This is a genomic window from Variovorax sp. Root318D1, assembly GCF_001424835.1.
In the GTDB taxonomy this organism is placed as follows: Bacteria; Pseudomonadota; Gammaproteobacteria; order Burkholderiales; family Burkholderiaceae_C; genus Variovorax.
In genome coordinates this window covers 1-54,525 of record NZ_LMCQ01000003.1, presented here as the reverse complement: position 1 = coordinate 54,525, position 54,525 = coordinate 1, and the positions used below count along the sequence as shown (strand labels likewise).

Sequence of the window (54,525 nt, the reverse complement as noted above, 5' to 3'; positions counted from 1 at the left end):
TGCTGCGCCGACGCCCGCCGCTGGAGGCGCCCGGCGCGCCTTCCACCGAGAACGAAACCGTCACTTTCGGTCCGTTCGCCTTCGACCTCGGGTCGCGCACGCTCAAGAAGGACGGCGAAGAGCTCTCTCTCACCACCGGCGAATTCGCGATGCTGAAAGCGCTGGTGCGCCACCCGCGCCAGCCGCTTTCGCGCGAAAAACTGGCCCAGCTGGCACGCGGCCGCGAATTCGAGCCCTTCGACCGCAGCCTCGACGTGCAGATCTCGCGCCTGCGCAAGCTGGTCGAGGCCGACGCCGCGGCGCCCCGCTACATCCAGACGGTGTGGGGCGTGGGCTATGTCTTCGTGCCGGACGGCACGGCCTGACGACATCCCGAGGTGGCCATCGGCCTGAATTCAGCCAGACCCAGCCCAGCCCAGGAGGACGGCGCCCAGGTCACGATGCCGAGCCCTCTGGAGGGCGCCGGCCAGCGTGACCGGCGACCGGGCCTGAAGCTCGGCTTCAGCCTTTTCTGGCGCACGTTTTTCCTGCTCGCGCTGTTGCTGGTCGGCTGCACGGTCGCCTGGCTGCAGACCTTTCGCTCACTCGAGTACGAGCCTCGCGCCATCCAAACGGCGCACCAGATCGCCTCGCTCGTGAACCTCACGCGCGCCGCGCTGGTGTATTCCGACGCGATCACGCGGGTGTCGCTGATCAAGACGCTGGCCGACCAGGAGGGCGTGCGCATCCTGCCGCGCGAACCCAACGATCGCTTCCAGCCCTACACCAGCGGCGCGCTCGACCAGCGCGTGACCGAGGAGCTGATCGACCAGCTCGGCGAGGGCACCACCGTGGCCAGCCGCGTCAACGACGAGCCCGGCCTTTGGATCGGCTTCACCATCGAAAGCGACGCCTACTGGCTGCTGCTCGATCCGACCCGCTTCAGCCGCGTGGGTGGCCGCACGTGGCTGGTCTGGCTCAGCACTGCCATGGCCCTGTCCCTGGCCGGTGCGGCGCTGATCACCCGGCTCATCAACCTGCCGCTCAAGCAGCTGTCGCGCGCCACCATGCAGGTGCGTGAGGGCGAGTACGAGGCGCACCGGCTCGACGAAAGCGCGCGCACCAACGAGATCCGCGCGGTCAACATCGGCTTCAACCGCATGGCCGACCAGCTCGCCAAGATCGAGCAGGACCGCGCCATCATGCTGGCGGGCATCTCGCACGACCTGCGCACCCCGCTGGCGCGCCTGCGGCTGGAAACCGAGATGAGCGTGGCCGACGAGGACGCGCGCGACCACATGGCGGCCGACATCGCCCAGCTCGACGCCATCATCGACAAGTTCCTCGACTACGCTCGGCCCGACCATGTCGATCCCAAGCCCGTGCTGCTTCGCGACGTGGTCGATGCCTGCACCTATGCCGTGCAGGATTACGAAGAAATGAAGATCCGGGTCGACGTGCCGTCCGACCTTCGCGTGCTGGGCGACGAAGTCGAACTCACCCGCGTGATCTCCAATCTGGTGGAAAACGCGCGGCGCTACGGCAAGACGCCCTCCACCGGCGTGGCCGACGTGGTGATCCAGGCCCAGGCCAACAACGACGCGGTGCTGATCAAGGTGCGCGACCACGGGGCGGGCGTCGATCCCGCCCTGCTCTCGCAATTGACCAAGCCGTTCTTCCGGGGTGACGTGGCGCGCACATCGGCCGCCGGCGCCGGCCTTGGCCTGTCGATCGTGGCCAAGAACATCGAGCGTATGGGCGGCACCTTTGCGCTCACCAGCACGCCGGGACGCGGCCTGGCGGCGCACATCCGCATGCCGCGCGCCATGCCAGAGCCCAGGCCCATGGAAGCCCCCGGCCGTCGCGCCTGATTCAGCGGTGCAGCAGCACCACCGCGCGGGCTTCCATTGCGCGGCCTTCGCCGACCGGGCCAAGCTTTTCGGCCGTCTTGGCCTTCACGTTGACCTGGTCGGGCGCAAGGCCCAGAGCCATTGCAATGCGCTGGCACATGGCCGGAATGTGCGGGGCCAGCTTCGGCGCCTGCGCGATCACCGTGCTGTCGACGTTGCCGATCTCCCAGCCCGCGGCACGCACGCGGCGCGCCGCCTCGCCAAGCAGCACGGCCGAGTCGGCGCCGCGAAACTGCGCATCGGTGTCGGGAAAATGCCGTCCGATGTCGCCCAGGCCCGCCGCACCCAGCAATGCGTCGGTGATGGCATGCAGCAGCACGTCGGCGTCCGAATGGCCCAGGAGGCCGGTGGTGTGCGGCACATCGACACCGCCCAGGATCAGCTTGCGTCCCGCCACCAGTTGGTGAACGTCCCAGCCCTCGCCGACGCGGATGTTGAAAGGTGCGCTCATTGGGTAACCTCCGTGCTACGCACTGCGGCGCGAGCCCCCTTCGGAACGGCCGGGCGGGGGCTCATGCCCTGGCCTTCTTGCGGCCCAGCAACACCGCTTCGGCCAGCGCAAAGTCTTCCGGATAAGTCACTTTGAAATTCTGCGCGCTGCCAGGCACCAGCAGCGGCGCGAGACCGATGGCCTCGATGGCGCCGGCTTCGTCCGTCACCGCGTCGCCAGTGCGCTCCAGCGCATCGAGCAGCATGCCGATGCGAAACATCTGCGGCGTCTGGGCCAGCCACTTGTCGGCGCGCGGCAGCGTCTGCGACACCCGGCTACCGGCGGACGACACCTTGAGCGTGTCGGCCAGGCGTTGGGCCAGCAGGCCGCCGACGGCGTCGTGTTCGCAGGCCGCGATCAGCGCCTCGATCTGGCTCGACGTGACCAGGCAGCGCGCCGCGTCGTGCACCAGCACCCAGTCGTGCGCCCCGGCCCCTTTCTGCCGCAGCGCCGCCAGGCCGTTGCGCACCGTGGCTGCCCGCGTGACGCCCCCCACCTGCAGCAGGAACTCGCCCGTAGCCGGAAAGCGCGGCAGCGCCGCCTGCACGTCGCGGTCGTCCGGCGCCACCACCACCGCCAGGCCGGCAAAGCGGCCTGCCAGCGCACGGAATGCCTCCACCGTGTGAGCCACCAAGGACGCACCCGCAAGACGCTGGTATTGCTTGGGCTGCGCGCCACCCGCGCGGTGGCCGGAGCCGGCGCAAGGAATCAGAACGAAAAGACGGGAGGAAGACATGGGCTCCGGCACCGGGCAGCGGCCGGCAAGCGAACAAGGGGCCGCCATTCTAGAATCGACCATCTCACACCCCTCGCCAGCGGCGCGGGGTGTTCTGCATTTTCAAAGCGTTCCATGGACCTCCCCCACCTCACGGCGGGCAAGCGATTCACGCTGCCGCGTCCTCCTTTGTCGGCCGATGCCTTGATGCTGGCGCAACTGGGCATGCGCGAGAAGGCCGCGGGCCGCGCCACCGCGGTGTTCACGGCAGACGCCAACGACGCCCAGCGCCTGATCGACGAGATGGCGTTCTTCGCGCCGGACCTGCGCTGCGCCCTCTTCCCCGATTGGGAAACGCTGCCCTACGACAGCTTTTCCCCGCACCAGGACCTGATCAGCGAGCGGCTCGCCACGCTCTGGCGCATCAGCCAGAAAGAAGCCGACGTGGTGCTGGTGCCCGCCACCACCGCGCTCTACCGGCTGGCGCCGCCCGCCTTCCTGGCCGGCTACACCTTCCACTTCAAGGCCAAGCAGAAGCTCGAGGAATCCAAGCTCAAGGCCCAGCTCACGCTGGCCGGCTACAGCCATGTGACGCAGGTGGTGAGCCCGGGCGAATACGCGGTGCGCGGCGGCCTCATCGACCTGTTTCCCATGGGCTCGCCGGTGCCCTTTCGCGTCGACCTGTTCGACGACGAGATCGACTCGATCCGCACCTTCGACCCTGACACCCAGCGCAGCCTCTACCCCGTGCCCGAGGTGCGCCTGCTGCCGGGTCGCGAGTTCCCGATGGACGACGACGCCCGCGCACGCTTTCGAAGCCGCTGGCGCGAACTGCTCGAGGGCGACCCGACCAAGAGCCGCATCTACAAGGACATGGGCAACGGCGTCGCCACCGCCGGCATCGAGTACTACCTGCCGTTGTTCTTCGACGAAACGGCCACGGTGTTCGACTACTTCGGGCCCGATGCCACCGTGGTGCTGCACGGCGATCTCGAACCCGCCTTCCAGCATTTCTGGCAGGACACCAATGAGCGCTATCGCTTGGTGCGCGGCGACCCCGAGCGGCCGGCGTTGCCGCCCGATGCGCTGTTCCTCAATGCCGAGCAGTTCTACCAGCGGGCCAAGCCGCATGCGCAGCTGGCCATTCGGGGCGACATCGCCACCGACACGCCCTACGCCGAATTCGACAAGCTCCCGCCCTTCGCGGTGGTGCGCGGCGCCGAGGACCCGCTGGTCGGCCTCAAGGCCCACATCAAGGCCACGCCACACCGCGTGCTGCTGATTGCCGAAAGCGAAGGCCGGCGCGAGAGCCTGCTCGACTTCCTGCGCGCCAGCGGCGTCAGCCCACCGGCCTTCGACTCGCTGGCCGAGTTCGAGGCCTCGAACGACGAAAAGATCGGCATTGCCACTGCGGCGCTGGCCTCGGGCTTCGCGTGGCGCGAACAGGGCATCGACCTTGTTACCGAGACTGAGCTCTTCGCCACCGCGCCCACCACCCGCCGCCGCAACAAAAAGCAGGAACAGGTCAGCGACGTCGAGGCGCTGATCAAGGACCTTTCGGAGCTGAACGTGGGCGACCCGGTGGTCCACACCGCGCACGGCATCGGCCGCTACCGCGGGCTGATCCACATGGACCTGGGCCAGGGCGTCGATGCCGAAGGCAAGCCGCTGCTGCAGGAAATGCTGCACCTGGAGTACGCAGACAAGGCTACGCTCTACGTGCCCGTTTCGCAGCTGCACCAGATCAGCCGCTACACCGGCGTCAGCGCCGACGAGGCGCCGCTGCACAAGCTGGGCTCCGGCCAGTGGGAAAAAGCCAAGCGCAAGGCGGCCGAACAGGTGCGCGACTCGGCCGCCGAACTGCTCAACATCTACGCTCGCCGCGCCGCGCGCCAGGGCCATGCGTTCCGCTTTTCGGCCGCCGACTACGAGGTGTTCGCCAACGACTTCGGCTTCCAGGAAACGGCCGACCAGAAGGCCGCGATTCACGCCGTGGTGCAGGACATGATCTCGCCGCAGCCGATGGACCGGCTGGTCTGCGGCGACGTGGGCTTCGGCAAGACCGAGGTCGCCCTGCGCGCCGCCTTCATCGCGATCACGGGCGGCAAGCAGGTGGCCTTCCTCGCGCCCACCACGTTGCTGGCCGAGCAGCACTACCAGACGCTGGTCGACCGCTTCGCCAAGTGGCCGGTCAAGGTGGCCGAAATGAGCCGCTTCCGTTCGGCCAAGGAAATCACCGCGGCCGCCAAGGGCCTGGCCGAAGGCACGGTCGACATCGTGGTGGGCACACACAAGCTGTTGTCGCCGTCGATCAAGTTCAAGAACCTGGGCCTGCTCATCATCGACGAGGAGCATCGCTTCGGCGTGCGCCACAAGGAGGCGATGAAGGCGATGCGCGCCGAGGTCGACGTGCTCACGCTCACGGCCACGCCCATTCCGCGCACGCTGGGCATGGCGCTCGAAGGCCTGCGCGACCTGAGCGTGATTGCCACCGCGCCGCAGCGGCGCCTGGCCATCAAGACCTTCGTGCGCAATGAAGGCACCGGCGTGATCCGCGAAGCCGTCCTGCGCGAACTGAAGCGCGGCGGGCAGGTGTACTTCCTGCACAACGAGGTCGAGACCATCGAGAACCGGCGCCAGAAACTCGAGGAGATATTGCCCGAGGCCCGCATTGCCGTCGCCCACGGCCAGATGCCTGAACGCGAGCTGGAACGCGTGATGCGCGACTTCGTCGCGCAACGCTACAACCTGCTCCTGTGCTCGACCATCATCGAGACCGGCATCGACGTGCCCACCGCCAACACCATCGTGATGAGCCGCGCCGACAAGTTCGGCCTGGCGCAGCTGCACCAGCTGCGCGGCCGCGTCGGGCGATCGCACCACCAAGCCTATGCCTACCTGATGGTGCCGGACACCGAAGGCTTGACCAAGCAGGCGGCCCAGCGGCTCGACGCCATCCAGCAGATGGAAGAGCTGGGCTCTGGTTTCTACCTCGCGATGCATGACCTGGAAATTCGCGGCACCGGCGAAGTGCTGGGCGAGAACCAGAGCGGCAACATGATGGAGATCGGCTTCCAGCTCTACAACGAGATGCTGAGCGAGGCCGTGCGCGCGCTCAAGGCCGGGCAGGAGCCCGACCTGCTCGCGCCGCTGTCGGTCACGACCGAAATCAACCTGCATGCCCCCGCCCTGCTGCCCGACGACTACTGCGGCGACGTGCACCTGCGCCTGTCGTTCTACAAGAAGCTGGCCACTGCGAAGACGCCCGACCAGATCGACACGCTGCTGGAAGAGATCGTCGACCGCTTCGGCAAGCTGCCGCCGCAGGCGCAGACGCTCATCGACACGCACCGCCTGCGCGTGCTGGCGCGGCCCTATGGCGTGGTCAAGGTCGATGCGGCCCCGGGCGTGATCCACATCACGTTCAAGAAGGATCCGCCTGTCGATTCCATGGCCATCATCCATCTGATCCAGAAGAACAAGCACATCAAGCTCGCCGGCAACGAGAAGCTGCGCATCGAGCGCGAACTCAAGGAACCGAAGGAGCGCGCACAGATGGTGCGCGACGTGCTGCGCAGCCTCGGCCAACCGATCGTCAAGGAACCCGTCCCCGCATGAGCGCTACAGAAATTTCTCCCGGTCTCGTCGTCCAGCGCGTGAAGGCGCCGCTGGCGCTCGCCGACTTCAAGCTGATCGCGTTCGACATGGACTCGACCCTGATCAACATCGAATGCATCGACGAGATCGCCGATGCCGTCGGCAAGAAGGCCGAGGTGGCCGCCATCACCGAAGCCACGATGCGCGGCGAGATCAAGGACTTCAAGGAAAGCCTGCGCCGCCGCGTGGCGCTGCTGAAAGGCGTGCCGGTCGAGGCGCTGCAGCAGGTGTACGACGAACGGCTGAAGCTCAATCCGGGCGCGGCCGAATTGGTGGCGGCCTGCAAGGCGGCGGGGCTCAAGGTGCTTCTGGTGTCGGGCGGCTTCACGTTTTTTGCCAACCGCGTGAAAGACCGCCTGGGCATCGACTTCGCGCGCTCGAACCTGCTCGACGAGGCCGATGGCCAGCTCACCGGCCAGTTGGTGCAGCAAAGCTGGGGCGACATCTGCGATGGCGCCGAGAAGCGCCGCACGCTGCTCGAAGTCGCATCGCTCATGGGCATTTCGCCGCAAGAGACCATTGCCGTGGGCGACGGCGCCAACGACCTGCCGATGATGGGCGAAGCCGGCCTCTCCGTGGCCTACCACGCCAAGCCCAAGGTGCGCGAACAGGCCATGGTGGCCATCAACGAAGGCGGCCTCGACCGCTTGCTGGAGATTTTGAAATGACTGACGACACCCCCCTGCTCTACAGCGCAGACGCACTCAGGGATTACGGCAGCGCCCTGCTGCAGAAGGCCGGCCTCGCCGCTTCAATGGCGGACAGCGTCGCCCGCACACTGGTTGAAGGCGACCTGCTGGGCCACGACACCCACGGGCTCGCGCTGCTGGCCGGCTATGTGAAGGAAATCGAATCCGGCGGCATGACGCGCGACGGGGCGCCCGAGGTGCTGTCGGACCGCCCGGCCGCCGTGCTGTGGGACGGCAAGCGCCTGCCCGGTCCCTGGCTCATGGACCAGGGCCTGGACCTGCTGCTGCCGCGCGCGCGCGAGCTCGGCACCGCCTCGCTCGTGATCCGCCGCAGCCACCACATCGCCTGTCTCGCGGTCTACATGCTGCGTGCGCTGCAGGAAGACATGCTGATGCTGCTGGCGTGCTCCGACCCCAACGCCGCGAGCGTCGCGCCCTTCGGCGGAACGCAGGCCGTGTTCACGCCGAATCCGCTGGCGATGGGCTTTCCGCTGTCGCAGGGTGGCGTGATGGTCGACATTTCGGCTTCCATCACCACCAACGGAATGAGCAACCGGAAGCGCGCGGCCGGCGAGACCTTTGCCGAGGAATGGCTGATCGACGCCACCGGCAAGCCGTCGAACGACCCGCAGGTGCTGTTCGACCAGCCGCCCGGCACGCTGCTGCCGGTCGGAGGCTTGAGCCACGGCCACAAGGGCTATGGCATGGCGCTGCTGGTGGAGACGCTGACAGCCGGCCTCGCGGGCCATGGCCGGGCCGATCCGCCGGAGGGCTGGGGTGCGACGGTGCACATCACGCTGCACGACCTGAATGCTTTCGGCGGCAAGGAGGCGTTTCTCCGCCAGATGGACCATGTGGCGGCGCAGTGCCGCAACAACACACCTATCGATCCCGCGAAGCCCGTGCGCCTGCCCGGCGAAGGCGGCTTGAAGCGCCGCGATGCGCAATCGAAGAACGGAGTGCGGCTGCATCCGTCGATTGCGCGTGCGCTGCACGATGCGGAGCAGCGCCACGGGCTGCAACTGGCCCAGGCGCTGATGTGAAGGGCTAGATTTCTTCGGGCGGCTCTTCCGCCCGCTCCCCGGCCGGGCGCGGCGTGCGCTTGCCGGGCTTGGCCAGGATCTCGACATAGAACTGCTTGCCGGCGTCCTTGACGACGCCGTCGATCAGGCCCGTGATGGCCGAAAGATGCACTGTTTCGGCGGTTTCCGCCGAGGTGCCGAACTTGCAATCGAAGTCCCAAAAGTCGCTGCCCTCGGGCAGAACGCGCCGGCGCTCACGCTTGATGTACTTGCGAATCTCGTGCTTGATGGCTTCGAGGAGGCGGTCGGGGTGCTTGCCCTCGACCTGAAGCTGAAAGGTTTTTCTCATGGGTGATGGTAACCAATGACCGGCAGCAGCCGGACACGCTGCCCGGCTGTGTACAGTCGGCGGTTCAATTGAAAGCAGGTGAAGACATGGCGCGCGCGAACGACTGGGCAAGCAAGGTAATGGCATTGGTCAACGGCGGCAACGCATCGGCGGCCATCGCGCAGATCAAGGTTGCGCCCTCGGTCAAGGACCTGAAGGCGCTGCAGACCATCATGACGCTATCGAAAATGAAAGGCCGCCATCCGAACGTGGATGCGGCCATTGCGGAGAACCTGGCGCTGCTGGCGGCGCCCCGCCTGCATCGCTCGCCCTGAAGACTTACAGGGCCTGGCCGAGGCGTTTCACGCCCTCTTCGATCTTGGCCACGTCGGCCGTCGCAAAGCTCAGCCGCAACGTCGCCATATCGGGCTTCTCCGCATAGAACGGCGCCCCGGGCACGAAGGCCACGAGCTGCTCGATGGCGCGCTTTGCCAGTTCGCCGGCATCGGCCAGCTTGCCGTTGGCACCCGTGAGGCGAGCCCAGAAGAACAAGCCGCCCTGCGGCTGAGTGAAGCTCACGGCGTCGCCCAACTCGCGCTTTAGCGCCGCGCCCATGGCCTGCGCGCGCTGGCCGTACACCTCGCGCACGTGCGCGAGCGTGGCGGGCATGCGGCCGCTCTTGAGGTATTGCGCGGCGGTGGCCTGGGCAAAGGTGCTGGTGTGCGCATCGCTGAACTGCTTGCACATCGTGGCCTTGGCCAGCAACTCGGCGGGCGCGATCATCCAGCCGATGCGCAGGCCCGGGCTCAGCACCTTGCTCAGGCTGCCGCAGTGCGCCAGCAATTCGCGGCTGCCCGGCACATCCTTGCTCAAAGCCAGGATCGAAGGCGGTGGCGCCTCGCCGAAGTAGAGATCGCCGTACGGGTCGTCTTCGACGATCAGCGTCTGGTACTTGACGGCAAGCTCGAGCACCTTCTTGCGGCGCTCCAGCGTCAGCATGGCGCCGCTCGGATTGCCAAAGGTGGGAATCAGGTAGACGAACTTGGGCTTGTGCTCGGCGATGAGCTTTTCGAGCTCGTCGGTCTTCACGCCGTTGGCGTCGATGGGCGCGCTGATGAGCTGCGCGCCATACAGGCGAAAGCATTGGATCGTGGCCAGGAAGGTCGGGCCTTCGACAATCACCTTGTCGCCGGGCGAAATCATGGTCTTGCCCAGCAGGTCGAGCGCCTGCTGGCTGCCGGTGGTGACGATCAGGCCGCTCGGGTCCACGTCGACGCCCTTGGTCTTCATGAAGGCGCTGAGCTGCGTGCGCAGCGGCTCGTAGCCTTCGGTGGCGCCGTATTGCAGCGCGCCGCCGGGCTCCTCGGTCAGTGCCTTCTGGCTCGCCTCCTTCAGGCCCTCCACGTCGAACATGGCGCTGTCGGGAAACCCGCCCGCAAAGCTGATGATGCCGGGCTTGCCCAGCAGCTTGAAGAGTTCGCGGATGGCGGAGGTTTCGACGTTGTCGAGGCGGGAAGCGAATTGCATGGGAGGTCTCACTTTCTGGACGCCATTGTCGCGAAAGCCGCGGGCAATAAAGCTGCGTAAGGCTATCGCCTTTCAACGATATATTGCGTCTATCGCCGCCCTGCCCCGAATGGCCGACGCGCGCCGCGTTTCCCGGACCCCATGAAAAAAGACAACATTCCCCTCTTCTTCGCCACCCTGCAGGCGGCCAACCCCACACCTGAAACCGAGCTCGAGTACGCCACGCCTTTCGAGCTGCTGGCCGCCGTGCTGCTCTCGGCACAAGCCACCGACGTGGGTGTGAACAAGGCCACGCGCAAGCTTTTTCCGGTGGCGAACACGCCGCAGGCGATCCTCCGGCTGGGGGTGGAAGGCCTGGAGGAATACATCAAGACCATCGGGCTCTATCGCAGCAAGGCCAAGCACCTGATCGAAACCTGCCGCATGCTGGTGGAACTGCACGGCGGCGAAGTGCCGCGCACGCGCGCCGAACTGGAGGCGCTGCCGGGGGTCGGCCGAAAGACCGCAAACGTGGTGCTCAACGTCGCGTTCGGCGAGGCCACCATCGCGGTCGACACGCACATCTTCCGCGTCGGCAACCGCACCGGGCTCGCGCCGGGCAAGACGCCGCTCGAAGTGGAACTCAAGCTCGAGAAGCGGGTGCCTTTCGAGTTTCGCCTGCATGCGCACCACTGGCTCATCCTGCATGGGCGCTACATCTGCGTGGCGCGCACGCCGAAGTGCTGGGAATGCGCAGTGGCGCCCTACTGCGACTACAAGCCGAAGACGCCGCGGCCCAAGTCGGCCTGAATCCGGCCTGAACCTGGCCTGAACCTGGCCTGTTCTTCGGCTACATCTCGAACGCCTCGACCTGCCGGCCGTCGATGTCGGTAAAGCCGTACTCGCGCGCGAGGTCGGCCACGCGGTGTACGCCGCCAGTCTTCTCCATGACCCCTGCATCCCCGGCCAGTGCGGCGACTGCGCGACCGAGATAACGTGGTGATTCGGTCCGCGCCAGCGCCGGGCGTTCCTGCCAATGCGCCTCGTCGGTCTTGTGGCCGGCCAGCACGAACTCGGTTCGCATCCAGCCCGGCGACACCGCAAGCGAAGCGACGCCATGGGGACGCAGCTCCTGCGCCATGCCGAAGGCCAGCCGCGTCATGGCGGACTTGGCGAGGTCGTAGAACAGGTTGCCACGCAGGTAGTTGCCGCGGTCCCAGAAGGTGGTGGTCAGGATGAGCCCACCCTTCTGCGCCACCATGAGCGGCGCCGCGCACCGGCTGGCCAGCAGGTGATTGCGCACGCCGCGGTCGAACATCGAGTCCCAGTTGGACAGCGGATGCTCCCAGAACGGCGCCTCGAACACGCCGGTGAAAGTCTCGTGGCCACCCCAGGCGTTGTTGACGAGCAGATCGACACGGCCTTGCTCGCGCTGCACCTGCGCAAAGAGCCGCTTCACTTCGTCTTCCTGCGTGTGATCGCACCGAACCGCAATGCCGCGTCCGCCGAGGCGAGTGACTTCGTCGGCCGTTTCGTCGATGCTGCCCGGCAGGGCTTCGAGCTCCGAGAGGGCGAGCAACTGGCCGTAGGTGGTCGCCGGCTGCTCCCGCGTGCTTCGCCCCGTGACATACACGGTGGCGCCCGCGGCGCCGAGTTCCATCGCGATGCCGCGGCCGGCACCGCGGCTGGCGCCGGTCACCACGGCCACATGGCCCTTCAACGGCCGGTCATTGCTTTCTCTTTCTGCATGCATCAGTTTTCTCCTTTCGTTCCGGGTTCGAAGCGACAGTAAGGCCGCTTCAGCCCGCCGTCTTGGAAGAACCCGAAATCGCGCGGCCCAGAAACTCCGTCGGCGTGAGGCCGCAGAGCGCCTGGAACTCGTTGACCAGGTGCGATTGGTCATAGAAACCACCGTCCAACGCAAGACTCGCCCAGGCGGGCGCACGCTGCAGGCGCAAGGCGCGCAGGCAGGCATGCAACCGCGCGAGCCGGCTCCAGACACGGGGCGACAACCCCACCTGCTGCTGAAAGACCTGCTGCAGCCGCCGCTCGCCGAGCCCGACGGCCGCCGCCACCTCGCGCAGCGGACGCCGCCCGCCCGACGCCGCAATGAGTTGCGCCGCGCGCATCGCGGCTGGGTGAACGGTGGCATCGCCATCGGCCAGCTGCCGCTGCAGTGCGGTGCAGAGCACCGACACGCGCGAGGCGTCGTCCGGCTGCCCGGCCATGCGCTCCAGCAGTTCGGCACCCCGGCCGTGCCACAGTTCGTCCAGGTGCACGGCGGTGCCGGCGATCTCGCTGGCCGGCATTCCCAGCAGGGCCGCGGCCGCGCCGGGGCGCAGGGTTACCGACAGTCCTTCCATCTTCCGGCGAAGGCGCACCAGGACCGGGGCTGCGGAAGCACCCAAGGCCTCGACAGCTTGCCCGGCGCTTTCGCCCGCCGACGGCGCATCGCCCAGATTGAAGACCAGGCGCACCGCCCCGTCGGGCAGCACGCGCTCGACAACCTCATGGCCTTCGGGCAGCGCTTCCCTGTAGAGAAGAATGTGCGCGACATGCGCCGCGAGCGGTGCCGCAACCGGAAAGGCGCACAACGTGCCCGCGGGCATGTCGGCCTCCGGCCCGTGCAAGGGATCGCCGTCGAGGCGTACGTACAGGCGTTCGTTCGTGAAGGGCTTCGGCATCGCGGTGACGGCGGCAGGCCGCCCTGTCGCTTTCCATCAGCCGCATTCGATCAGCTGGCACGCCCCGTAGTCAATGGGCGCCGACGGCCATTGCGTGGCGTCGTCGACGCGCCGCACGCCGCGGTGCAGCAGTTGCACGGCGCGCATCACGCCTGCATGCGTGACCCACACCGCGTCTTGCCCCGACACGCGCCAATCGTCGAAGGCTGCGCCCGTGCGTTGCAGAAAGCGGGCCGTGCTTTCGCCGTGGCCGCCCGGCAGGCCCTCGGCGAAATTGCAGGTCCACGCGTCGAACTCGGTGCGAGCGATGGACGACCAGGGCCGGCCTTCCCAGGCGCCGAAATCCATCTCGGCCAGACGCGCATCGGCCCGCACCACGAGGTCCGGGCGCAGCGTGCCGATGGCCTGTGCCAACTCGGCACAACGCCGCAAGGGCGAGTGGACCAGCGCGATGCCTTCCGGTATGCCGGACACCACCGCGTGCGCTACCGCCAGCGATGCCCCGGCCGGCACGCCCACATCCGCCCTGCCGTAGCAAAGGCCCGGCGCGGCGTCGGTCTCAGCATGGCGCACCAGCCACAGCTTCATGCCTGCCACGCCAGCGCAAGATAGATCGCAAGCTCGCACACCTGCTGCGTCGCACCGAGCCCGTCGCCTGTGAAACCCTGCAGCCGGCGCCGGAACATGCGCGCCATCACCAGCGCCGCAAGAGCGCATGCCACTGCCGTGGCGAGCGTTCTCGCCGGGCCTTGCGTCAGCAGCACCAGCCCGGCAGCAGGCACCGACCAGAGCACGCCGACCAGCAAGGCACCACCGCCGATTGCATCGGCCAGCGGCTTGGCCTTGCTCGCGCCGGCATCGCCCACGTAGGGCAACCAGCGAATCAGGAACAGCGGCGCCAGCCGCGAAAGCACATGCGCGCTGGCGATGGCAGCTGCCAGCGCCAGCGCGCCCTGCCCCGCCATCGACGCGAGCAGCGCGGCCTTGAGCCCGAGTGCCAGCACCAGCGCAATGGCGCCGAAGGCACCGATGCGCGAGTCCTTCATGATCTCCAGTGCGCGGCTCCGGTCGGACGCTCCGCCCAGCCCGTCGGCCACGTCGGCGAGCCCGTCCTCATGAAACGCGCCGGTGAGCAGCACCGTCGCGGCCATGCTCAGCAGCGCCGCGGCCAGCGCACCGGCCGTGCCCGGCAAGCCCTGCAGTGCGAGCACGAAAACGGCCGCGCCAACGCCACCCACCAGCCAGCCGACGCCGGGAAAATGCGCCGCGCTCGCACGCAGCATCTTCGGACTGAACCCGACCCATTCGGCAAGCCGGCCGGTTACCGGCACGCGCGTGAAGAACTGCAGGGCCAGCAGGTAGTGGCGAACACCGTTCATCGAGTTCAGGCGTCCTTGCGCGACACGCCCGCCGCCTCGAAGCTCGCCATTTCGCGCAGGATGCGGCAGGCCGATTCGAGCAGCGGCCAAGCCAGTGCCCCGCCCGAGCCTTCGCCCAAACGCAGGTCCAGGTTCAGCAAGGGCTCCAGCCCGAGGTGCTTCAGCAGCAGCGCATGCCCGGGCTCGGCCGAACTGTGCGCGGCCACGCAGCGCTGCGCCACATGCGGCTGCAATGCCTGCGCAACCAATACCGCGGCGCTGGCGATGAAACCATCGACCACGATCACCCGGCGTTCCTGCGCTGCTTGCAGCACCGCGCCGACCAGCGTCGCGATTTCGAAACCGCCGAACGCAGCCAGTGCATCGAGCGGCGAAACCGCCGATGCATGCAGCGCCAGCACTTCGCGCAGCACCGTGCGCTTGCGTGCCAAGCCCGCGGCGTCGAGCCCCGTGCCGGAGCCGGTGCAGGCATCGATATCGAGCTGGGCCAGCCGCGCAAGCAGCATCGCCGCCGCCGAGCTGTTGCCGATGCCCATCTCGCCCAGCAGCAAGGCGTTGCCGGGCAGCAGGTGCACCACGTCGCGGCCGTTGGCGACGGCCTCGGCGCATTGCGCCGCCGACATTGCAGGGCCCGCCGATGCATCGGCCGTACCGGCGGCTATCCGCCGCGACACCAGGCCCGGGCGCGCCTGAAAGTCGCGCCGCACGCCGCAGTCGACCACCGTCAGCGCCAGCCCATGCTGGCGCGCCAGCACGCTCACGGCCGCGCCGCCGGCCAGGAAGTTCTCGACCATCTGCCAGGTCACGTCGCTCGGAAACGCCGAGACACCACGCGCCGCCAGCCCGTGGTCGCCCGCGCACACCAGCATCTGGGGGGCCTCGAGCATGGGCGTTTCGCTGCCCAGGATCAGGCCGAGCCGCAAGGCCAGGCTCTCGAGCCGGCCCAGCGCGCCGAGCGGCTTGGTCTTGTTGTCGACCGCGCTCTGCAGACGCGCCGCCAGGGCATCGTCATGAATGTCGGCGATGGAAGGAATGGTGTCGTTGTTGTCGGTCATGCGATCAGGCCCTGCAATACGCCGGGCTCGAAGTGGGTGTCTATGAAGTCGGCCAAACCTTCGAAGGTGGCATCGAGCGTGGGTGCCGCGGCGCCGAAGAGCGCGTGCAGCGCGGCCGCATCCTCGAACAGGCCGTGCAGGTAAAGGCCCAAGACATTGCCGCGCGCGTTCTGCCAGGCCAGCCCGTCGGGCATCACGGCACGGCCGTCTTGCGCCATCTGCGGATGGATCGCGGTGTTGCCGTGGTGAATCTCGTAGCCGGCAACCGGCACGTTCGAAAGCGAAGCCCATGGCCCGCTCAACTCGCCGAAGCTGGCGGACCGGTGGCGCACGGTCTTCTCGCGCTCGAACACGGTCACCAGCGGCAGCAGGCCCAGGCCGGGCGCGTTGCCGTCGATGCCGTGCGGGTCGACCAGCGCCTCGCCCAGCATCTGCAAGCCGCCACAGACGCCCAGCACGGCACCGCCGCCCGCCGCGTGCGCGGCAATGGCGCGGTCCAGCCCCTGCGCGCGCAGCCACGCGAGATCGCCGCTGGTGTGCTTGGAACCGGGCAGCACGATCCAGTCGGCGCCCGCCACGTCCGCCGGCGTGCGCGCCCACACCAGGCGAACGCCGGGCACGTTCTTGAGCGGCTGGAACTCGTCGAGGTTGCTGATGCGCGGATATGCCACCACCGCCACCGTGCGCGTGACGACGCCGCTCGAGCGGCTCCGGTCATCGAACACGCCGTCTTCCTCCGGCAGGCCGTGCTGCCACCACATCGGCAGCGTCGCAACGGTGGCGATGCCGGTCAGCGCCTGCAGCTGCTGCGGCGCGGGCGCCAGCAGCGAGGCATCGCCGCGAAACTTGTTGAGCACGAAGCCACGCAGCAGCGCGCGGTCGCTCTCGGGCATCAATGCCCAGGTGCCGTAAAGATGCGCGAAGGCGCCGCCGCGGTCGATGTCGGTCACCAGCAGGCAGCGGGCATCCGCATGGCGGGCCACGCGCAGGTTGACGATGTCGCTCGCCATCAGGTTGATCTCGGCCGGCGAGCCCGCACCCTCGATCACCACCACGTCGTTCTCGGCGCGCAGCGAATCGAATGCCCCTGCGATCTGCGGCCAGACGCGCTCGCTGCGCCCACGCCAGGGCATGGCCGTGAGTTCCGCGCTCACCTGCCCCATCAGAACCACCTGGCTATGGGTGTCGCGCTCGGGCTTGAGCAGCAGCGGGTTCATGCGCACGTCGGGCACGGCGCGAGCCGCCAGCGCCTGGAAATATTGCGCGCTGCCGATCTCGCCGCCGTCGACCACGCGGGCGTTGTTGCTCATGTTCTGCGCCTTGAAAGGCGCCACCTTGAGGCCCTTCCGCGCATACCAGCGGCACAGCGCGGTCACCAGCCAGCTCTTGCCGGCGCCACTGGTCGTGCCGAGAACCATCACGCATCGGGTTGTCATGCGGCTATTGTCGTTGCCGCCGCATGCCGTTTCCGAAGCGGAAGCGGCAAAGAAAAAGGGGCTTGCGCCCCTTTGGTGTTCAGCGTGCCGCGGTCTGCAGCGCGGCAGCCCCGCCGGGCTGAGCCTGCGCCGTAGCGGGCGGCACTTCCCAGCCGCCACCGATGGCGCGGATCAGCCCCACGGCCGCCTGGTACTGCGCCGACTTGACCTGCAGCGCCTGGCGCCGGTTGCGCAATTCGCTGCGACGTGCATCGAGCAGGTCGAGCTGGCTGATGTAGCCATTGCGGTAGCGCGTATCAGACAGGCTGGTCGCGCGCTGGGCCGACGTGACGGCCTGCGCCTGCACGGTCGACTGCTCCTGCAGGATGCGGATGGCGGACAGCTGGTCTTCGACCTCCTGGAACGCCACCAGCACCTGGTTGCGGTAGTTCGCGAGCGCGCCGTCGAGCTGCGCATTGGCGCCCTGCACGCCGGCTTCGCGACGGCCACCGTCGAAGATCGGCAGCGAGAGCAGCGCACCCACGCCCCATGAGCGGGCCGACCACTTGAACAGGTCGCCGATCTCCGGCGATGCATAGCCGGCCGCGCCGGTCAGCGAAATGTCCGGAAACCACGCCGCCTGTGCCACGCCCACCCGGGCCTGCGCCGCAAGCACCGCGTTCTGCGCGGCCGACACGTCCGGGCGGCGCGTGAGCACCGTGGCGGGCACGCCGGGCGGCACGGACGGCAGCGCGGTGGCCCAGTCGTCGGCACGCAGGCCGAAACTGGAGGCCGAATCGCCCACCAGCACCGCGAGCGCATGCTCGACCTGGGCGCGCTGCCGGTCGAGCGCCAACGCGTCCGACTCGGTGGACGACACCTCGGTCTGCACGCGCGCCACGTCGAGCTCGGCGATGTCGCCGGCCTGCTGCCGGCGCTGCGTCAGGCGCAGCGTGTCGCGGTAGGCCTCGACCTGCTCTCGCACGAGCGCGCGCTCGGCGTCGAGCGCACGCAGTTGCAGATAGGTCTGGGCCACCTCGGCCTGCACCGCAAGTCGCGTGCTTTGCAGCAGCCCTTCGCGGCCCGCCGCATCCAGCTTGGCCGCATTGCTCGCGCCCGAGAGCCGGCCGAACAGGTCGAGCTCGTACGAGAACGTGGCGCCGATGTTGGTCATGGTGGCCGGCCTGGTACTGGCCGTAGCCTTGTCGAGGCCAGCACCGCGGTTGGCACCGGCCCCCAGCCCGATCTGCGGCATGCGATCGGCGTTGGCGCTGCGCGCCAGGGCGCGAGCTTCCGCCAGCCGGGCCGCGGCGGCCTGGATGTTGTTGTTGTTGACGTCGGCCTTCTCGACCAGCGCATTGAGCACCGGGTCGTTGAATGCCAGCCACCAGGCGCCGCGCGTCTGCGCTTCGGAAGGCACGGCACGCGTCCAGCCGGCCGGCGGCGCGGCGCCCTGCTCCTTGAACTGGGCGGTGGTCTGGATCTCCGGCACGCCGGAGGGAACGCTCGCGCAGCCGGCCAGCGCCAGGGCTGCCACCAGCGGCAGCAAGGCGGTGCGAAGTGGCTTGACCCAAGGTTGTACTGAGAATTTCATGATGAGCTTTCTTCTCGATCAGTCATGCGAGCCGTGCGAAGGACGCGGCGCAGCAGGCAGCGGGTGCAGCCCGCCACCGCCGGAACCTCCGTGGGACGGCGCAGCCGGATGCGCCGCCGAAACGAAGTCTTCCCCATGCGGCACGTCGCCGTGCAACTTGAGCGGACGGTTGCCCGCGAGGCGGCGCATCAGCACGTAGAACACTGGCGTCAGGAACAGGCCGAAGGCCGTCACGCCGATCATCCCGGCGAACACCGCCACGCCCATGGCCTTGCGCATCTCCGAGCCCGCGCCGGTCGACAGCACGAGGGGCAGCACACCCATCACGAAGGCCAGCGAGGTCATGAGAATCGGGCGCAGGCGCAGGCGGCTGGCTTCGATCGCAGCCTGGATGGGCGTGCGTCCGGCGAACTCGAGCTCCCGTGCGAACTCCACGATCAGGATCGCGTTCTTCGCACTCAGCCCCACCAGCACGATCAGCCCGATCTGCGTGAAGACGTTGTTGTCACCCCCCGATATCCATACGCCCGCCATCGCGGCCATGATGCCCATTGGCACGATCAGGATGATCGCGATCGGCAGCGTCAGGCTTTCATACTGCGCGGCCAGCACCAGGAACACCAGCAGGATGGCCAGCGGGAACACCAGGAAGGCGGAGTTGCCGGCCAGGATTTCCTGGTAGGTCAGCTCAGTCCACTCGAAGCTCACGCCCTTGGGCAGCGTCTCGGCCGCAATCTTGGTGATCGCGTCCTGCGCCTGGCCCGACGAATAGCCGGGAGCCGGGCCACCGTTGATGTCGGCGGCAAGATAGCCGTTGTAGCGCATGGCGCGTTCCGGGCCGAAGGTCGAATTCACCTTCATCAGCGCCGACAGCGGCACCATCTCGCCCGTGGTCGAGCGCACCTTCAACATGCCCACGTCTTCGGCACGGGCGCGGTAAGGCGCGTCGGCCTGCACACGCACGCTGTACGTGCGGCCAAACTTGTTGAAGTCGTTCGCATACAGGCTGCCGAGGTAGATCTGCATGGTGTCGAAGATGTCCGTCACCGGCACGCCGAGCTGGCGGGCCTTGGTGCGGTCGATGTCCGCATACAGCTGCGGCACGTTGACCTGCCAGCTCGTGAACATGCCCGTGAGCTCCGGCGCTGCATAGGCCTTGGCCATGAAGGCCTTCACCGCCGCGTCCATCTGGTCGTAGCCGACCGAGGCGCGGTCTTCGATCTGCAGCTTGAAGCCGCCCGTGGTGCCCAGGCCCGCCACCGGCGGCGGCGGGAACATCACGATGAACGCGTCCTGGATGCTGGCGAAGGCACCGTTGAGCTGACCGGCCACCGCACCGCCGCTCTGGTCGGCGCGCTTGCGCTGGTCGAAGGGCTTGAGCGTGGCAAACACGATGCCCGAGTTCGAGCTGTTGGTGAAACCGTTGATCGACAGGCCCGGGAAGGCGATGGCGTCTTCCACGTTCGGGTTCTTCTTCATGATCTCGCCCATGCGCTGGATCACGTTGTCGGTGCGGTCGAGCGTGGCGCCGTCGGGCAGCTGGGCAAAACCGATCAGGTATTGCTTGTCCTGCGCCGGCACGAAGCCGCTGGGCACTGCCTTGAAGAGTCCGAAGGTCACGCCGACCAGCGCGAGGTAGATCACCAGCATCAGCGTCTTGCGCGAGATCACGCTCTTGACGCCACCGCTGTAGGCTTCCGAACCACGGCTGAACAGCTTGTTGAAGCCGCGGAACAGCCAGCCGAAGACCTTGTCCATGCCACGCGTCAGCGCGTCCTTGGGCGCATCGTGGCTGCGCAGCAGCAAGGCGGCGAGCGCAGGCGACAGCGTGAGCGAGTTGATGGCCGAGATCACCGTCGAGATCGCGATGGTCACCGCGAACTGCTTGTAGAACTGGCCCGTGAGACCGCTGATGAAAGCCAGCGGCACGAACACGGCCACCAGCACCAGCGCGATCGCGATGATGGGCCCGGACACTTCGCGCATCGCACGGTACGTCGCCTCACGCGGCGTCAATCCGGCCTCGATGTTCCGCTCGACGTTCTCCACCACCACGATGGCGTCGTCCACCACGATACCGATGGCCAGCACCAGCCCGAACAGGCTCAGCGCGTTGATCGAGAAACCGAGGACGTGCAGCACCGCGAAGGTACCGATCACCGACACCGGCACGGCGAGGAGCGGAATAATCGATGCGCGCCAGGTCTGCAGGAACAGGATCACGACCAGCACCACAAGAGCAATGGCTTCGAGCAGCGTGTGGATCACCGATTCGATGGACGCACGCACGAACTGCGTCGGGTCGTAGGCGATGCGGTATTCCAGCCCTTCCGGCATGTTCTTGTTGAGCTCGGCCATCGTCTTGCGAACGTTGGACGAGATGTCGAGCGCATTGGAGCCCGGCGCCTGGAACACGCCCATGCCGACGGCCGGATCGTTGTTCAAAAGCGAACGCAGCGAGTAGTCGGCGGCGCCCATCTCGAGGCGGCCGATGTCGCGCAGGCGGGTCACGGCGCCGTCGGTGCCGCTCTTAACGATGATGTCGCCGAACTCTTCTTCGCTCTGCAGGCGCCCTTGCGCATTGATCGAGAGCTGCATGTCCACGCCCGAAAGGCCCGGCGAAGCGCCGACCACGCCGGCCGCGGCCTGCACGTTCTGGCCGCGGATCGCAGCCACCACGTCGCTCGCCGAGAGGCCGCGCTGCGCGACCTTCTGCGGGTCGAGCCAGACGCGCATCGAGTAGTCGCCGCCGCCGAAGATCTGCACCTGGCCCACGCCTTCGATGCGCGCGAGCGGGTCCTTGACGTTCAGCACCGCGTAATTGCGCAGGTAGTTGATGTCGTAGCGGTCGTTCGGCGAAACGAGGTGCACCACCATCGTCAGGTCAGGCGCGCTCTTGACGGTCGTGATGCCGAGGCGGCGCACTTCCTCCGGCAGGCGCGGCTCGGCTTGCGAGACGCGGTTCTGCACGAGCTGCTGTGCCTTGTCGGGATCGGTGCCGAGGCGGAAGGTGACGGTGAGCGTGAGCACGCCGTCGGTGGTCGCCTGGCTGCCCATGTAGAGCATGCCTTCGACGCCGTTGATCTGCTCTTCGAGCGGGGTGGCAACGGTTTCGGCAATCACCTTCGGGTTGGCGCCCGGATACTGGGCGCGCACCACCACGGAGGGCGGCGCGACTTCCGGGTATTCGGAAATCGGCAGCCCGCGCAGTGCGATCAGGCCGGCTATCAATATCAATAGCGACAGCACGCCGGCAAAGATCGGCCGGTCGATGAAGAATTTAGAGAGATTCATGTTGTTTCTCCGGCGAGCGCAAACGCGCTCCCCTCCGAGTTCAGGACTTCGCGGCTTCCGCGACGCGTTCCGGTTGTTGTTGCTTGGTATCGGCCTTGGCGTCCATCGTCACGGTCTGCGGCACCACCAGGGCACCCGGGCGGATGTGCTGCAGGCCGTTGACCACCACGCGGTCGCCAGCCTTCAGGCCCTTGCTCACGACGCGCAGGCCGTTGATCGACGCGCCGAGCGTCACTTCGCGGTACATCGCCTTGTTGTCCTCGCCCACCACCAGCACGAACTTCTTGTTCTGGTCGGTACCGATGGCGCGTTCGCTCACCAAGAGCGCGGAGTCGCTGCGTGCCTGGCCCATGCGGATGCGGGCGAACTGGCCGGGGATGAGCGCGCCGTCCTTGTTGTCGAAGGAGGCACGCACGCGCACCGTGCCGCTGCGGGCGTCGACCTGGTTGTCGATCAGCTGCAGCTTGCCGACGAAAGGCGTGCCTTCGAAGCCCGAGGTACCCATCTGCACCGGAATGCTCTCGATCTGGCCGCGTGCGCTGGCGCCGCTCGGCAAGTCCTTCAGGGCCCGCGTGATCACCTGCTCGTCGGCATCGAAGCTCGCGTAGATCGGGCTCACCGACACCAGCGTGGTCAGCACCGGCGCGCCAGGGCCGGCGGCCACCAGGTTGCCCACGGTCACTTCGAGCTTGCCGATGCGGCCGGGCACGGGAGCACGCACCTGCGTGTAGCCCAGGTTCAGGCGCGCCGACTGCAGCGACGCTTGCGCGGCGCGCAGGTTGGCGTCGGCCTCGCGGCTGGCGTTCACGCGTTCGTCGTATTCGCGCTGGGCGATGGCTTGCTGGTCCCACAGGCGCTTGGCGCGTTCCTGCTCGCTACGGCTGAAGGCCTGGCGGGCCTGGGCCGATGCCACCTGCGCTTCGGCGCGCTCCGCTTCGGCCGCGTACGGGGCCGGGTCGATGGTGATCAGCAGATCGCCCTGCTTCACCAGCGCGCCTTCGCGAAAGTGCACCGCCTGGACGGCGCCCGCCACACGGGAGCGCACATCCACGCGCTGCACCGCCTCTAGCCGGCCCGAGAACTCGTCCCAGGCGTTGATCTCGCTCGACGCCACGGCCGCCACCGAAACCGGTGTGCCCTGCGGCGCCGCGGCGGGCGCGGTGGCCTCGGCCTTGAAGCTGTGCATGCCCAGCACCGCGGCGGCCACGGCCAGCACGGCGGTGAGGCCGGTCACGGCGGGCCACAGGCCCTTGCGGGCGGCGGAAGACAGTTTTTGATTGTTGTTCGACATGATGATTCGTCCTTCTCGATGACGTTTTGGGATGCAACAGGCCATCCCGGTGCTTGTGGCACCAGGAGGCGGAACTCGAAAATGACCGGGGTTACCGGTGGGCCGAGGGGCGGCGTCGCGTCGTCAGCCAGGCTGCCGCGACAGGGCCACCTAGCTGGGCTTGGGCGCTACGGGAGGCGGTGTAGTGGCACTGAAAAATTCGCGGAAGTGCTGCTGCACGCTGGCCTCGCACGCCTTGCAGCCCGAGGGCTCGGGGTCGTACAGGGCCTTGGGCCAGTTCGCAGCGCCAGGCAGCACGCTGCTTGTGACGTCGATGCCGGCCGCGCGCAGTCGCCCGGCAAAAGTCATCGCCTCGTCGCGCATCGCATCGTCCGCCCCCACCAGCACCAGGGCGGGCGCCAGCGAAGACAGCCGGAGCGATCCACTCGGCACCGCATAGGGGTGCATCGCGTTGGACGGGCAGCTCAAGTACTTTTCCCAGCCCTTGGCCCAGCGGCATTCGGCCTCGTCGTTGGTGGCCTTGCGCAACGAAGCCGTGCCCGCACACGGGTCGAGCATGGGCGACAGCAGGATTTGCCCGGCCAGCGGCGGATGCGCCCGGTCGCGTGCAATCAGTGCCACGCCGGCCGCCAGGTTGCCGCCGGCTTCCTCGCCAGCCAAGTACACCTGGGCGCCCTTGCCGCCGAGCTTCACGCGCTGCTTGTAGAGCCACTCGAGCGCGGCATAGCCCACCTCGATGGGTTCGGGGAACGGCGATTCGGGCGCCAGCGGATAAGCCACCGACACCACCACCGCGCCCGCGCCGGCAAGGAGCCGGGCCACGTTGCGGCCGTTGTCCAGGTTGCCGCAGACGAAGGTGCCGCCGTGGAAGTGCAGCACCAGCGGCACGGTTTCGCCTCGGGGACGCTGTCCATACACCCGGGCGCCCACGGGGTCGCGGCCGGGCAGCTCGATCGAAAGATCGGCTTCCACGCCTTCTGCCGCGGCGAGAGCAGCGGCTTCGGCAGAGCGGGACGACGGACGGGGTGACATGGAGGCAACCTCAGGAGGATTGGCGATAGTCGAAATATAAGGCGGCCAGTGTGGGGTTAAACAGGCAACCTGCCCCTACTCTGTTTCCAAACCGCTAACAATCCGGGAAACGCTGTGGGATTGTCACCTTGTGTGAGAATCCGCGTCCTCCCGGCATGGCCGGGCTCCCAGGAACAGTCATCAATGGATCAAATCCAGGCAATGCGGATCTTTGTCCGCGTCGTGGAAGCAGGCACGTTCACCCGGGCGGCGGACTCGCTCGCCCTGCCCAAGGGAACGGTCACCAAGCAGATCCAGGCGCTGGAATCGCGCCTGCGGGTAAAGCTGCTCAACCGCACCACGCGGCGCGTGACCGTGACGCCCGACGGTGCCGCCTACTACGAGCGCGCGGCGCGCCTCTTGAACGACTTCGACGACATCGAATCCAGCATGACCAATGCGCAGGCCAACCCCACGGGGCGGCTGCGCATCGACGTCGGCACCTCGGTGGCGAGGCTCATCATCCTGCCGGCGCTGGCCACGTTTTGCGACCGCTATCCCGAGATCCAGGTCGACCTGGGCGTGAGCGACCGCACGGTCGACCTCATCACCGACAACGTCGACTGCGTGATCCGGGCCGGCGAACTGAGCGACCAGTCGCTGGTGGCCCGGCGCATCGGCACGCTGCACTTCGTGACCGTGGCGTCCCCGGCGTACATCAAGCGCTATGGCCATCCGCAGCATCCCAACGACATCGAGAAGCGCCACCACGTGGTGAGCTACTTTTCGGGCAGCACGCGGCGCGTTTATCCGCACGAGTTCAAGAAGGGCGACGAGTCCATCGAGCTGAACGGGCCCTACCGCGTGTCGGTGAACGAGAGCAACGCCCACATGGCGGCCGTGCTCGGCGGGTTCGGCATTTCGCAGTGCATCACCTTCATGGCCGAGCCGCTGCTGGAAAGCGGCGAGCTGATCGAAGTGCTGCCCGAGTGGCACCGCGACCCGTTGCCGATTCACGTGGTCTATCCGCCCAACCGGCACTTGAGCGCGAAAGTGCGGGCGTTCGTGGATTGGGCCGCCGAACTGTTTGCGAAGAGCCCGCGGCTGCAGCGGCGATGAGTTCGTTCGCTGCCCGCCGGTTCAGTCGGCGGCGGCGATCACCGGCTCGCAACGCACCTCGGTCTTGACCGAGTTGGCAATGAAGCACTCTTCATGCGCCCGGTGGTGCATGTGCTCGATCTGCTCGCGCGTGGGCAGGTTCGCGCCCGAGAACGTGACCTCGGGCCGAAGCGTGACCACCGTCATCGCGAGCCTGCCTTCGGCGTTCTTTTCCATCGTGCCGCTCGCCGCGTCGAAGTAGCGGTCCACGTTGAACTTGCGCTTCATGGCCATGGTGAGAAACCACAGCATGTGGCAGCTCGACAGCGAAGCGACGAAAGCCTCTTCGGGATCGACAGCCGCCGCATCTGAAAACGGCAGCGGCACCACGTGCGGCGACGAGGAGCCGGGCACCTCCGCGCCGCCATCGAAGCGCATCGAATGCCTCCTGCTGTAGGTGTTGCCGAGGAAGTCCTGCTCGCCTCGCTGCCAGAGGATTTCTGCGGTGTACTGGGCCATGCCTTGCTCTCCAGCGCAAATAGTGGCCGCCATTTTGCGTCAGGAGGCCATCGGCCGCTAACGCCCTCAAACGCCCATGAGCCTGACCAGCAACGGCACCAGCAGCGCCGTCGCGATGCCGTTGAGCCCCAGGGCCAGTGCCGAAAACGCACCGGCCGTTTCGTTCACCTGAATGGCGCGCGCGGTGCCGATGCCGTGCGCCGCCATGCCCACCGCAAAGCCGCGCACCGCGGGCTCCTCGATGCGCAGCAGGTTCAGAAGACCGGTGGCCATGATCGCGCCCGAGATGCCCGCCACGGCGGCCGCCACCGCGGCAAGCGACGGCAGCCCGCCGATCTTCTCGGCCACACCCATCGCGATCGGCATCGTCGCCGACTTGGGCGCGAGCGACATCATCAGTTCGTGCGATCCGCCCAGCGCCCAGGCAATGCCGATGGCCGACACGATGGCAGCCACCGAGCCCACCAGCAGCGCCACGCCGATCGGCAGCCACAGGCGCCGCAGCCGCGCGAGCTGGCCGTAAAGCGGCACCGCGAGCGCCACGGTGGCCGGCCCGATCAGGAAGTGCACGAACTTGGCGCCTTCGAAATACGTGTCGTAAGGCGTGCGCGTGATGAGCAACACGCTCACGATGGCGATCACCGACACCAGCACCGGATTGACCGCCGGATTGGCGCCGCTGCGCTTGTGCAGCCACAGCGCGCCCAGGTAGGCCAGCAGCGTGAGCGACAGCCACAGCAGCGGCGACTGCGCCAGGAAGACCCAGATTTCGGAGAGTTTCGGGGGGGCGCTCATTCCGCGTCCTTACCCGTGACGCGGATCATCCAGCGCAGGGTGAGCGCGGTCACGGTCATGGTGAAGGCCGCCCCCACGATGCCGGCCGCCAGGAACGGAAGCCATTCGCGCCCTACCCGCTCGAAATGCAGCATGACCCCGGTCACGGCGGGAATGAACAGCAGCATGAGGTTGCGCAGCAGATGGCCCGAGGTCTCGCTCAACGCGTCGGGCACGCGGCCGCGAACGAGCAGCACGATGAAGAGCAACAGCATGCCGATCAACGGACCCGGGATCGGCAGGCCCAGCCACTGCACGAGCAGTTCACCGGCCAGTTGGCAAAGAAAGAGCGTGGTGATGGCGTAGAGCATGCGGATGTCCTGCGATGGATTGACCTTCAATGTTCGGCCGAGGCGACGGCGCGCGTCCAGGCTTCTTTCAGCGCCTGCTGGCTCTGCGGCGGCAGAACGCCCAGGCGGACGAACCCCGGCAGGCCGAAGGATGCGCAGTCGCGCAGCTTGATGCCTTCGGCGCGCAGGGCCGCGGCGAACCGCGGGTAAGGCGCATCGGTGCGCGCGCAGAAGAAGTTGGCATCGCCCGGCAGGCATTGCCACCCCAGCGATTCGCAGAGGGTTCGCTGCTGCGCCTTCCAAGCCCGCAGGGCGTGCAGGCTCTGCGCGAGCCAGGCCTGGGCTTCGGTGCCGATCCAGGTTTCGAGCAATGCCACGCCGTGGGCACCGACCGGCCATGACGGGGCCAGGCGTGCGAGACGCTTCAACATTGGCACGGCCGCTCCGCCGTCGGGTGCGATGGCGTAGGCCGCGCGAACGCCGGTGAGGCCCATCGCCTTGTTGGGCGTCCACAGCTGCCACACGCGGTTTCGCTCGGCCGCATCGAGCGATGCAGCGCCTTCGAGACGCAGCGGTTCATAGGCCAGGTCAAGCACGCAGAGGCCGCCATCCGCTCTGGCATGCAACGCGAGATCGGGCTGAGATTGGCCAAGCGGACTCGAGGGCTCGCAACACCAGCGCAGCGCTGCAGCGTCGCGCGGCTCGGGCGACCGCAGCACTTGCAGGCCCCAGGCCAAGGCCGTACGCTCGTAGTCGCCGTAGCTGTGCAGAGGCAGCCAAGCCTCGCGGCCACCGCCCTGCGCGAAGGCGGCGCTGATGCGATGGATGAATTCGCTTGCGCTGGCCGCGATCACGACGCGCTCCGGCGTCACGCCATGAAACTTCGCCAGCGCGCCGCGCAGCTTTGCATAGCTGGGGTCTGGATAGTGGGCCGCGTCCGCCGCGCGCAGCGCCGACAGCACAGCCGGGCACGATCCCGTGGCATTGCCGTTGGTCGAAAAATCGTGCCAAGGGGTGCCGCCCTCGTCCGGCCCGCCATGCACCGCAGCTTCGAAGGTTTCATCTTCCTCTGTCATGCCGGTCTCGTGATCGCGAAGATCGCCAATGATGCACACACGGCCAGCACAAGCACCGCCCTGCCGCCCAGCTGCGCAGCGCGATTCGTATCGGCCGCTTCGGCCGGCCGGCCTTCGGCATTCAAGACATAAACCTCCGGCTTGGCGAGCCGCACACCAAGCAGCAGCGCCATGGCCGCCATCGGCCAGCCGCTGTTGGGCGACGGGGTGCGGCGCGCCTCGCGCGCCATGCCCATAGGCCATTGCCATGCCGCGAGCGCGAGCAGCAAGGCCGTGAGCCGCGCCGGCAGCCAGGAGAGCACATCGTCGGCCCGCGCGGCCCATTTGCCGAACCAGGTCCATTCGCGGCCATTGCGCTCGCCGCGATAGCCCCACATGGCATCGGCCGTGTTGGCGAAGCGATAGACAGCCGCGCCCGGCAAGCCCAGCAGCACGAACCAGAACAACGGCGCCACGAGCGAATCGTTGAGGTTCTCGGCCAATGATTCGATGGCGCTTTCGCGCACCTCGCGTTCGTTGAGCACGGAGACATCGCGGCTCACCAGCCGCGCGAGTTGCGCGCGGCCGGCTTCGAGCGACACCCCCAATGCGGACTCGACCGCAAGCACTTCAGTGCGCAGCATGCGCCATGCGAAGAGCGGCTTGAACGCGAGGCCCAGCACCAGGGCTGCAGCCCACCCGGGCAGCCATAGCGCGGCGCTTTCCTGCAATGCCAGCGCCAGTGCGCCAGACAGCATCGCGCCAACGCCCCAGGCCAGCCCGCCGGCAAGAAAGAGCGGCAGGTCGCGCGGCCTCGCATCAGCCGCATGCGGGGCCGCGCGGGAACCGATCCAGCCGAGGTAGCGCCCCATCCACACCACGGGATGCCAGCGCGCAGCGGGTTCGCCCAGCCAGCGGTCGATGGCCAGGGCAAGCCACAGGGCTGCAACGGCAGCCAACAGCTCAGTCCTCGATGCCGCGCTGCGCCGGAATACCGGCCTTGAAGGCGTGCTTGACCATGGCCATTTCGGTCACGGTGTCGGCCAGCTCGACGATCTCCGGCGGGCAGCGGCGGCCGGTGAGCACCACGTGCACGTGCTTGGGCCGCTCGCGCAGCGTTTCGAGCACGCCTTCGAGCGGGAGCCAGCCGTAGATCAGCGGATAGGTGATCTCATCGAGCACCACCAGGAAGAATTCACCCGAAAGAATGGCCGCCCTGGCTTTTTCCCAGCCGTCGCGCGCCAATTGGGCCGAGTGCTCGAGGTCCTGGCTCTTCCAGCTGAAGCCGTCGCCCAGGCCTTCGATCGGAATGCCGATCTGCTCGAACATGCGGTGCTCGCCGAAACGCGCCGAGGGCACTTTCATGAACTGGTAAATCTTCACCGCCTTGCCGCGGCCGTGCGCGCGCAGAGCCAGGCCGAAGGCCGCGGTGCTCTTGCCCTTGCCGTCGCCGGTGTTGACGATGACGATGCCGCGGCGTTCGCCCTCGGACTTTTCGTACGGCTTTTCGGTGGGGGGAGTTTCGATTTGCATGATTTATGTAGGCCTTGTGTTGATGTTCGTCAGTTCGGCAGCGCGATCCATTGATCGGCCACGCGGTGCACGCGGATGCGATGGTCGAACACCTCTTCGAGCGCGGCGTGGGTGGCCGGGTCGCTGCTGCCGCCATGGTGCACCACGCGGCCGTGGTTCATTACCACCAGTTCGTCGGCGGCCAGCGCCATCGGGAGTTCGTGCAGCACGCTGACCACGGTGCGGCCTCCGGCCACCAGCGCGCGCGTGGTCTGCATCCAGTCGGCCTGGTGCGGCGGATCGAGGTTGGCGAGGGGCTCGTCCATCAGCAGCAGTTCGGCTTCCACGGCCAGCGCACGGGCGAGCAGCACGCGCTGGCGCTCGCCGCCCGAAAGCTGGCCCAGCGGCCGTTCGCGCCACTCCCAGGCCTGGGTGCTGCGCAGCGCGCGCTCTACCGCCTCGCGGTCGTCCTTGCTCGGCGCAGCGAGCCAACGCTGGTGCGGCAGGCGTCCGAGCATGGCAATGTCGTAGACCATCAGGTCGTCGGCACTGCCCTCGCCCGCCGCGCCGCTCTGGCCGAGCCACGACAGGCGCTGTGCGCGAACGCGGCCCGGCACCTTGGTCGAGGGTTCGCCGAAGAGAAAGACATCGCCGCGATGCGGGAGCAACCCCGCCAGCGCCTTGAGCAAGGTCGACTTGCCCGCGCCGTTCGGCCCGACGATGCTGGTCCAGCGCGCGGCGCCCAGCTTCAGGTCGATGCCGTGCAGCACCTCGGCAGTGCCGAGCGTGGCGCTCACGCCTCGCGCTTCGAGTGCGGAGAAATTACCGCTCATGCCACGCCCCCTCGCGCGCCGCGCCTGTGCATCAGCCACAGCAAATAGCTGCCGCCGAGCACGGCCGTGAGCACACCCACGGGCAGTTCCTGCGGCGCGATGAGCCAGCGCGCCAGCAGGTCGGCGGCCATCAGCAGCAAGCCGCCCATAGCAGCCGACAGCACGATCAAACCGGCGTGCGTGGTCTTGACCACGGAGCGCACGAGATGCGGCGCGGCCAGGCCCACGAAAGCGATCAAGCCGGTCTGCGCCACAGCCGCGCCGGTGGCCAATGCGAGCACCACCACCAATGCGGCGCGCATCGCACCCAGCGGGAGGCCCAGGCTGCGGGCCGTCGCTTCTCCGAGCGCAAGTCCGTCGAGCACCGGCGCGAGTGCCCAGGCCAGCAGCAGGCAGGCCGCGCCGACCGCGGCCATCACGGCGCACGCGCTCCAGCCGACCAGGCCGGTGCTGCCCAGGATGAAACCCTGCAGCGCCTGCAGGATGTCGGCCGAGGCGATGGTGATCAGGTCCTTGGCGGCACCGAGCACCACGCCGACGATCACGCCCGCGAGCAGCAGCCGCAAGGTCTGCTGCACCCCGCGCGCCAGCATCAGCGTGAGCATCACCGCGCATACCGCGCCCACGAAAGCCGCTCCAGTGAGCCCGAGGCGCATCGCCCATTGCATGCTGGCGGCCGAACCGCCGAACAGCATGAGCGCCACGGCCACGCCCAGCGACGCGCCCGAAGCGCTGCCGAGCAGGTAGGGATCGGCCAGCGGATTGCGGAACAGCCCCTGGGCCACCGAACCCGCGAGGCCGAGCAGTGCACCCGCAAGCCACGCGCCGAGCGTGCGCGGCAGCCGGATGTCCCAGACGATTTGCAGCGCCACCGCATCGTGCCGCGCCGCCAGCAGGCTCTGAAAGCCAGTGCTGCCGATGCCCAGTCCGAAAACCGCCAATGCGCTGCCCACGCCCAACAGGGCGATGCCGAAGAGCCAGACGCGGCGCCGATGGTGCGTGTGCATGAGATTCGCGCGGCTCAACCGGCTTTCTCCGCGATGCATCGGGCCATGAGCCTCGCGGCCTCGTCCATGCGCGGACCGGGGCGCACGAGCACGTCGGCCTGCGCGGCATCGAAGCGGCAGATACGCCCTTCGCGCACGGCGCGAATGCCGCTCCAGCCCGGGCGCTGCTCCATGCCCGCGGCGCTGCGCACGCTGACCATGATGAGATCGGGATTGGCGCGAACCACGTACTCGGGGTTGAGCTTGGGAAACGGACCGAGCGACGCGGGCACGATGTTCTTCATGCCCAGGCGCGTGAGCGTCTCGCCGATGAACGAAGACTCGCCGGCCGCATAGGGCGCGCTGTTGACCTCGAAGTAGACGCGCTGCCCCTTCGCGGCGGCCGGCAGCGACTCTGCCGCGGCCGACACGCTGGCATCGATCACGCGCCAGATGTTCGCAGCCTCGTGGGTGCCGAGCACCTGGTCGAGCTTGTCGAGCACGCGCCGCACGTCGGCATGGCTCTTGGGTTCGAGCACCACGACCTTGAGGCCCAGCGCTTCGAGCCGCTGCGTCACGCGCGACGACTTGGCAAGCAGCACCACATCGGGCCGCAATGCGACGATGGCTTCGACATTGGGGTCGATTCCGCCGCCCAGCCGAGGCAAGGCAAGCACCGCGTTCGGCGAGTTGGAATAGTTGTCGGTACCCACCAGCCGCGAACATGCGCCCAGTGCGCAAACCCCTTCAGTCAGTGACGGCAGGAGCGTGACGATGCGCTGCGGCGGTTGCGGCAGGCTCACCGTCACGCCGCGCTCGTCGACCACGTCGAGAGCATGCGCCGCCATCGCAAAAGCGCCCAGGCCGATGGCGAGCGAGAAAGATCGGATCCAGTGTTTTGTCATGTGGCGGGCGCCTTCAAGGTCAGCGGCAATCCGGCCACCATCAGCGTGACCCGGCCGCACGCGGCCGCCACGTCCTGGTTGAGGCGGCCCAACGCGTCGACGAAGGCCCGCGTTTCGCCGCCAAGCGGAATCACGCCCAGGCCGATCTCATTGCCGACCAGCACCACCGGTCCGCGTGCTTCACGCAGCGCGACGAGCAGCATGGCGACATGCGTCGCCGGCGTGCGCGTGATCGGCCTCGCCGATTCGGAACGCAGCGGCATCAGCAGGTTGGTGAGCCAGAGCGTGAGGCAGTCGATCACCACCAGCGTGTCGGCCGCACTCTGGGTGACGATTTCGCGCGCCAGCTCGACGGGTTCTTCCACGGTGCGCATGTCGGGCACGCGCTGCGCGCGGTCGGCCTGATGGCGTGCGATGCGCTCGCGCATCTCGTCGTCGTGGGCTTGGCCCGTGGCAATGAGCACGGCGCGCCGCGTTGCGGGCGCTTCGGCCAGCCAGGCGATGGCGCGCTGTTCGGCGCGCCGCGACTTGCCGCTCTTCTGGCCGCCGAGGATGAGTTCGTGCTCAAGCATGGGCATGTGCATTTTCCTCCGGGGTTTTGCGTTCAAGTTCGATGGGTACGGCGCCGAACAGTTTGGCGGTCGCTTCGGGACTGGAAGCGAACCACGCGTGGAAATAGCTCGCACGCACCGGGCCGTGCACATAGAGGGCTTCGCCGGCGCGTGCGCCCGCAGCCGCCGCCGCATCTGGCTTGGCTGTGAACGCGGCCGGCACCAGCGATGTTTCGCAGCTCGAATAGTGGAAGGTGTGCCCACGCAGAACATGGGCACCCAAGCGCAGTTGCTGGGGACCCAGTGCAGTCAGCCGCTTGTGCATCGTCACGCGGCCGGGCAGCAGGCCCCAGAGCGGGTGCGCTGCGCCGTCGGCAGCTTGCAGTTCTTCGAACAGCGCCATCATGCCGCCGCATTCGGCCCATACGGGCTTGCCCGCCGCGACGTGCGCGGCAAGCGCGTCGCGTAGCGCGGTGCGGGCCGAGAGCGCCTTTGCATGCAGCTCGGGATAGCCGCCGGGAAGCCAGACCGCATCGCACGCGGGCAACGCGTCTCCGGCGAGCGGCGAGAAAAAAACGACCCGCGCACCCAGTGCCGCGAGCACGTCGAGGTTGGCGGGATAGATGAAGGCAAAGGCCGCATCGCGCGCGACGGCGATGGTGCGTCCTTCGAGCAAGCGGTCGACAAGTGCCCCCGACTCGACTGTGGGCGCCTCGAAGCGAACCTGCGGCAATTCATGCAGCGCGCGCCGGCCGAGGGGCGTTGCAGCGAGCGCATCGGCCGCCGCATCGAGCCGCGCCGTCGCGTCGCCGAGTTCATGCGCCCCGACGAGGCCCAGGTGCCGCTCGGGCAATGAAAAATCGGCGCCACGCGGCAAGGCGCCGAGCCATTGCGCCGGTTCGCGCAGGGCTTCTTCGAGCATGGCGGCGTGCCGCTCGCCGGCCACGCGGTTGGCCAGCACGCCGGCCCATGGCAGCGCGGGGCGGAAATTCTGCAACCCGTAAGCCAGCGCACCGAAGGTACCGGCCATGGCTTGCGCATCGATCACGGCCAGCACGGGCAGGCCGAAGCGCTCGGCCAGGTCCGCCGCGCTCGGCGTGCCGTCGAAGAGGCCCATCACGCCTTCGACGATCAGCAGGTCGGCCTCGCCGGCTGCCGCATGCAGCCGCCGCCGGCAATCGGCCTCGCCTGTCATCCAGAGGTCGAGCGAGTGCACCGGCGCGCCGCTCGCGAGCGCCAGCCAGTGCGGGTCGAGAAAATCGGGGCCGCACTTGAAGACCCGCACGCGACGGCCCTGGCGCACGTGCAGCCGCGCCAGCGCGGCCGCCACGGTGGTCTTGCCCTGCCCCGAAGCCGGCGCCGCCACCAGCACGGCGGCGCAGGTATGCACGACACTCGTAGCGCCGTTCGCCCCGGGTTGGCTTATTGCGGTGTCCACTTCAGGCCGATGTAAGCGTTGCGGCCGCCGGTAGCGTAGCCGCGTGCAAGCGTGTAGTCCTTGTCGCCCACATTGTCGACGCGGGCCACCAGGCCGATGTCGCGCGTGATCTGCGTGCTGGCCACCAGGTTCAGCACCGTGTAGCCGCCCAGGGTGCGGGTGTTGGCCGCATCGTCGAAGCGCTTGCTCGACGATTGGATCTCGGCACCCAGCGTCCAGCCGGCCACGCGCCAGTCGGCGCCCAGCGTGCCGTGTCGACGGGCGCGGCGCGCCAGCAGGTTGTCGGTGTCCAAATCGCGCGGATCCTGGAAGTCCGCCGATGCGCGCAAGGTCACGTCGCCGATGCGATGCCCGCCCGACAGCGTCACGCCCTGGTAGCGGGCACGCGCGGTACTGGCATAGCAGCCGAAGTCGGAGCGGCAGTTGGTGGCCGAACCGTCGAACACGATCAGGTTGTTGACGCGGTTCTGGTAGACGACGATGCCCGCATGCGTGCCGCCATCGGTGTACTGCAGTCCCAGCTCGACGTTGCGGCCCGACTCGGGCTTGAGGCTGGGCGTACCGTATTCGCTGAAGCGCTGGTATAGCGTGGGCGCGCGGAAAGACGTTCCAGCCGACACGGTGGCGCGCAGCTTGGGAGTGATGGAGAAGCCGTAGGCCGCGCTGCCGGTGGTCTTGCCGCCGAATTCGCTGTCGTCGTCGCGGCGCACGTGCAGTTGAAGCGAATGCGCACCTTGCACGAAGCCGTAGCCGAGCGAAACCGCATCTTGCGAGCGCTTGCTGGAGAGCAGGCCGCTGCTGGTGGTCGGGGCGTTTTCCAGCGCGTCTTCGCGGCGTTCGAGCGAGGCCGTCACCAGGTGCGGGCCGAAGCGGAATTCGTTCTGGAACAGGTAGCCGCGCAGATTTGTCTCGGTGCGATAGAACGAAGGCTGCGTCTTGTAGACCGATTGCGAATCGGTGACCTGCACGCGCGTGCTGTACACATCGTTCCACTTGGCCGACCACGAAAGCCCGGCCGTGCGCAGCGTGTTGTTGCCGATGTCGTTCCTGAACTGGATCGGCGGGCGGGCCCTGGCGCTGACCTGTGCGTCGTAGCCAGCTTCCATGTCGCTGTAGAGCAGCGTGGCGTCGAGCCGCTGGTCGGGAGTGAGCTGGTAGCCGAGCCGCAGGTTGCCGGAGTTGCTGCGGTAGCCATCGCGATCAGGGCTGGTGTAACCGTCTCTGGAGGGCGTGCGCTTGTCCAGAGGCTGCACGTTGAAGCCCCTGCTCTCCTCATGCGCAACACCCAGCGAATAGTCCAGCGCGCCGGACTTTCCGCTCACGCCGGCCTCGGCCTTGCGCAGGCCGTGGCTGCCGAAGCCGACGCCCGCATAGGGTGACACGCCTTCTTCGCCGCGCTTGGTGAAGAGCTGGATCACGCCGCCCACGGCGTCGGAGCCATACACGGCGGCAGCCGGGCCGCGAAGCACTTCGATGCGGTCGATCTGCGAGAGGGGAATGCTCTCCCAGCCGGCGCCGCCGGTCGATTGCGAGTCGACACGCACGCCATCGACGTACACGGCCGTGAAGCGCGTCTCCGCGCCGCGAATGTAGAGGCTGGTGGTGTTGCCCACGCCGCCGTTGCGCGTGATCTCGATGCCGGGCAGGCGCGCCAGCACGTCGGCCACGCCGACCGCCCCGCTGCGCTCGATGGTCTGCCGGTCGACGACCGATACGTCGGCAACCAGATCCGACAGCGGCTGCGGCGTGCGGTTGGCCGTGACCACGGTTTCCCCGAGCGAAGGGGCGGCTGCGACTTGCTGCGCATGCGCCGCCAGCGGCAGTTGGAAGAGCGCCATGCCGCCGAAAGCGGAGGCCAGCGCAAGCGGCAGGCAGGCAAGGCGGCGACGGCGCGCGGGAACACGGCCGAGGGAAAGGGAACCACAGGAAGTCATGAATGGAGCGAACGAACGTCTATGCCCGTCGCCGGCCTCCCCGCCAGCGTTTGGGCGCAATGGCTGCCTCATGCATCGAAATCGATCGCGCATGCGGCAGCCGCCTCGTTGGCCGGTATCCGGGCTGGCAGTACGACCCCACCGCCTTCCCAGGTGCCTGTTTCAGGGCACCCAGTGGCTGGATGGATGAGGTTGACGCTCGCGGCGTCGACTGCTTGACCGTTGCGGGGGCAGCGCAGGCGGCTTCGGCCCGGTTCCGTTTCCGGTGGGCGTTCACTCCTGCTTCCCGTTGAACCGCGGCATGTGAACCACGCCGCAGGCACCAACGGGCAGGATTTTAAGGGCCTTCGACCGTGCAGTAAGCCAAAAGTTGCGCGGCCCGTGGTTCGGCGGGAAACTACAATCGCCAACCATGCCCGCCTCCAGCCCCATCGACCAGATCGCCGAGCGTGTGGACCGCCTGCTCGTGCGTCATGAAGAGGTGCAGCGCACCAATGCGCTGCTGCAGGAGCAGGTCGAAGCGCTCACGCGCGAGCGCGACGCACTCAAGTCGCGGCTCGCCGCGGCCCGCACGCGCCTCGACGCGCTGCTCGAGCGGCTGCCGGCCGAACCACCTTCCGAAGATTCCCCCGCATGAAGCAGATCGAAGTTCAAATCATGGGCCAGAGCTATCTGCTCGGCTGCCCCGACGGCGGCGAGGCGCAGTTGCGCGACGCGGTCGATCGCGTGGACGCCGCCATGTGCAAGATCCGCGATGCGGGCAAGGTCAAGGCGCGCGACCGCATCGCGGTGCTGGCCTCGCTGAACCTGGCCTTTGACCTGGCCGCGCAGCAAGCCGCCGCCGCAACCGCAGCGGCATCCGCACCTGCTGCTGCCTCTGCCGAGGGCGACGCCGGCGACACCGGCGACGCCGATGCCAAGGCTGCACAACTCATCCAGAAACTCGATCAAGCCCTCGCGGGCGACGACCATTTACTCTGAGCGGCGGCGCCCGGCCCGCCAGAGGCGTAAAATCCGAACTGTCTGCGGTGCGCGTCGGGCTTAATATTTCCTTGTTCCAATGCTCTCCGGAGCCGGGCTTGGTACATCGCTTGACGGGCGTGATCATCTCGCGTTAGATGAACCCGAAGTCTTGCTGCCCTCGCCCACCTGAACCCTGGTTCAGGATGCGGGTTCGGCGCCCACTTGCAGACACCTTTTTCGTTCATACGGCCCCTGCATGCACTGCACGGGGCCGTTGCTTTTTTTCAAGGCCCGCTGCGTGACTTCCCTGCTCGACCCCGTCCTGATCGCTGAATTGGTCGCGCTCGGCCTGGGCACCGGTTTTCTGGCCGGCCTGCTCGGCATCGGCGGAGGGATGCTCATGGTGCCGTTCATCACGATCATCATGGGCCACCGCGGCGTTGCGTCCGATCTGGCGGTGAAGATGGCCATCGCCACCTCGATGGCCACGATCATCTTCACCTCGGTGTCCAGCGTGCGTGCGCACCACAAGCGCGGCGCGGTGCGCTGGGACATCGTGCGGCGCCTTGCGCCCGGCATCGTCATCGGCAGCCTGCTGGGCAGCCTCGGTGTGTTCGCGCTGCTCAAGGGCACGGTACTGGCCATCGTCTTCGCGCTGTTCGTGGGCTTCTCGGCCACGCAGATGTTCCTCGACCGCAAACCCAAGCCTACGCGCCAGATGCCGGGCACCGCGGGGCAGTTGTCGGCGGGCGGCGCCATCGGCTTCATCTCGGGCCTGGTGGGCGCGGGCGGCGGCTTCGTCAGTGTGCCGTTCATGACCTGGTGCAACATCTCCATTCACAACGCCGTCGCCACCAGCGCCGCGCTGGGCTTTCCGATTGCAGTGGCAAACGTGCTGGGGTATGTGGTCAGCGGGCAATCGGTGCAGGGCCTTCCGGGTGGCTCGTTCGGCTACATCTGGCTGCCCGCACTCGCGGTAATCGCGGTGTGCAGCGTGCTCACCGCGCCGCTGGGCGCGAAGGCCGCACACAACCTGCCAGTCAAAAAGCTCAAGCGCGTGTTCGCGAGCATCTTGTACCTGCTGGCGGCCTACATGCTCTGGAAGGGCCTGCAGGGCTAGGCCCTCTGGCCTAAAGCCCCTTGGCTCGCGGGTGACACCCGTTGCGACACCGCGGCCCCGGCCGTATAACGGTCGCATGAAAATCCTCATCGCCGTCGACGGCAGCGCCTACACGCAAAAGGCGCTCAGCTACCTCCTCGCCAACCGCGCCATGTTCGTAGATGGCCACGAGCTGACCATCGTGCATGTCTGCACCGGCATCTCGGGCCACGTTGCGCGCCACCTCAGCAAAGAGGTGATCGCCGACTACTACGCCGAGGAAAACGCCAAGGTCATCGAGCCCGTGAAGGCGCAGTTCGCGGAGAACGGCGTCACCAACTACACGGTCGACAAGCGCCATGGACACGCGGCGGAAGAGATCCTCAAGTCGGCCGCCGCGTCACACGCCGAGCTCATCGTGCTCGGCACCCACGGCCACGGCATTTTTGGCCGTGCGTTGATGGGCTCGGTGGCCACCAAGGTGATTTCGGAGACCGACACCACCGTGATGCTGGTGCAGTAGCAGGCACCAAGCCCTTTCAGCTATTGCACGCGCTGCTGCCGCCACTCCCGCGGCGAGCAGCCGAAGCGTTCGCGGAAGGCGCGGCTGAAGTGCGCCGCGTCGTTGAAGCCGCGGCTGTAGGCAATGTCGGCCACCGGCCGTCCGGCCATGCGGGGCTCGAGCAGGTCTCGGCTGCAGGCTTCGAGCCGCCGTTCCCAGATGTACTGAGACGGCGTGAGCGGCTCGCTCTTGAAGATGCGGTGGATGTGGCTTGCCGACACGCCAAGCTCCGCCGCGAGGCTTCCCACCGAAAGCGATGGATCGGCCAGTTGCGCGTCGATGCGGCGCTTCACGCGCGCCAGGTGGTACGCCGTGAGACTGCTCAGCCCCGGCGAGCGCGCCGCGGGCAGCGTCTGCAGGCCCGCAACCAGAATGCTTTGCACGCCGTTGGCCACCGCGAGCGCAGAGGCCGGTTGCAGCGTATCGATGTCTTCGCGCAGCGTGCGGATCATGCCGAGCAGCAGGTGCCCCGCGCCTTCGCGGCCCGAGACGGTGGTGGCCGTCAGCGCCTCGGTGTCGTGGAGTTCGCTGCGCAGGCGTTCGCCGGGCAGCTTGAGAACGATCTGCTCGAAGCTGTCGTCGAACAGCAGCTCATAGGGCCGGGTGCTGTCGTACAGCGCAAAGTCGCCCGACGCCAGCACGGCATCGCGACCGTCCTGCCGCACCACGCCGTGCCCGCGCGCCTGGATGCTGACCAGGAAGTAGTCGTCGCCCGAGCGCGAGATGTGGCCTGGCGTGCGCATGACCTTCTGCGGCCCTGACTTGACGACCGACACGTCGAGGCTCGGCAGCGTGTGCTGTCGAATGCTGCCTTCGAAGTGGCCCGCGCCGCCCTCGCGCACCGGGTCGCAACCGAGCTGCACATAGACGTTGCAGATCATGTCTGTCCAGTAGGCGAGCCGCTGGTCGCGCGGGACGGCATCGGTGCTGAGCAACTGGTTCATCGGGGGTCCTTGGGGTTCCTTGGGGGAGTCGGCATGCAACGCTGGAACAAGAACGCCGCAAGTTCGGATCAAGGCGTTTCGCGGCGGCGAATCTACGCTTGAAGCAACCCGCATGCCACCGCGCAAACCCGGTGCGGCGTGTGCGAAGTTGTTTCATCACCCCCAAAGCTCCTGGAGATCCGCCATGCCCACCACCGTTCATCCCAAGCTTCGCGTTGCTGCCGTGCAGGCCGCACCCGTGTTCCTCGACCTCGACGGCACCATCGACAAGACCATCGACCTCATGGCCCAGGCCGCAAGCCAGGGCGTGAAGCTCATTGCCTTTCCCGAAACCTGGGTGCCGGGCTACCCCTGGTGGATCTGGCTCGACTCGCCGGCCTGGGGCATGCAGTTCGTGCAGCGCTACCACGACAACGCGCTGGTCGTCGGCTCCAGTGAGTTCGACCGCATCAGGGAAGCCGCGCGCAAGCACAAGATCTGGGTGTCGCTCGGCTACAGCGAAAAGGCCGCCGGCAGCCTCTACATTGCCCAGGCGCTGTTCGACGATGAGGGCAACACGGTGCAGACGCGCCGCAAGCTCAAGCCCACGCACGTGGAGCGCACCGTGTTCGGCGAAGGTGACGGCTCCGACCTGGCCGTGGTCGAGACACCCATCGGCAACATCGGATCGCTCTCGTGCTGGGAGCATCTTCAGCCGCTCAGCAAGTATGCGATGTATGCGCAGAACGAGCAGATCCACTGCGGTGCCTGGCCCAGCTTCTCGCTCTACCGCGGCGCGGCCTACGCGCTCGGCCCCGAGCTCAACAACGCCGCGAGCCAGGTGTACGCGGCCGAGGGGCAGTGCTTCGTCGTTGCGCCGTGTGCCACCGTGTCGCAGGCAATGAGTGACCTGATGTGCACCGACGCGGGTAAGCAGCAGATGCTGCGCGTCGGCGGCGGCTATGCGCGCATCTACGCGCCCGACGGCTCGCCGCTTGGCACGCCACTCGCCGAAGACGAGGAAGGGCTGGTGATTGCCGACATCGACCTGGGAATGATCGCGCTCGCCAAGGCGGCGGCCGACCCGAGCGGCCACTATTCACGGCCCGACGTCACGCAGCTGCTGCTGAACAAGACACGCCGCGAGCCCGTGGTGCTGCGGCGCGCGCCCGAGGTCGAAGGCGGTGCCTTCGAAGCCATCGTCGCCACGCCCGAGCCGGCAGCGGCGCCGCGCCAGCAGCCGCTGGCCGCCTGAAGCACCGGAGCCACGCCATGGAATCCGCCATTGCCGAGCACCTGAAGTGCCCCCGCACGCGCCACCGCCGCGTGGAGGACGACTATGCGCCGCCCTACCCCGTCTGGTCGGCCCGCGCGCCGGCCGCGGTCACGCAGGTCGTGATGGGCTATTTCGGAGTGCAGTCGCGTGGGGCCGAAATGCGGGGCCGCGCATGCGCGGCGCTGATGAAGATCGCAGCCGGCTTCGCCCTGCCCGACGGTCCCGGCCACCATGATTTCGCGCACCACGTCGACGCCGACGGCTACGACAACATGATCGCCGTCGCCTACTGGAGCGACCCCGCGGCGCACGCGCGATGGTGTGCGACACCCGAGATCGATGCCTGGTGGCGCTCCGACGAGCGGCTGATGGAGGGCCTCGGCTACTTCCGCGAAATCGTTTCGCCGCGTGCCGAGCACTTCGAAACCATGTTCAACACGCCGGACCGCCTCGAAGGCGTGGGCGTGGTGATGGGCGGCGTGAGCGGCGAACTGCAGGAGCACGGCTACTGGGGTTCGATGCGCGACCGCATCCCGTTGTCGCAGACCGATGCCATGGCGCCTTCGGGCACACGCGCCATCACCCTGGGCACTCCCGCGCCAGGGGAGCGGGTGCGCGTGGCGGGCCACGAGAACATCGCGATGATCCGTTCCGGCCAGGAGTGGGCCGACACCACGGGCCAGGAACGCGCGCTCTATCTCGGCGAAATGGAACCCGTGCTGCGCGAAGGCATGGACTTCTTGCGCGACCAGGGCCTGGGCATCGGCTGCTACAGCAACCGCTACATGCACCACCTCGACGCCAAGGGTTCGCCGCTGGAGAAATCGTTCGGCCTGAGCTTCTGGCGCTCGCTCGCCGACATGGAGCGCTGGGCCGAATCGCATCCCACGCACGTCGCGATCTTCGGCAGCTTCATGCGCTACGTGCAGGCGCTGAACTTCCAGCTGCAGCTGCGCGTGTACCACGAGGTGTCGGTGCTGAAGGCGGACGAGCAGAGCTATGAATACATCAACTGCCATGCGCGCAGCGGGCTCATGAACGGGGCGCGCGTGGCCTGAGCAGTTGCCCAGCGCCGCGCACCGCAACCCGCGCGTGCTGCCAAGGCGAGGCCTTAAGCGAACAGCCCCTTGTGCTGCTCTCGCAGCAGCGCCTTCTGCACCTTGCCCATCGCGTTGCGTGGCAGTTCGCCGACGACGAAGCAGCGCTTCGGAATCTTGAAGTTCGCGAGTTTCGACTTGAGTTCCGCAACGATGGCATCGGCGTCGAGCACCCCGCCCGCCTTGGGAATGACGACGGCGACCCCGACTTCGCCGAAGTCGGGGTGCGGCACGCCGACCACGGCGCTCTCGGCCACGCCGGGGAGCTCATTGATGTAGCCCTCGATCTCGGCCGGGTAGACGTTGTAGCCACCGCTGATGATCAAGTCCTTGCTGCGCCCGACGATGGTGATGTAGCCACGGCCGTCGATCTTGCCGACGTCGCCGGTCTTGAAGAAACCGTCGGCGGTGAATTCTTCTTTCGTCTTTTCGGGCATGCGCCAGTAGCCCGCAAACACATTGGGGCCGCTGACCTGGATGTTGCCGATCTCGTCGGTCGTGCAGTCGCGGCCGCTGTCGTCGCGCACGCGCAGCTGCACGCCGGGCAAAGCAAAGCCGACCGTACCGCCGCGGCGCTCCCCCTGCGCGGGGCCGTAGGGGTTGGAGGTGAGCATCACCGTCTCGCTCATGCCGTAGCGCTCCAGAATGGTGTGGCCGGTGCGCTCGCGCCACTCGTCGAAAGTTTCGATGAGCAACGGCGCGGAGCCCGCGATGAAGAGGCGCATGTTGCGCACCGCTTCGCGCGTGAGACCCGGTTCGGCCAGCAGTCGCACGTAGAGCGTGGGAACGCCCATGAACACGGTGGCTTCGGGCAGCTTCTCGACCACGCGCTTCGGGTCGAATTTCGAGAACCAGATCATCTTGCTGCCGTTCAGCAGGGCACCGTGCAACGCGACGAAGAGGCCGTGCACGTGGAAGATGGGCAGCGCATGGATCAGCACGTCGCCTTGGGTCCAGCCCCAGTAGTCCTTGAGCACCTCGGCGTTCGACAGCAGGTTGCCATGCGTGAGCATCGCGCCCTTGCTGCGGCCGGTGGTGCCGCTGGTATAGAGAATGGCGGCGAGGTCGTCGGCTTTCTTCTTTGCAATCGCGTGCTGGTCACTGCACTGCGCGGCCACTTCCAGCAGCGTGCCAGTGCGGTTGTCGTCGAGCGTGAACACATGCCGTGTGCCCGCCGCGTTGGCAATGGGTCCGACCCACGAGGCATTGCGGCTGGTGCACACCACCACGGCCGGTTCGGCGTTGTCGATGAAGTATTCGATCTCGGCGCTTTGATAGGCGGTGTTGAGCGGCAGGAACACGTAGCCCGCGCGCAGCGTGGCGAGATAGAGAATCATCGCCTCGACCGACTTCTCGACCTGCACCGCGATGCGGGCGCCCTCCTCCAGGTCCAATGCGCCGAGCAGGTTGGCCATCATGGCGCTGGCACGGTCGAGGTCTCGCCATGAATAGAACAGGCCGTTGTCGGTCTCTACGGCAATGCTGTCGAGGTCGTCAGGAAAGGCCGCGCGCAGGGCGGCAAACAGGTTGGCGTTGGCTTTCGTCTTCATCGGGCGGGTCTTCAGAATTTCGGTGTGCGCTTGGCAAGAAAGGCGTCGATGCCTTCGCGGTGTTCGGCGGAGTCGGCGTAATCGTAGGCGGTTGCGAGCAGGCTCTCCGTCGAATGCGCGCCGGCCTTCAGCATGGCGAAGGTGCGCTTGTGCAGTCGCGCGGCCTGCGGCGCCAACGCTGCGATGCGCGCGGCATGGGCCTGTGCGGCGGCCACCACCTCGTTGTCGGGCAGCACTTGCAGCAGAAAGCCGGCATCGTACAGCCGCTGTGCGCCGTGCACGCCGGTGGCCAGCAGCATGTCGCGCGCCAGCACGTCGCCGATGGCGCCATGGACCAGCGCGGCCTCTCGCGGCGCCATCGGAAAGCCGAGCTTCGCGATGGGTGCGCCAAATCTGGAGGAAGCGCCCGCAAGGCGGATGTCGCAGCAGCTCGCAATCTCCAGGCCGGCGCCCATGCACGCGCCTTCGATCTGCGCGACCATGGGCAGCGGGCAATCGAGCATGGCCTGGAGCGCGCCCCAGACCTCGTTCTCGTGAAATTCGCGCAGGCTGGCTTCGTCGAAGCGGAACGACGGGTATTCGGAAATGTCGCCGCCGGCGCAGAAGGCGCCGCCCTCGCCGCGAACCACGACGCAGCGCAGCTCGGCATCGTCCCCCTGGCGGATGCCGTCGAACACCGCACGCAGTTCAAACCACATGCCGCGCGTCATGGCATTGAGGCGCCCCGCGTTCGAAAGAGTGACGAACGCAACGGCGCCCTCGCGGCGCAGTGAAACGTGTCGCTCGTCCATCACTCGAGCTTGGCGCCCGAGGCCTTCACCACCTTGGCCCAGCGCTTGATCTCGGAGTTGACGAAGCCGCCATACGAACCCATGGTGAGGTTCGGAATCTCGGAACCGTTCTGGGTCCAGATGGCCTTGAGCTCATCGCTGGCCAGCGCCTTTTTCATGTCGTCGACGATGCGCGCCTGCAGGTCGGCCGGCGTGCCCTTGGGGGCCCACAGGCCATACCACGTCGTGACCGTGTAGTCGGGTAGGCCCACCTCGGCGGCGCAGGGCACGTCGGGAAACGCCGGGTTGCGCTTGCTGCCCGCGACCATCAGCGCCTTGATGCGCCCGCCCTTGATGTGCTGCGACGAAGAACCGAGGCCGTCGAACATCAGGTCGACGTTGCCGGCAATCAGGTCGGACAGCGCCGGGCCCGCCCCGCGGTAGGGAATGTGCGTGATGAAGGTGTTGGTCTGCAGCTTGAACAGTTCGCCCGCCAGGTGGTGCGACGTGCCCGCACCGGCCGAGCCGTAGTTGAGCTTGCCGGGGCTGCGCTTGGCGGCGGCAACGAATTCCTGCAAGGTGTTGGCCGTGACGCGGCGCGGGTTGACCACCACCACTTGAGGCACGTTGGCCAACAGCATCAGCGGCACGAAGTCTTTTTCGAGGTCGTAGTCGAGCTTGGGGTAAATCGATGGCGCGATGGCGTGGTGCACCGCGCCCATGAAGAGCGTGTAGCCGTCGGGCTGCGCCTTGGATGCGATGCTGGCACCCACCGTGCCGCCGGCGCCGCCGCGGTTGTCGATGACCAGCGTCTGGCCGGTGACCTTGGCGAACTGCGCCGAGAGCGGACGCGCGAAGGCATCGGTGCCGCCGCCGGCCGGAAACGGCACGATCATGTTCACCGGCCGGGTCGGCCAGTTACTCCCCTGCGCACGCGCGCCGCCACCGCACAGAACGGCGGCACCAGCCGCGGCCAGACGCAGCACATCGCGTCGTTGAAAACTCTGGGTCATCTGTCATCTCCTGTCGTTGTGGATTGCCGCGCCATGCGGCCGCCGGCACTTCGCGCGCCGAACTTCTTCTTTCAGAACTCAGCCCTTCTTGAAAAACAGGCTTTCAACATCTCCCGATACCGCGACCTTCCCCTCGGCCAGCCACGCGCGATGCTTGTCGAGCCGTTTCAGATCGTAGAGGTAATTCACCATCAGTCCGTAAGACTGCTTCTGCCCTTTGGGCGAGGGATCGCCGCCCCAGTTGAGGCGTTCCACGCGGGCGCCGTTGCCCAAGTGGAAGCGCGCCACCGGATCGGCCGGTGTGCCGTCGATCAGCGTGTGGCCCAGGTATTCAGCGGCGGCCTGCAACAGCCACTGGCGCAGCGGCGACCTGGCGTCCAGGGTGGCGGCGTCGCCGTCCACCGCAGCGAGCAGGCGATCGGCGGTGGGCGGCAGCGAACCGATCAGCCGGCCGAGCTCGGCTTCGCGTTTTTCGTCCAGGCGCTGCAGCAAGTCCGCGGCGTTCTTCGCGAGCCAGCTGCGAAAGCCGGGAACCGGCGAGAGCGTGGCAAAGACCTTGAGGCGCGGCAGCTCGTCCTGCAGCGTCTCGACCACGCGCTTGATGAGCGAATCGCCGAAACTCACGCCGCGCAGGCCGTTCTGGGTATTGCTGATCGAATAGAAAATGGCCGTGGTGGCCTTGGCCGGAAGGATCGGCACAGCGGTCTCGTCGAGCAGCGGCGTGATGCCCTCGCTGATGCGGTCGACCAGCGCCACCTCGACGAAGATCAGCGGCTCGTTGGGCAGCCGCGGGTGGAAGAAGCCGTAGCAGCGGCGATCGCTGTCGTCGAGCCGGTTCTTCACGTCGGTCCAGCTCTTGATGTCGTGCACGGCCTCGTAGCGGATCAGCTTCTCGATCAGCGACGCCGGCGAATTCCAGTCGATCCGGCGAAGTTCGAGAAACGCGACGTCGAACCAGGTGGAGAACAGGTGCTCCAGTTCGGCGTCCAGCGCGATCAGCCGCTTGTCGGACTTGAGGAAAGGCAGCAGTTCGGCACGCAGGTCGACCAGGAAACGCATGCCTTCGGGCTCGACCGCGAAGCGCTGCAGCAGGCGCATGCGCGGCGAGACCAGCGCGCGCCGCAGCTTGAGTTCGGCCTGGCCTTCGTCGGGCGTTCCCACTGCGGCCTGGTGCTGGTCGCGCGCGGACTTGAGCTTGTGCGGATCGGCCGCGAAATGCTCGCTCATCAGCGCCCAATAATCGCGCCGCTCCTCGGGGGTGGCGCTGGCGTACGCGGTGGCAATGGCATGCGCCCTGCGCCCGCCCTCGACCTCGCTCACGCGCGGATCGATCACGGCCTGCAAGGCGGCGAGCACGCGGCGCAGCGCGCGCGGCGACAAGGCTTCGTCGGCCTTGCGCAGAGTAGCCTGCATGCGCTCGGCAGTGGAACGCAGGCTCGGCTTGGCGGCGGACTTGGACGCACCGCGGGCGGCGCCCTCGAGGGCCACCGGCACCTTGTTGCCGGACTTCTCGCCAGAGCGCAATCGCGCCTGGAACCATTCGGTCGCACTCATCGACAAACTCCAATGTTGTGAGGTGCGGGGAGGTCTTTTTCCATGTCGTTCATGACATTACCCTGGATTTCTGTTGCCGCGCCACCTCGCGCAGCGCTTCGCGCTGCCGCGTCAGGTGCGTGCGCATGGCCGCATCCGCGCCGTCGCTGTCGCGCGCCTTGAGTGCCGCGAACACCGCCAGGTGCTCCGACAGGCTCTGCTCGAGCCGGCCCGGCGCATGCAGCTGCTGGAGGCGCGCGAGTTTGAGGATCTTGCGCAAGTCGCCGATCACCTGCGCCAGCCATCTGTTGTCAGCCAGCTGGATGATCGCCTCGTGAATGAGGTGGTTGGTGGCGTAGTAATCGTTGATGCGCTTGGACTTGGCGTGTCGCACCAGCCGTTCGTGCAGCGCATCGAGCTCGTGCAGCTCGGAATCGCTTGCGTTGCGCGCGGCTTCGTAGGCGCAACGGCCTTCGAGCAGCGCAATGACCGGAAATATCTCGTCGAGATCGCGCTCCGTTACCTCGCGCACGAAGCAGCCGCGCCGCGGTTCATGCCGCAACAGGCCTTCGGCCGTGAGCACCTTGAGCGCCTCCCGCAAGGGGGTGCGCGAGATCGACAGCCTCTCGCACAGTGCGGCTTCGTCCAGGAAGCTGCCCGGTGCCAACGCGCCCGCGAAAATCTGCTCGCGCAGCGTGGCGGCCACTTCGTCGTGCAGGGAGTTGGGGACCAGGCGCATGAGGATGTGAAACGCGGGGCAGGCGTAATTTCCTGTAATTACGCGTAATTGTGAATCCGCGATGAACGCGGCACAAGGCCGCGCGGCGCGCCCGCGGCCCGTGCTTACCCTGAGTGCCGGAGGCTCAGGCCGTCGCCGGCTGGCGGCGCTGCGCCGCCCAGATCCACAGGCCGATGCCGAAGATCACCATCGGCACGCTGAGCCACTGCCCCTGGCTCAGGTTGAGCGCGCGCAAACCCAGAAAATCATCCGGCTCGCGGAAATATTCGGCAATGAATCGCAGCGCGCCATAGCCGATCATGAACACCGCGGCCACCTGCCCTTGCTTGCGTTCCTTGCGAGCGTACAGCCACATGATGACGAACAGCAGAAGCCCCTCGAGCAGGAACTGGTAGACCTGCGAGGGATGGCGCGGCAGCATTGAGCCGCTCTGCGGAAACACCATGCCCCACGGCAGGTCGGGGCTGCTGAAGCGCCCCCAGAGCTCGCCGTTGATGAAGTTGCCCACACGGCCGGCGGCCAGGCCCGTCGGCACGCAGGGCGAGACGAAATCCATCACCTGCCAGAACGGCCGGGCACGCGAACGTGCGAACCAGAGCATCGCGCCGATCACGCCCAGCAGGCCGCCGTGAAAGCTCATGCCGCCCTGCCACACGTAAAGAATCTGCAGCGGATTCGCGAGATAGAAGTCGGGCTTGTAGAACAGGCAGTAGCCAAGCCGGCCACCCACGATGACGCCCATCACGCCAAGAAAGAGAATGTCCTCGATGTCCTTGCGCTGCCACGCGCCCGCGCCGACCAGCGAGCGATACGGCTCGTGCCTGAGGCGGCGCGTGCCCAGAAAATAAAACAGCGCGAACGCGGCCAGGTAGGTCAGGCCGTACCAGTGAATGGCAACAGGCCCGAGCTGCAGGGCGACGGGATTGATCTGCGGATACATGAGCATGGCGCCGATTGTGCCCCGGTCGAGTGACCCTCTCCGGGCGCAACCGCGGACCGCTCAACCGCCCTTGTGCGTGCGCTCGCGCACGAACTCCACGAATCGCTCCAACGCCGGATGCGTGGCGCGCGCGGGCCAGACGAGGCTGGTTTCGCAGGCGGGCAGCGCCACGCGGCCGCGCCCGGCGCCTTTGAACTCCTGAGCCTGGCGATAGATCACGCCCGCGCGCCGGAACTGCATCACGCTGTGCGGCACCCAGGCTATGCCGATGCCACCGGAGACGAGATTGACGATGGTCTGCATCTGGATCGCTTCTTGGGCCACCTGCGGCACGCGGCCGGCCGAGTGATAGAGGCCAAAGATGGCGTCGTGCAGCGAAGGCACGATGCGGCGCGGAAAGATCACCAGCGGCTCGGCCAGCACCTCGGCCAACGGCACAGGCGCAGCGCCCGCCAGCCGGTGCTGCGCCGGCATGGCCAGCACCAGCGGCTCCTGTTCCACCGTCAGGCGCGAGAGTCCCGGAGGCGCGGAGCCCGGCGAATGGAGCATGAGCCCGGCGTCGATGTCGCCGCGCGCAAAGGCTTCGAGCTGCACGTCGCCCGTGGCTTCGACCAGTTCGAGCGCCACCTCGGGGCACAGCACGCGGAATTCGCGCACCCAGGCCGGTAATTTTTCGAAGCCGATGGTGGAAACGAAAGCGATGCGCACCCGCCCCACCTGCCCGGCCGCCGCCGCACGCGCGCGCTCTGGAAGGGCCTGGGCCCGCGCCAGCAGCTCGCGCACGTCGGGCAGCAACGCCTCGCCGGCGGGCGTGAGCGCCACGCGCCTGCGCGTGCGGTCGAACAGCAGCACGCCCAATGTTTTTTCGAGCTGGGCAATGGCCTGCGTGACGGGAGGCTGCGTCATGTGCAGGCGTTCGGCGGCGCGGCCGAAATGCAGTTCCTCGGCCACAGCCACGAACTGCCGCCAGGCGCGCAGGTCGATCAAGCTTTCTTTCATATGCCGAGCATATCAATCCGCACTGAAAAACGGATTGGAATGAATCAATGAGAAGTCCGATACTTGGGCTTCCCTCGATCTCCCCACGACACAAGAGACACCATGGACACCAAGCCGATCCAGATCAACCGCCGCAGCGCCAACATCGTCGAAGGCAAGAGCCGCGCGCCCAACCGCTCGATGTTCTATGCCATGGGCTACGAAGAGAGCGACTTCAAGAAACCGATGGTCGGCGTGGCCAACGGCCACAGCACCATCACGCCTTGCAACTCGGGTCTGCAGAAGCTGGCCGACGCGGCCATTGCGGGCATCGAGGAAGCCGGCGGCAACGCGCAGGTGTTCGGCACCCCCACCATTTCCGACGGCATGGCGATGGGCACCGAAGGCATGAAGTATTCGCTGGTGAGCCGCGAAGTCATCTCCGACTGCATCGAGACCTGCGTCGGCGGCCAGTGGATGGACGGCGTGCTGGTGGTCGGCGGCTGCGACAAGAACATGCCCGGCGGCCTCATGGGCATGCTGCGCGCCAATGTGCCGGCCATCTACGTCTACGGCGGCACCATCCTGCCGGGCCGCTACAAGGGGCAAGACCTCAACATCGTGAGCGTGTTCGAAGCGGTGGGCCAAAACGCCGCCGGCAACATGAGCGACGAAGACCTGCACGAGATCGAGAAGCGCGCCATTCCCGGCACGGGCTCCTGCGGCGGCATGTACACGGCCAACACCATGTCCAGCGCGTTCGAGGCGCTGGGTATCTCGCTGCCCTACTCGTCCACCATGGCCAACCCGCACGACGAAAAAGCCAACTCGGCCAAGGAATCGGCCAAGGTGCTGATCGAGGCGATCAAGAAAGACCTGAAGCCGCGCGACATCGTGACCAAGAAGGCCATCGAGAACGCGGTGGCCGTCATCATGGCCACGGGCGGCTCCACCAACGCCGTGCTGCACTTCCTGGCCATCGCGCATGCGGCCGAAGTCGAGTGGTCCATCGACGACTTCGAGCGCATGCGCAAGAAGGTGCCGGTGCTGTGCGACCTGAAGCCCTCGGGCAAGTACCTGGCGGTCGACCTGCACCAGGCCGGCGGCATCCCCCAGGTGATGAAGGTGCTGCTGAATGCGGGCCTGCTGCACGGCGACTGCATCACCATCACGGGCCAGACGATTGCCGAAGTGCTGAAGGACGTGCCCGACGTGCCGCGTGCCGACCAGGACGTGATCCGCCCGATCGACAAGCCCATGTACGACGAAGGCCACCTGGCCATCCTCAAGGGCAACCTGTCGCCAGAAGGCGCAGTCGCCAAGATCACCGGCCTGAAGAACCCGGTTATCACAGGCCCGGCGCGCGTGTTCGACGACGAGCAGTCGGCGCTCAAGGCCATCCTGGACGGCAAGATCAAGGCCGGCGATGTGATGGTGCTGCGCTATCTCGGTCCCAAGGGTGGCCCGGGCATGCCCGAAATGCTGGCCCCCACGGGCGCGCTGATCGGCGCGGGCTTGGGCGAAAGCGTGGGCCTCATTACCGACGGCCGCTTCTCGGGCGGCACCTGGGGCATGGTGGTCGGCCACGTCGCACCCGAGGCAGCGGCAGGCGGCACCATTGCGTTCGTGAACGAAGGCGACTCGATCACCATCGACGCGCACAAACTGGTGCTCGAACTCAACGTGCCCGAAGCCGAACTCGCCAAGCGCCGCGAGGGTTGGAAGCCGCCGGCGCCGCGCTACACGCGTGGCGTGCAGGCCAAGTTCGCTTTCAACGCCTCGAGCGCGAGCTCGGGCGCGGTGCTCGACAAGTTCTGAGGCCCGGTCAGGCCATCATCCACGCGCCGTAGCCAAAGGCCAGGAAGCCAAGGCCCACGATCGCGAGGATGCTGCGAAATTCGAATTCCATCGACGGCGGCAAGCTCTGCACAATGAAGTGCAGCAATGCGCCGGCGCCGATGGTCATGAAGCCGGCACCGAGCGCCCTTCCCAGCCGCTCGTCGGGATAGAAAACGCAGACGGCAAAGCCGGCCACGAAGACAAGGTTGGCCAACACGGTGCCGCGCGTGCGCCAGCGCTGCTGCGCGGGCGTGGCCTTGCGCTCGACCGCCGCGCTAGCCGGGGGGCGCCCCTCCTTGATCGCCATGCCGGTAAAGAAGAGGCCGAACATCGTCGGAAACAGCCCGAAGAGGCCGAATCCCCAGACGGCGCCCCACATGTTCTGGAAATCGGCCACCAGGGCTTGCGCCGGGTCGGCCACGCTGTAGCGCACCTCGACCGGGTCGCCCCATTCCTTGTCCGACAGTCCGCCGCCGAGGCCCTTGACCCGGCGCTTCTGGCCGTCAGGCGCGATGTATTCGACGACGGGGGCGCGCGAGACCGTGGTGCGGCCGTTGCTGTCCTTGCTGCGCTCGTCGACGAACTCGACCAGGCTGCCCTGCACACTGGCCGTGCCCTCAATCGACTGGTAGCGGTGCCAGCCGATCGTTGCCGCGGCGTAGAGGCCCGCAAAGCCGATCAGCAGCGCCCCGATCCCCACGCCCCAGAACATGCCCTTGCGCCATCCTGCGAGACCGCCGATCGCCGGTCCGACCAGGAGCGAGAGCCCGAAGACCAGCATCGCTTGCCGGGTCGCTTCTTCATCCATGGCAGCGCAGCGGTGCAGGCAGCGGTAAGGCCCTGATGCTGCGTACCCGTTCAGCGCTTCGGTCGCTGGCCCTTGCTGCCCGGCAGGCCCATGTTGCTGCGCTGGCGATCGATGCGCGCCTGCTTGCGCCGTTCTTCGCGCTCGATGACCTTGCGCTTGGTATAGCCCGACGAATCGGCCCATGCCCACCATGCCATGGCCATGGCAAAAGGCGACAGCACGATCCACCAGCTCCAGCCGGCAACCATGCCCACCTCCAGGTATTTCAAGCCCACGGCGAGCAGGCCCAGCAGCAGAAAAAGCATCGCGAATCCCTCGGGGTTTTGTTGGAAACGCTTCCGGGCGCCGGTGCACGGCGCTACCTACAATCGCGTTAGATCGAATGTAACCCAGCCATTACGAAATACACCCCCATGAAGAGACTCCTGTCATTCGCGGTCCTGGGACTCGGCCTCGCGGCTCCCGCCTTCGCCGACCTGGCCCTGGCCACGTCGAAAAACTGCATGAGCTGCCACGCGGTCGACCGCAAGGTGCTCGGCCCTTCTTTCAAGGACGTGGCGGCCAAGTACAAGGGCAACGCCGGCGCCGCCGACATGCTCGCGGCAAAGATCATCAAAGGTGGTTCGGGCGTCTGGGGCCCGGTGCCGATGCCAGCCAACAACCAGGTGAGCGAAGCCGACGCCAAGAAGCTCGCCGCCTGGGTGCTGATGGCGCGCTGAGCCTGGACCGACGCCAAGCCCGTATCGTCAAACCCGCGGATCGATATCCGTGGGCAGCGGCCGGCGCTCGATGCGGTCTTCGAGCTGGCCGATGTGCGCGGCCACGGTGTTGTCGGACTGCTCCGAACGCTGGCGCACCACGCTCTCGACCTGTCCCAGCCGAGTCAGCAACGAGGCATGCCGCTCGGCGTTTTGCGCCATGTGCCTGTTCTCTTGCACTTCCAGGAAATTGCGCAGCTCGGTAAAGCGCGAAGCCTCGGCCTTGTCGGCAAGATCGCGCTGCACCTGCATTTCCTTGTTGTGGCGCTTGGCGTCGAGCAACACCGAGCTGTGCAGGTACAGCACGTAGACCAGGAAGAACACACCGAGAGCGATCGTCAGCGCCAGCATCATCAAGCCCAGCGGTGCGGAAATCGTCATGAAGCCCAGCGAGACCGGCACGGGCGCCGACAGTGTTCCCCAGTTGAGCGCGGCAAGGGCCGCGATCAACAGCAGAATGACGAACAGGAAAGCAGATCTCACGCCCATGGGGGGCCTCCTTCGGAAAATCGAACACAACGGAACTCGCCGTGCGCTCTAGGCGCACGGCTGCTCCGCTGGTTTTACCTCAGGCCGCGAGGCGCAATAGCCTCTGCTTTCCAGTAACGGCCGTGTCCTACAGAACCAATCAATTGGTCTGTGACAACTGCTCCAGAATGGCCGGATTCTCCAGCGTGGACGTGTCCTGCGTGATCGCCTCCCCCTTGGCGATGCTGCGCAGCAGGCGCCGCATGATCTTGCCGCTGCGCGTCTTGGGCAGGTTGTCCCCGAAGCGGATGTCCTTGGGCTTGGCAATGGGCCCGATCTCCTTGGCCACCCAGGCACGCAGCTCGTTGGCGATCTGCTTGGCCTCCTCTCCCGTTGGGCGGCTGCGCTTGAGCACCACGAAGGCACACACCGCCTCGCCCGTCACGTCGTCGGGCCGGCCCACCACCGCCGCCTCGGCCACCAGGTCGGTCTTGGACACCAGCGCCGATTCGATCTCCATCGTGCCCAGGCGGTGGCCCGACACATTGAGCACGTCGTCGATGCGCCCGGTGATGCGGAAGTAGCCGCGGTCGGCACTGCGCACCGCGCCATCCCCGGCCAGGTAGATGGTGCCGCCCATCTCCTCGGGGAAGTAGCTCTTCTTGAAGCGCTCGGGGTCGTTCCAGATGGTGCGGATCATCGAGGGCCAGGGCCGCTTGATGACCAGCATGCCGCCCGCGCCNCTCGGGGAAGTAGCTCTTCTTGAAGCGCTCGGGGTCGTTCCAGATGGTGCGGATCATCGAGGGCCAGGGCCGCTTGATGACCAGCATGCCGCCCGCGCCGTTGGGCAGGTCCTTGCCGGTCTCGTCCACGATGGCGGCCATGATGCCCGGCAGCGGCAGGGTGCACGAGCCCGGCACCAGGGGCGTGGCCCCGGGCAGCGGCGTGATCACGTGGCCGCCGGTCTCGGTCTGCCAGAAGGTGTCGACGATCGGACATTGCTCGCGGCCGATATGGCGGTGGTACCACATCCAGGCCTCGGGGTTGATGGGCTCGCCCACCGAGCCGAGGATGCGCAGGCTCGAGAGGTCCCAGTTCTTCGGGTGCACCTTCTCGTCGCCTTCGGCCGCCTTGATGAGCGAGCGGATGGCGGTGGGCGCGGTGTAGAAGACGCTGACCTTGTGCTTCTCGATCATCTGCCAGAAGCGCCGGCATGCGGGAAGGTGGGGATGCCT

53 protein-coding genes, 2 pseudogenes and 1 riboswitch (1 of these 56 only partly in view) are annotated in these 54,525 nt (G+C 67.3%); of the genes and pseudogenes, 16 read left to right on the top strand and 39 right to left on the bottom strand.

The genetic code is table 11. The features are described from left to right. Together ompR and ASC78_RS03875 are read left to right on the top strand one after the other, a co-directional pair. Positions 1 to 365, top strand: the 3' portion of a protein-coding gene (ompR, locus tag ASC78_RS03880) for an osmolarity response regulator transcription factor OmpR (RefSeq protein WP_012747691.1). 367 nt of this gene lie to the left of the window's left edge; the window shows 365 of its 732 coding nt (coding positions 368-732); its start codon lies beyond the left edge, outside the window; its stop codon occupies positions 363 to 365. Positions 366 to 440: 75 nt separating this feature from the next. Continuing rightward, complete coding sequence (locus ASC78_RS03875; RefSeq protein ID WP_055797280.1) at positions 441 to 1,850, top strand: sensor histidine kinase; 1,410 nt, start codon at positions 441 to 443, stop codon at positions 1,848 to 1,850. A gap of 1 nt (position 1,851) precedes the next feature. Here the strand turns inward: ASC78_RS03875 and ispF are convergent, their stop codons facing one another. Both ispF and ispD read right to left on the bottom strand, forming a co-directional pair. After that, positions 1,852 to 2,340: a 2-C-methyl-D-erythritol 2,4-cyclodiphosphate synthase gene (gene ispF / locus ASC78_RS03870; RefSeq protein ID WP_055796669.1), complete on the bottom strand. Its 489-nt coding sequence runs from the start codon at positions 2,338 to 2,340 to the stop codon at positions 1,852 to 1,854. Between the two features lie 61 nt (positions 2,341 to 2,401). Further along, positions 2,402 to 3,115 (bottom strand): 2-C-methyl-D-erythritol 4-phosphate cytidylyltransferase, encoded by a 714-nt coding sequence (ispD, locus tag ASC78_RS03865; RefSeq protein WP_055796666.1) that lies wholly within the window; start codon positions 3,113 to 3,115, stop codon positions 2,402 to 2,404. Positions 3,116 to 3,229: 114 nt separating this feature from the next. On the opposite strand from ispD, the gene mfd reads away from it, so the two are divergent. Genes mfd through ASC78_RS03850 form a run of 3 tightly spaced genes read left to right on the top strand, consistent with a single transcriptional unit; the run spans position 3,230 to position 8,483 of the window. Further along, complete coding sequence (mfd, locus tag ASC78_RS03860; protein WP_055796662.1) at positions 3,230 to 6,712, top strand: transcription-repair coupling factor; 3,483 nt, start codon at positions 3,230 to 3,232, stop codon at positions 6,710 to 6,712. Beyond that, entirely contained in the window at positions 6,709 to 7,419 is a 711-nt protein-coding gene (gene serB, locus ASC78_RS03855; protein ID WP_055796660.1) for a phosphoserine phosphatase SerB, read from the top strand. Before mfd ends, serB begins: the two co-directional genes overlap by 4 nt. Further along, the gene (locus ASC78_RS03850; RefSeq protein ID WP_055796657.1) at positions 7,416 to 8,483 is read left to right on the top strand and encodes an Ldh family oxidoreductase; all 1,068 of its coding nucleotides are present in this window, start codon (positions 7,416 to 7,418) and stop codon (positions 8,481 to 8,483) included. Before serB ends, ASC78_RS03850 begins: the two co-directional genes overlap by 4 nt. A 4-nt stretch (positions 8,484 to 8,487) precedes the next feature. Here ASC78_RS03850 and ASC78_RS03845 read toward each other — a convergent pair whose 3' ends face one another. Then, positions 8,488 to 8,811, bottom strand: a complete 324-nt coding sequence (locus ASC78_RS03845; RefSeq protein WP_055796654.1) for a DUF6172 family protein — start codon at positions 8,809 to 8,811, stop codon at positions 8,488 to 8,490. Positions 8,812 to 8,897: 86 nt separating this feature from the next. On the opposite strand from ASC78_RS03845, the gene ASC78_RS03840 reads away from it, so the two are divergent. After that, entirely contained in the window at positions 8,898 to 9,125 is a 228-nt protein-coding gene (locus ASC78_RS03840; protein ID WP_055796651.1) for a hypothetical protein, read from the top strand. A 4-nt stretch (positions 9,126 to 9,129) separates the two neighbouring features. On the opposite strand, the gene ASC78_RS03835 is transcribed toward ASC78_RS03840, so the two are convergent. Then, entirely contained in the window at positions 9,130 to 10,317 is a 1,188-nt protein-coding gene (locus ASC78_RS03835) for an aminotransferase-like domain-containing protein (RefSeq protein WP_055796648.1), read from the bottom strand. A gap of 141 nt (positions 10,318 to 10,458) precedes the next feature. Between ASC78_RS03835 and nth the strand changes: the two genes are divergently transcribed. Beyond that, positions 10,459 to 11,106, top strand: coding sequence for an endonuclease III (gene nth / locus ASC78_RS03830; protein WP_055796645.1), 648 nt, complete (start codon positions 10,459 to 10,461; stop codon positions 11,104 to 11,106). 40 nt (positions 11,107 to 11,146) lie between these two features. Here the strand turns inward: nth and ASC78_RS03825 are convergent, their stop codons facing one another. The 10 genes from ASC78_RS03825 to ASC78_RS03780 all read right to left on the bottom strand — a co-directional run bounded on the left by ASC78_RS03825 (position 11,147) and on the right by ASC78_RS03780 (position 24,040). After that, positions 11,147 to 12,049 (bottom strand): SDR family NAD(P)-dependent oxidoreductase, encoded by a 903-nt coding sequence (locus ASC78_RS03825; protein ID WP_055796642.1) that lies wholly within the window; start codon positions 12,047 to 12,049, stop codon positions 11,147 to 11,149. A 46-nt stretch (positions 12,050 to 12,095) separates the two neighbouring features. Next, a complete protein-coding gene (locus tag ASC78_RS03820) occupies positions 12,096 to 12,980 on the bottom strand; it encodes a helix-turn-helix domain-containing protein (protein WP_055796639.1) in 885 nt (294 codons plus the stop codon). Between the two features lie 36 nt (positions 12,981 to 13,016). Continuing rightward, complete coding sequence (locus tag ASC78_RS03815) at positions 13,017 to 13,568, bottom strand: histidine phosphatase family protein (protein ID WP_055796638.1); 552 nt, start codon at positions 13,566 to 13,568, stop codon at positions 13,017 to 13,019. Next, the gene (locus ASC78_RS03810) at positions 13,565 to 14,359 is read right to left on the bottom strand and encodes an adenosylcobinamide-GDP ribazoletransferase (protein WP_055796635.1); all 795 of its coding nucleotides are present in this window, start codon (positions 14,357 to 14,359) and stop codon (positions 13,565 to 13,567) included. The genes ASC78_RS03815 and ASC78_RS03810 overlap by 4 nt, the downstream gene beginning before the upstream one ends. A gap of 5 nt (positions 14,360 to 14,364) precedes the next feature. Continuing rightward, entirely contained in the window at positions 14,365 to 15,414 is a 1,050-nt protein-coding gene (gene cobT, locus ASC78_RS03805; RefSeq protein ID WP_055796630.1) for a nicotinate-nucleotide--dimethylbenzimidazole phosphoribosyltransferase, read from the bottom strand. Beyond that, a complete protein-coding gene (locus tag ASC78_RS03800) occupies positions 15,411 to 16,850 on the bottom strand; it encodes a cobyric acid synthase (RefSeq protein ID WP_055796627.1) in 1,440 nt (479 codons plus the stop codon). Before ASC78_RS03800 ends, cobT begins: the two co-directional genes overlap by 4 nt. A 79-nt stretch (positions 16,851 to 16,929) precedes the next feature. Further along, positions 16,930 to 18,423 (bottom strand): efflux transporter outer membrane subunit, encoded by a 1,494-nt coding sequence (locus ASC78_RS03795; RefSeq protein WP_055796625.1) that lies wholly within the window; start codon positions 18,421 to 18,423, stop codon positions 16,930 to 16,932. A gap of 18 nt (positions 18,424 to 18,441) precedes the next feature. Further along, positions 18,442 to 21,717 carry an efflux RND transporter permease subunit gene (locus tag ASC78_RS03790; protein ID WP_055796622.1) on the bottom strand — a complete coding sequence of 1,092 codons (3,276 nt, stop codon included), beginning with the start codon at positions 21,715 to 21,717 and terminating at the stop codon, positions 18,442 to 18,444. Between the two features lie 40 nt (positions 21,718 to 21,757). Next, positions 21,758 to 23,008 (bottom strand): efflux RND transporter periplasmic adaptor subunit, encoded by a 1,251-nt coding sequence (locus tag ASC78_RS03785; RefSeq protein ID WP_055796619.1) that lies wholly within the window; start codon positions 23,006 to 23,008, stop codon positions 21,758 to 21,760. A 150-nt stretch (positions 23,009 to 23,158) separates the two neighbouring features. Then, positions 23,159 to 24,040 carry an alpha/beta hydrolase gene (locus ASC78_RS03780; RefSeq protein ID WP_055796616.1) on the bottom strand — a complete coding sequence of 294 codons (882 nt, stop codon included), beginning with the start codon at positions 24,038 to 24,040 and terminating at the stop codon, positions 23,159 to 23,161. A gap of 183 nt (positions 24,041 to 24,223) precedes the next feature. Here ASC78_RS03780 and ASC78_RS03775 point away from each other — a divergent pair, with 183 nt between their 5' ends. Beyond that, positions 24,224 to 25,138, top strand: coding sequence for a LysR family transcriptional regulator (locus ASC78_RS03775; protein WP_055796613.1), 915 nt, complete (start codon positions 24,224 to 24,226; stop codon positions 25,136 to 25,138). A gap of 21 nt (positions 25,139 to 25,159) precedes the next feature. On the opposite strand, the gene ASC78_RS03770 is transcribed toward ASC78_RS03775, so the two are convergent. The 12 genes from ASC78_RS03770 to ASC78_RS03715 all read right to left on the bottom strand — a co-directional run bounded on the left by ASC78_RS03770 (position 25,160) and on the right by ASC78_RS03715 (position 35,974). Continuing rightward, positions 25,160 to 25,636, bottom strand: a complete 477-nt coding sequence (locus ASC78_RS03770; protein WP_055796609.1) for an OsmC family protein — start codon at positions 25,634 to 25,636, stop codon at positions 25,160 to 25,162. Positions 25,637 to 25,702: 66 nt separating this feature from the next. Then, positions 25,703 to 26,431: an LrgB family protein gene (locus tag ASC78_RS03765; RefSeq protein WP_055796607.1), complete on the bottom strand. Its 729-nt coding sequence runs from the start codon at positions 26,429 to 26,431 to the stop codon at positions 25,703 to 25,705. Beyond that, positions 26,428 to 26,781 carry a CidA/LrgA family protein gene (locus tag ASC78_RS03760; RefSeq protein ID WP_055796604.1) on the bottom strand — a complete coding sequence of 118 codons (354 nt, stop codon included), beginning with the start codon at positions 26,779 to 26,781 and terminating at the stop codon, positions 26,428 to 26,430. Before ASC78_RS03760 ends, ASC78_RS03765 begins: the two co-directional genes overlap by 4 nt. Before the next feature lie 26 nt (positions 26,782 to 26,807). After that, the gene (locus ASC78_RS03755) at positions 26,808 to 27,836 is read right to left on the bottom strand and encodes a pyridoxal phosphate-dependent aminotransferase (protein WP_055796599.1); all 1,029 of its coding nucleotides are present in this window, start codon (positions 27,834 to 27,836) and stop codon (positions 26,808 to 26,810) included. Next, positions 27,833 to 28,777 (bottom strand): adenosylcobinamide-phosphate synthase CbiB, encoded by a 945-nt coding sequence (gene cbiB, locus ASC78_RS03750; RefSeq protein WP_055796596.1) that lies wholly within the window; start codon positions 28,775 to 28,777, stop codon positions 27,833 to 27,835. The genes ASC78_RS03755 and cbiB overlap by 4 nt, the downstream gene beginning before the upstream one ends. Position 28,778: 1 nt before the next feature. Further along, a complete protein-coding gene (gene cobO / locus ASC78_RS03745; protein ID WP_055796592.1) occupies positions 28,779 to 29,348 on the bottom strand; it encodes a cob(I)yrinic acid a,c-diamide adenosyltransferase in 570 nt (189 codons plus the stop codon). A gap of 29 nt (positions 29,349 to 29,377) precedes the next feature. Then, complete coding sequence (locus ASC78_RS03740) at positions 29,378 to 30,160, bottom strand: ABC transporter ATP-binding protein (protein WP_055796590.1); 783 nt, start codon at positions 30,158 to 30,160, stop codon at positions 29,378 to 29,380. Further along, complete coding sequence (locus ASC78_RS03735; RefSeq protein ID WP_055796587.1) at positions 30,157 to 31,167, bottom strand: FecCD family ABC transporter permease; 1,011 nt, start codon at positions 31,165 to 31,167, stop codon at positions 30,157 to 30,159. Before ASC78_RS03735 ends, ASC78_RS03740 begins: the two co-directional genes overlap by 4 nt. A gap of 14 nt (positions 31,168 to 31,181) precedes the next feature. Continuing rightward, positions 31,182 to 32,051, bottom strand: a complete 870-nt coding sequence (locus ASC78_RS03730) for an ABC transporter substrate-binding protein (protein WP_055796585.1) — start codon at positions 32,049 to 32,051, stop codon at positions 31,182 to 31,184. After that, entirely contained in the window at positions 32,048 to 32,629 is a 582-nt protein-coding gene (locus tag ASC78_RS03725; RefSeq protein ID WP_082517423.1) for a bifunctional adenosylcobinamide kinase/adenosylcobinamide-phosphate guanylyltransferase, read from the bottom strand. Before ASC78_RS03725 ends, ASC78_RS03730 begins: the two co-directional genes overlap by 4 nt. Beyond that, on the bottom strand, positions 32,616 to 34,040 hold the full coding sequence (locus ASC78_RS03720) for a cobyrinate a,c-diamide synthase (RefSeq protein WP_055796579.1): 1,425 nt from the start codon (positions 34,038 to 34,040) through the stop codon (positions 32,616 to 32,618). The genes ASC78_RS03725 and ASC78_RS03720 overlap by 14 nt, the downstream gene beginning before the upstream one ends. After that, positions 34,025 to 35,974 carry a TonB-dependent receptor domain-containing protein gene (locus ASC78_RS03715; RefSeq protein ID WP_055796576.1) on the bottom strand — a complete coding sequence of 650 codons (1,950 nt, stop codon included), beginning with the start codon at positions 35,972 to 35,974 and terminating at the stop codon, positions 34,025 to 34,027. The genes ASC78_RS03720 and ASC78_RS03715 overlap by 16 nt, the downstream gene beginning before the upstream one ends. A gap of 93 nt (positions 35,975 to 36,067) precedes the next feature. Continuing rightward, positions 36,068 to 36,316, bottom strand: a riboswitch (cobalamin riboswitch). A gap of 70 nt (positions 36,317 to 36,386) precedes the next feature. Between ASC78_RS03715 and ASC78_RS03710 the strand changes: the two genes are divergently transcribed. From ASC78_RS03710 to ASC78_RS03695, 4 genes are all read left to right on the top strand, one after another. After that, entirely contained in the window at positions 36,387 to 36,611 is a 225-nt protein-coding gene (locus tag ASC78_RS03710; protein WP_055796573.1) for a hypothetical protein, read from the top strand. Continuing rightward, positions 36,608 to 36,955 (top strand): cell division protein ZapA, encoded by a 348-nt coding sequence (locus tag ASC78_RS03705; RefSeq protein ID WP_055796570.1) that lies wholly within the window; start codon positions 36,608 to 36,610, stop codon positions 36,953 to 36,955. Before ASC78_RS03710 ends, ASC78_RS03705 begins: the two co-directional genes overlap by 4 nt. A gap of 238 nt (positions 36,956 to 37,193) precedes the next feature. Further along, entirely contained in the window at positions 37,194 to 38,057 is an 864-nt protein-coding gene (locus ASC78_RS03700) for a sulfite exporter TauE/SafE family protein (protein ID WP_200934258.1), read from the top strand. A gap of 76 nt (positions 38,058 to 38,133) precedes the next feature. Further along, complete coding sequence (locus ASC78_RS03695; RefSeq protein WP_055796566.1) at positions 38,134 to 38,559, top strand: universal stress protein; 426 nt, start codon at positions 38,134 to 38,136, stop codon at positions 38,557 to 38,559. A 20-nt stretch (positions 38,560 to 38,579) separates the two neighbouring features. Here ASC78_RS03695 and ASC78_RS03690 read toward each other — a convergent pair whose 3' ends face one another. Beyond that, positions 38,580 to 39,542, bottom strand: a complete 963-nt coding sequence (locus ASC78_RS03690) for a helix-turn-helix domain-containing protein (RefSeq protein WP_055796564.1) — start codon at positions 39,540 to 39,542, stop codon at positions 38,580 to 38,582. A gap of 184 nt (positions 39,543 to 39,726) precedes the next feature. Between ASC78_RS03690 and ASC78_RS03685 the strand changes: the two genes are divergently transcribed. Together ASC78_RS03685 and ASC78_RS03680 are read left to right on the top strand one after the other, a co-directional pair. Then, positions 39,727 to 40,776 (top strand): carbon-nitrogen hydrolase family protein, encoded by a 1,050-nt coding sequence (locus tag ASC78_RS03685; RefSeq protein ID WP_055796561.1) that lies wholly within the window; start codon positions 39,727 to 39,729, stop codon positions 40,774 to 40,776. Between the two features lie 17 nt (positions 40,777 to 40,793). After that, positions 40,794 to 41,855 (top strand): phenylacetaldoxime dehydratase family protein, encoded by a 1,062-nt coding sequence (locus ASC78_RS03680; RefSeq protein ID WP_055796559.1) that lies wholly within the window; start codon positions 40,794 to 40,796, stop codon positions 41,853 to 41,855. 53 nt (positions 41,856 to 41,908) lie between these two features. Here the strand turns inward: ASC78_RS03680 and ASC78_RS03675 are convergent, their stop codons facing one another. The 7 genes from ASC78_RS03675 to ASC78_RS03645 all read right to left on the bottom strand — a co-directional run bounded on the left by ASC78_RS03675 (position 41,909) and on the right by ASC78_RS03645 (position 49,438). Continuing rightward, a complete protein-coding gene (locus ASC78_RS03675) occupies positions 41,909 to 43,444 on the bottom strand; it encodes a malonate--CoA ligase (RefSeq protein WP_055796556.1) in 1,536 nt (511 codons plus the stop codon). An 11-nt stretch (positions 43,445 to 43,455) separates the two neighbouring features. Continuing rightward, positions 43,456 to 44,235, bottom strand: coding sequence for an enoyl-CoA hydratase/isomerase family protein (locus ASC78_RS03670; protein ID WP_055796552.1), 780 nt, complete (start codon positions 44,233 to 44,235; stop codon positions 43,456 to 43,458). Next, the gene (locus tag ASC78_RS03665) at positions 44,235 to 45,227 is read right to left on the bottom strand and encodes a Bug family tripartite tricarboxylate transporter substrate binding protein (protein WP_055796550.1); all 993 of its coding nucleotides are present in this window, start codon (positions 45,225 to 45,227) and stop codon (positions 44,235 to 44,237) included. The genes ASC78_RS03670 and ASC78_RS03665 overlap by 1 nt, the downstream gene beginning before the upstream one ends. 78 nt (positions 45,228 to 45,305) lie before the next feature. Then, positions 45,306 to 46,781 carry a malonyl-CoA decarboxylase gene (locus tag ASC78_RS03660; RefSeq protein ID WP_055796547.1) on the bottom strand — a complete coding sequence of 492 codons (1,476 nt, stop codon included), beginning with the start codon at positions 46,779 to 46,781 and terminating at the stop codon, positions 45,306 to 45,308. Between the two features lie 49 nt (positions 46,782 to 46,830). Beyond that, positions 46,831 to 47,499, bottom strand: a complete 669-nt coding sequence (locus ASC78_RS03655) for a GntR family transcriptional regulator (protein WP_055796544.1) — start codon at positions 47,497 to 47,499, stop codon at positions 46,831 to 46,833. Between the two features lie 124 nt (positions 47,500 to 47,623). Further along, the gene (gene lgt, locus ASC78_RS03650; RefSeq protein WP_055796542.1) at positions 47,624 to 48,445 is read right to left on the bottom strand and encodes a prolipoprotein diacylglyceryl transferase; all 822 of its coding nucleotides are present in this window, start codon (positions 48,443 to 48,445) and stop codon (positions 47,624 to 47,626) included. Positions 48,446 to 48,499: 54 nt separating this feature from the next. Next, positions 48,500 to 49,438, bottom strand: coding sequence for a LysR family transcriptional regulator (locus ASC78_RS03645; protein WP_055796539.1), 939 nt, complete (start codon positions 49,436 to 49,438; stop codon positions 48,500 to 48,502). A 102-nt stretch (positions 49,439 to 49,540) separates the two neighbouring features. Between ASC78_RS03645 and ilvD the strand changes: the two genes are divergently transcribed. Continuing rightward, on the top strand, positions 49,541 to 51,235 hold the full coding sequence (ilvD, locus tag ASC78_RS03640) for a dihydroxy-acid dehydratase (RefSeq protein WP_055796536.1): 1,695 nt from the start codon (positions 49,541 to 49,543) through the stop codon (positions 51,233 to 51,235). A gap of 7 nt (positions 51,236 to 51,242) precedes the next feature. On the opposite strand, the gene ASC78_RS03635 is transcribed toward ilvD, so the two are convergent. Then, positions 51,243 to 52,064, bottom strand: coding sequence for a DUF3592 domain-containing protein (locus tag ASC78_RS03635; RefSeq protein WP_055796533.1), 822 nt, complete (start codon positions 52,062 to 52,064; stop codon positions 51,243 to 51,245). Between the two features lie 50 nt (positions 52,065 to 52,114). Continuing rightward, entirely contained in the window at positions 52,115 to 52,369 is a 255-nt protein-coding gene (locus ASC78_RS03630) for a TIGR04438 family Trp-rich protein (protein WP_055796531.1), read from the bottom strand. A 108-nt stretch (positions 52,370 to 52,477) separates the two neighbouring features. Here ASC78_RS03630 and ASC78_RS03625 point away from each other — a divergent pair, with 108 nt between their 5' ends. Then, positions 52,478 to 52,783: a c-type cytochrome gene (locus ASC78_RS03625; protein WP_055796528.1), complete on the top strand. Its 306-nt coding sequence runs from the start codon at positions 52,478 to 52,480 to the stop codon at positions 52,781 to 52,783. 27 nt (positions 52,784 to 52,810) lie between these two features. On the opposite strand, the gene ASC78_RS03620 is transcribed toward ASC78_RS03625, so the two are convergent. The 3 genes and pseudogenes from ASC78_RS03620 to ASC78_RS27860 form a co-directional block, all read right to left on the bottom strand. Further along, positions 52,811 to 53,311, bottom strand: coding sequence for a hypothetical protein (locus ASC78_RS03620; RefSeq protein WP_055796525.1), 501 nt, complete (start codon positions 53,309 to 53,311; stop codon positions 52,811 to 52,813). A 139-nt stretch (positions 53,312 to 53,450) separates the two neighbouring features. Then, a pseudogene (locus ASC78_RS27865) lies at positions 53,451 to 54,032 on the bottom strand (AMP-binding enzyme); the annotation flags it as partial. 1 nt (position 54,033) lies between these two features. Continuing rightward, positions 54,034 to 54,525, bottom strand: a pseudogene (locus ASC78_RS27860) (AMP-binding protein); the annotation flags it as partial.

Coding starts and splice junctions, on each gene's coding strand:
- ASC78_RS03665 (WP_055796550.1), bottom strand. CDS start 45,227: ATGACCCAGAGTTTTCAACGACGCGATGTGCTGCGTCTGGCCGCGGCT.
- ASC78_RS03840 (WP_055796651.1), top strand. CDS start 8,898: ATGGCGCGCGCGAACGACTGGGCAAGCAAGGTAATGGCATTGGTCAAC.
- ASC78_RS03790 (WP_055796622.1), bottom strand. CDS start 21,717: ATGAATCTCTCTAAATTCTTCATCGACCGGCCGATCTTTGCCGGCGTG.
- ASC78_RS03780 (WP_055796616.1), bottom strand. CDS start 24,040: ATGTCACCCCGTCCGTCGTCCCGCTCTGCCGAAGCCGCTGCTCTCGCC.
- cobT (WP_055796630.1), bottom strand. CDS start 15,414: ATGACCGACAACAACGACACCATTCCTTCCATCGCCGACATTCATGAC.
- ASC78_RS03760 (WP_055796604.1), bottom strand. CDS start 26,781: ATGCTCTACGCCATCACCACGCTCTTTCTTTGCCAACTGGCCGGTGAA.
- ASC78_RS03690 (WP_055796564.1), bottom strand. CDS start 39,542: ATGAACCAGTTGCTCAGCACCGATGCCGTCCCGCGCGACCAGCGGCTC.
- cobO (WP_055796592.1), bottom strand. CDS start 29,348: ATGCAAATCGAAACTCCCCCCACCGAAAAGCCGTACGAAAAGTCCGAG.
- ASC78_RS03820 (WP_055796639.1), bottom strand. CDS start 12,980: ATGCCGAAGCCCTTCACGAACGAACGCCTGTACGTACGCCTCGACGGC.
- mfd (WP_055796662.1), top strand. CDS start 3,230: ATGGACCTCCCCCACCTCACGGCGGGCAAGCGATTCACGCTGCCGCGT.
- serB (WP_055796660.1), top strand. CDS start 6,709: ATGAGCGCTACAGAAATTTCTCCCGGTCTCGTCGTCCAGCGCGTGAAG.
- ASC78_RS03765 (WP_055796607.1), bottom strand. CDS start 26,431: ATGAGCGCCCCCCCGAAACTCTCCGAAATCTGGGTCTTCCTGGCGCAG.
- ASC78_RS03660 (WP_055796547.1), bottom strand. CDS start 46,781: ATGAGTGCGACCGAATGGTTCCAGGCGCGATTGCGCTCTGGCGAGAAG.
- ASC78_RS03630 (WP_055796531.1), bottom strand. CDS start 52,369: ATGCTTTTTCTGCTGCTGGGCCTGCTCGCCGTGGGCTTGAAATACCTG.
- ASC78_RS03710 (WP_055796573.1), top strand. CDS start 36,387: ATGCCCGCCTCCAGCCCCATCGACCAGATCGCCGAGCGTGTGGACCGC.
- ASC78_RS03700 (WP_200934258.1), top strand. CDS start 37,194: ATGCACTGCACGGGGCCGTTGCTTTTTTTCAAGGCCCGCTGCGTGACT.
- ASC78_RS03675 (WP_055796556.1), bottom strand. CDS start 43,444: ATGAAGACGAAAGCCAACGCCAACCTGTTTGCCGCCCTGCGCGCGGCC.
- ASC78_RS03875 (WP_055797280.1), top strand. CDS start 441: ATGCCGAGCCCTCTGGAGGGCGCCGGCCAGCGTGACCGGCGACCGGGC.
- ASC78_RS03645 (WP_055796539.1), bottom strand. CDS start 49,438: ATGAAAGAAAGCTTGATCGACCTGCGCGCCTGGCGGCAGTTCGTGGCT.
- ASC78_RS03785 (WP_055796619.1), bottom strand. CDS start 23,008: ATGTCGAACAACAATCAAAAACTGTCTTCCGCCGCCCGCAAGGGCCTG.
- ASC78_RS03680 (WP_055796559.1), top strand. CDS start 40,794: ATGGAATCCGCCATTGCCGAGCACCTGAAGTGCCCCCGCACGCGCCAC.
- ASC78_RS03655 (WP_055796544.1), bottom strand. CDS start 47,499: ATGCGCCTGGTCCCCAACTCCCTGCACGACGAAGTGGCCGCCACGCTG.
- ASC78_RS03850 (WP_055796657.1), top strand. CDS start 7,416: ATGACTGACGACACCCCCCTGCTCTACAGCGCAGACGCACTCAGGGAT.
- ASC78_RS03625 (WP_055796528.1), top strand. CDS start 52,478: ATGAAGAGACTCCTGTCATTCGCGGTCCTGGGACTCGGCCTCGCGGCT.
- ASC78_RS03810 (WP_055796635.1), bottom strand. CDS start 14,359: ATGAACGGTGTTCGCCACTACCTGCTGGCCCTGCAGTTCTTCACGCGC.
- ASC78_RS03635 (WP_055796533.1), bottom strand. CDS start 52,064: ATGGATGAAGAAGCGACCCGGCAAGCGATGCTGGTCTTCGGGCTCTCG.
- ASC78_RS03705 (WP_055796570.1), top strand. CDS start 36,608: ATGAAGCAGATCGAAGTTCAAATCATGGGCCAGAGCTATCTGCTCGGC.
- ispF (WP_055796669.1), bottom strand. CDS start 2,340: ATGAGCGCACCTTTCAACATCCGCGTCGGCGAGGGCTGGGACGTTCAC.
- ispD (WP_055796666.1), bottom strand. CDS start 3,115: ATGTCTTCCTCCCGTCTTTTCGTTCTGATTCCTTGCGCCGGCTCCGGC.
- ASC78_RS03730 (WP_055796585.1), bottom strand. CDS start 32,051: ATGACAAAACACTGGATCCGATCTTTCTCGCTCGCCATCGGCCTGGGC.
- ASC78_RS03825 (WP_055796642.1), bottom strand. CDS start 12,049: ATGCATGCAGAAAGAGAAAGCAATGACCGGCCGTTGAAGGGCCATGTG.
- ASC78_RS03740 (WP_055796590.1), bottom strand. CDS start 30,160: ATGAGCGGTAATTTCTCCGCACTCGAAGCGCGAGGCGTGAGCGCCACG.
- ASC78_RS03795 (WP_055796625.1), bottom strand. CDS start 18,423: ATGAAATTCTCAGTACAACCTTGGGTCAAGCCACTTCGCACCGCCTTG.
- ASC78_RS03775 (WP_055796613.1), top strand. CDS start 24,224: ATGGATCAAATCCAGGCAATGCGGATCTTTGTCCGCGTCGTGGAAGCA.
- ASC78_RS03815 (WP_055796638.1), bottom strand. CDS start 13,568: ATGAAGCTGTGGCTGGTGCGCCATGCTGAGACCGACGCCGCGCCGGGC.
- ASC78_RS03800 (WP_055796627.1), bottom strand. CDS start 16,850: ATGACAACCCGATGCGTGATGGTTCTCGGCACGACCAGTGGCGCCGGC.
- nth (WP_055796645.1), top strand. CDS start 10,459: ATGAAAAAAGACAACATTCCCCTCTTCTTCGCCACCCTGCAGGCGGCC.
- ASC78_RS03735 (WP_055796587.1), bottom strand. CDS start 31,167: ATGCACACGCACCATCGGCGCCGCGTCTGGCTCTTCGGCATCGCCCTG.
- ASC78_RS03685 (WP_055796561.1), top strand. CDS start 39,727: ATGCCCACCACCGTTCATCCCAAGCTTCGCGTTGCTGCCGTGCAGGCC.
- ASC78_RS03695 (WP_055796566.1), top strand. CDS start 38,134: ATGAAAATCCTCATCGCCGTCGACGGCAGCGCCTACACGCAAAAGGCG.
- ASC78_RS03670 (WP_055796552.1), bottom strand. CDS start 44,235: ATGGACGAGCGACACGTTTCACTGCGCCGCGAGGGCGCCGTTGCGTTC.
- ASC78_RS03770 (WP_055796609.1), bottom strand. CDS start 25,636: ATGGCCCAGTACACCGCAGAAATCCTCTGGCAGCGAGGCGAGCAGGAC.
- ASC78_RS03755 (WP_055796599.1), bottom strand. CDS start 27,836: ATGACAGAGGAAGATGAAACCTTCGAAGCTGCGGTGCATGGCGGGCCG.
- ASC78_RS03715 (WP_055796576.1), bottom strand. CDS start 35,974: ATGACTTCCTGTGGTTCCCTTTCCCTCGGCCGTGTTCCCGCGCGCCGT.
- ASC78_RS03835 (WP_055796648.1), bottom strand. CDS start 10,317: ATGCAATTCGCTTCCCGCCTCGACAACGTCGAAACCTCCGCCATCCGC.
- ASC78_RS03620 (WP_055796525.1), bottom strand. CDS start 53,311: ATGGGCGTGAGATCTGCTTTCCTGTTCGTCATTCTGCTGTTGATCGCG.
- ASC78_RS03725 (WP_082517423.1), bottom strand. CDS start 32,629: ATGCCCATGCTTGAGCACGAACTCATCCTCGGCGGCCAGAAGAGCGGC.
- lgt (WP_055796542.1), bottom strand. CDS start 48,445: ATGCTCATGTATCCGCAGATCAATCCCGTCGCCCTGCAGCTCGGGCCT.
- ilvD (WP_055796536.1), top strand. CDS start 49,541: ATGGACACCAAGCCGATCCAGATCAACCGCCGCAGCGCCAACATCGTC.
- ASC78_RS03845 (WP_055796654.1), bottom strand. CDS start 8,811: ATGAGAAAAACCTTTCAGCTTCAGGTCGAGGGCAAGCACCCCGACCGC.